The organism is Pseudomonas sp. OTU5201 (assembly GCF_038440135.1).
GTDB classification, from domain to species: Bacteria; Pseudomonadota; Gammaproteobacteria; order Pseudomonadales; family Pseudomonadaceae; genus Metapseudomonas; species Metapseudomonas resinovorans.
This window is the reverse complement of record NZ_JASATC010000012.1, coordinates 52,463-108,525: the sequence shown is the minus strand read 5'-3', so window position 1 is coordinate 108,525 and position 56,063 is coordinate 52,463. Positions and strand designations below refer to the sequence as shown.

Genomic DNA, 56,063 nt, shown 5'->3' with positions numbered 1-56,063 from the left:
GTCAGGGGGCGCAGCAGGATGCCCAGGCGGTCGACGCTTTCTTGCTGCTGGTCCGAGCCGCTCAGGGCCAACAGGTTCAGCAGGTGGTGGATGGGCTGGTAGGTGCGCTGCAGGTCGGTTTCCATTTCCTGGCTGATGCGGCCGAAGAGCTCGTCGCTGCTGGAAAGAATGATCTGGCTGGTCTGGCGGTAGTTGAAAAGGCCCAGGACCACACCAGTGAGCAACAGAAGCAAAGTGAACAGTGCGCTGATATGGACGTGCAGCGGAAAGCGACGCTCAGCAAACTTTTGCGGCATTGCGGCAGCTCCTTTAGCCCCTCTCCCTGAGGGGCTAAAGGAGCATAGATGAGGCCTGTGACGCTCGTCGTGCAAATCGCCATGCCAGTGCGGATGTCAGCGACAGCGCCGAGGATGCTGGGAAAAGGTAACGAGCTGCCATTCCGGAGAAAACGCCCGCTCATGGATATGACGGTCTTTTCCCCGGAACCGAGCCTTGGTTCCCGTTGAAATCAGCCCCGCATGTAGGACAGAACCCAAGGTTGAGTAGGTTGCGTCCTGAAAGCGGTGAGTGGCCTGTTTCGGGGTCGACAGTGCATTGAGCTTCTCTATCTTGGCAGCCACCAAACCGCGCCAAGGGAGCGATGCTGTGAGCAAACTGGTCAATCTGGACGATTTCCTCGAGCCGGGGAGTGAGTCCGCCTACAAGGTCATGATCGTCGACGATCATCCAGTGATTCGCCTTGCCGTGCGCCTGTTGCTGGATCGAGAAGGCTACGCAATCGTGGCGGAGACGGACAACGGTGTGGATGCCATTGCCCTGGCAAGAGAGCATCAGCCGGACATGGTGATTCTCGACATAGGAATTCCCAAACTGGGTGGCCTGGACGTCATCGCCCGCCTGAATTCGCTGGATATGCCCCTTCGGGTACTGGTGCTCACCGGCCAGAATCCCAACCACTACGCCACGCGTTGCATGCAGGCCGGTGCCGCGGGTTTCGTGTGCAAGGAGGGTGACCTGGCGGAAGTCACGGCAGCGGTGCGCGCGGTGCTCTCCGGCTACAGCTACTTCCCCAGCGATGTGATCAAGTCAGGCAAGCGTCAGGTCGGCCTTCCTGACGAACTTGAGATGATCAGCCGTCTTTCCGACCGGGAGCTGGTGGTGCTCAAGTTCCTCGCCAACGGCTACAGCAACAAGGACATCGCTGAAGAGATGTTCATCAGTAACAAGACTGTCAGCACCTACAAGACGCGCCTGTTGCTCAAGCTCAACGCCCGTTCCCTGATCGAACTCGTGGAGTTCGCCAACCGCAACGCCCTGGTCTGATCACGCCCATGCGCCTGTTCGCCATGCTTGCCTGCCTCCTGCTTGGAGGCTCGCTGCTGCCGTCGGTCTGCCTTGGCGAAAGCCCCCTCTCGCTGGAACTGCTGGGCCGCTCCCTGGGGCGAGACCTGCAGACGCCGCTGGACGAGTCGGACAAGCGCTGGCTGCACCAGAAGGGCACGTTGCGAGTGGGTACCAGCGAGCCTGATTTCCCCCCGTTCGACATAACCGCCAGCGGCCAGGACTATGAAGGGGTGACAGCTGACTTTCTGCGCCTTATCACCCAGTCACTTGGCGTCGAGATCAAGGTCCTGCGCTTTGCGGACCGCCAAGCGGCCCGCGATGCACTGCGCAGGGGCGAGGTCGATGTGCTGGGTAACAGCGTAGAGGGAGATGCTGCCAGCCCCGGACTGATCCAGACGATGCCCTACATGCAGCACCAGCCAGTGATGGTGACGCGCATAGACGATCGTCGTGCCGCCACCGGAAACCTAAAGAGGCTGCGGCTTGCCTACTCCCCGGAGGGGCCAAGTCGTGAGCTGATCCACAAGCTCTACCCCGACGCCCACCCCATCAAGTTCGGATCGGTGCGCAGTGCGCTGCAATCGGTGGCCTTCGATCAGAGCGACGTATTCATCGGTGACGCCGTGGCCGCCAACTACCTGATCAGGCAGGGCTACCTCATCAATCTGCGCATGACCAACTTCGCCGGCTTCGAGGGGGTCGGCGTCTGCTTTTCCTTGGCCGAGGGCAACGAGCGTCTCAGGCGCATTTTCGATAGCGCGATCAAAGCCATTCCCGATACGGAGAAGGCCAGCATCCTGAAGCGCTGGGGGGGTGGTGTGGGAATGTTCCTGGACAATCTCCGGCCCCAGCTCACCCAGCGTGAACTTCGTTGGCTGGAGCATCATGGTCCGGCCCGGCTGGTGGTGGATGGCACATTCGAGCCCTTGACCTACTTCAATGCCAAAGGCCGTTTTCGCGGGATAGTGCCGGACCTTCTGGATCTGATTCGACAACGGACCGGCCTGGAGTTCGAAGTCAGCAGCACACCCTCGGCCAGAGGGATGCTCGCCGATCTGCGCGAAGGGCGGGCCGACATGGCCGCCACGCTGTTCTTCACGCCCGAGCGGAACCAGTACCTGAGCTTCACCCGACCTTACTTCAGCACCAGCAGCGTACTGGTTGTTCGCATGTCCGACACTGAGCCGCAAGGGCTGAACCAGCTCGGTGGGCAAACCCTGGCGATCCCGGCCGGGCACTCCCTGAGCGCGTACATCCGGCAGCATTATCCCAGGGTGGTGGTGGTCGAAGTGGAAACGGGCATGCAGGCCCTTGCCAACGTCGCTGAAGGCAAGGTCGATGCGGCGTTGCATGCGATGGCCTCTTCGACTTTCCTGATCAATCGCCACTTCCTGGGCAACTTGCGCATTGCCGATACCATTGGGCGAGACCCGGGCCGTTTCTCATTCGCCGTGTCGCGCAATGCGCCCGAGCTGCAGAGCATTCTCGAAAAGGCCCTGCTGTCCATCTCGCCGGACGAGCTGGGCACGATCATCAACCGCTGGTACACCGATGCTGAAGAATCCGAAAGCACCTGGGTCGAGTACCGGGCACGGCTTTACCAGGTGGGCTTCGCCCTGCTGCTTCTGGCGCTGGTGTTTGCCGGCTGGGCGTTGTACCTGCGTCGTCAAGTGTTGCGACGTGCGCGAGAAGAGCGGCGCCTGAGTGACCAGTTGGCCTTCAAGCGTTCGCTGATCGATGGCATTCCCTTTCCGCTGTCGGTTCGAGGCCTTGATGGCCGGACCATCACCTGCAATCGCAGCTACGTCGACGCCATTGGGGTACCGCGCGCGGCCCTGATCGGTCGACGCCTGACCGACGTGAAAGGGCTACAGATCGATACCCTGGATGCGTTGGAGGGACTGAACCGACGGGCCCTGGAACAGGGGGAGGCGCTGTTCAGTGATCAGCAACTGCACCTGCACCTGTGGGATTGCACGCTCGAGGTTTCCTACTGGGCCATTCCCTACCGCAATGCCCAGCAAGACATCCGTGGGCTGATCTGTGGTTGGGTCGATATCACTGAACGCAATCGGCTGATGGACGAACTTCGCCAGGCCAAGGAGCAGGCCGAATCGGCGAACATCGCGAAAAGCCGCTTCCTGGCCACCATGAGCCATGAAATCCGCACCCCGCTGAACGCCATCATCGGCATGCTCGAACTGGCCCTCAAGCGCGAGCGTCTGGACCGGGAGGCAATCCTGGTGGCGCGGGATTCAGCCGATTCCCTGCTGGCGCTGATCGGCGACATCCTCGACATCGCCAAGATCGAGTCCGGACGCATGGTCCTGGAGCCGCGTCGAGAGGCGCCCCTTGCGCTCACAGAATCGGTCGTTCGGGTCTTCGAAGGGTTGGCATGGCAGAAGGGCCTTTGGCTCTCACTCGATCTGGACCTGCCCGACCAGGACGACGTGATGGTGGACCCCTCCAGCTTCAAGCAGATCCTGTCCAACCTCATCAGCAATTCCATCAAGTTCACCGACCGCGGCACGGTTCGTGTCCACCTGCAAGCCCGGCGCGACGGCGAGGAGCACCTGCTGCTGACCATCGTGGTGGAGGACAGCGGAATCGGTATCGCTGAAGCCGATCAGAAACGCCTGTTCCAGCCCTTCACGCAGCTTTCCGGCAACATGAGTGTGGGGCGAGGGGGCACCGGCCTGGGTCTGAGCATCTGTCGGCGGCTGGTGGAAATGATGGATGGCCGTCTGGAGATGCACAGTGAACTGGGTGTCGGTACGCGGATATCGGTGAGCTTGCGCCTGCCGCGGCTGGAGCCTTTGCCACCCGTTGCGGAGCAGCCCGAAGCCCGGGAGCTGCCGCCAGGATGCTTTCGCGTGCTGGTAGTGGACGATCACCCGGTCAATCGGATGATGCTAGCGCAACAGCTGGAACTCCTCGGGCAGTTGGGCGAGCAGGCCGAGAATGGCGAGGAGGCTCTGCGCATCTGGACGGAGTCAGCGTTCGATCTGGTGATCACCGACTGCAATATGCCGGTGATGGATGGCTACGAGCTGGCTCGGCGTATCCGTGAGCAGGAGTGCGAGCGGGGTGCGCACCCCATCCTGATTGTTGGCCTCACTGCCAATGCCCAGGCAGAAGAGCGGTTGCGCTGTCGCGAGGCGGGTATGGACGACTGCCTATTCAAGCCCATCGGCCTGGAGGGGCTGCAGCGTTACCTGCAGCGCCTGGTTCCTACGACCACGGCTCCCGAGATCCAGGACGACGACCAATCGGTCTGCCTCGATCTGAGCTTGCTGGATCGCACTACCGGGGGCTCACCCGAAGTGGCCCGCATACTGCTGAGTGCGTTGCATCAGGCCAACGAGGCTGATGCCGCGGAGGTGGACGGTTTCCTGCAAGCGGGGCGTTGGGACGACCTGGAGCGCCTGGTGCACAAGATCAAGGGCGCGGTGGAGCTGATCAACGCCCAGCCGTTGTTGACCCATTGCATCGCGTATGGCGAGGCCCACGACAGGGGAGCCGAAGGTTCCGAACTGGCGCAACGGGCCAAAGACGTGTGGCGAAGCCTGGGAAGCCTGCAAGGGGAACTGGAGCAGCACCTGCTCGACTGAAGTCGGGCACTAATCGCTCTGACGGACCGCGTCCATTTGCGGTGACCGGGTCCCCCAGCGCAAGCGTGCACGGTGAGCCAGATAGGCGATTAATAGCGCCAGCCCGGCCCCCAGAAGCGTGTTGTAAAGACGTAGCACAGGCAGGTGCCAGTCAAGGGACAGGCTCTCGGCCAGCAGCACGAAGCACACGGTGGTCTGGACCACGAACAGTCCATAGTGCTGGGCGATAAAAGCCCGGCTGAGCACGATCAGCGGCAACATGCAGGCTACCAGCAGGGCAGGGCTCTGCAGCCAGCTTCCCAAGCCGATAAGAACCAGCGCGCCGACCAGGCTTCCCAGGCAGCGCTGGATGCCTCGTTCCAGGCTTCCATAGAGGTCCATCTGGATAGTGGTCATCACCGTCAGCGTCAGCCAATAGCCTCGCGGTAGGCCGGACAGGTTGACCGCCAGACCAGCGAGGGCACCGGCCGCGCTGCAGGCCAGGGCATGGATCAGCCAAAGGCGTTGGGGCAGGCGCTGGGCATGGCGACGCATCACCCGCGCAAAGTTGCCCAGGCGTGGCATCAGCGGCCATAGCCGCATCCCCTGGGCGGCTCGCAAGGCGAAGGCAAGCAGCATTACCCAAAGGCCGCCAATGGCAAACAGTGCCCCCACCGCCAGTCCGTTGTGCAAGTTGCCAAGGCCTGCCTGGCCCTGACCCAGGCACAGGCACGCCGCAAGCCCCACTCCCAGCTTGCCGAGCTCCGTGCCGTAGCGTTGCAACACGGCCAACAGCAGTCCCATGATGGCGAAACTGGCCAGGCTCAGCAGTGGATGGCTGGCCGCCCAGAAGCCCAGACCAGCACAGACCGCACCCAGACCGGTGAGCAGGCTCATGCGCAGCATGCCGAGGCGATGGTAAGGATTCGCCAGGGCAGCCTGGAAGGCTCCTGTGGCTGCCCAGAGGAAGCCGCTGTGACTCGTGAACAGGCCCAGCATCAGCGGCAGGCCGCAGCCCATGCCGGCCATCAGCGCGGCGCCCCAGGCGGGTGGGCCGGCGTGCCAGCGCAGGCTTCTTCTGAACAAGGTACGCATCAACGCGACTCCTGTAGGCGCTGGGTCAGGTCGGGCTGGAGCGGCCGGTCATCTCGCGGGCCATTTCGGTAGCGTAGCTGTCGGTCATTCCGGCGATGAAGTCGATCACCCGGACGAATGCCTGGTGCAGCGACCAGTCGGGGTCAGGGGCGTTGTTGCCGAGCAGGTCGAGGATGCGCCGATGCTTGAACGACGGCGTGCACCCGCCGTGCTGCTCCAGAGCAGCTCCGCAGAAGGCGTTGAGGAGAATTTCCAGGGTGGTGTAGGCACCGATCTCATGGAGCGTCTTGCGCTTGTCCTGGAAGATCTTCTCACGGGCAATGGCCTTGGCCCGCAGCACGCAGCGCTTGGCCGGGCCGTGCATGTGTTCCACCAGGTCGCCTTGCAGCGTGCCGGCCAGCAGCGCGTCGTGTTGCTCGACGAAGGCACGGGCGGCAGCGTTGGTCAGGTGTTCGATGGCCTTGCCCCGCAGTATGGCCAGTTTGCGTCGGCGGGAATCCTTGGGGCCGAGCTGGCGGTAGGTCTCCGGCAGGTCTTCGCCAACCAGGCCAAGCAACAGCGCCTCGACTTCCTCGTACTCCAGCAGTTCCATCTCCAGGCCGTCTTCCAGATCAATCAGGCCGTAGCAGATGTCGTCCGCAGCTTCCATCAGGTAGACCAAGGGATGCCGTGCCCAGCGGTGCTCGTCAATGCGCGGCAGCTCCAGCTTGGCGGCGATCTGCTCCAGCAGTGGCAGCTCACTCTGGTAGCAACCGAACTTGTGCTTCTTGTAGCCCAGCGCCTCGGCATGGCGCGAGGTCCAGGGGTACTTCAGGTAAGTGCCGAGGGTGGCGTAGGTCAGACGCATGCCGCCATCGAACTGGTGGTATTCCAGCTGGGTCAGCACCCGCAGCCCCTGGGCATTGCCCTCGAAGCTGAGGAAGTCGGCCCGCTCCACTGGGCTCATGGCGTCCAGCCAGCCCCGCGCGGCGGCTTGTTCGAACCAATGGCGGATCGCGTCTTCGCCTGAATGGCCGAAGGGCGGGTTGCCGATGTCGTGCGCCAGGCAGGCCGACTGGACGATGACGCCCAGGTCCGAAGGCTCACACCAGTCCGGCAACACATCGCGCAGGGTTTCGCCGACCCGCATGCCCAGCGAGCGCCCCACGCAGCTCACTTCGAGGGAGTGCGTAAGACGCGTGTGAATGTGGTCGTTGCTGGAGACCGGATGCACCTGGGTCTTGCGCCCGAGGCGGCGGAAGGCGCCGGAGAAAATGATGCGGTCGTGGTCTTTATGGAAGGGGCTGCGGCCCAGCTCATCTGTGCTGTGCACCGATTTGCCAAGGCGTTCGCGGGTAAGCAGGGTCTGCCAATCCAAGGCCTGTCCTCGCCGTTCAGTGGCTGAAGTCCCTACTCTAACCCAAGCGTTCGCTCACCACTCAGCCCGTTGCCAGACCAGCGGCGTCGATATCCACCAGCAGCAGGCGGCGACCGTTGTCGATGAACTGTCCGGCAGTCAGGCAGTACTGGTTGGTGGTGGCATCGCGGTAGGTCGTGGACAGCGTCAGGCGGCGTTCTTCCCAACCTTCGGCCAGCAGTTGATAGAAGTAGGGGCGCCAGGACCAGTTGTGACCCCGGTAGCTCGCATCTTCATGCCAGCCGCCCGGCCCCCAATGCAGATTGGGTGTGATCTGAGTACCGTTGCGGTCGCACTGATAGATGCGCAGCAGCCAGGGGTAGTCCTCCGGACTGGCCAGGCTCGACGTTGGCGCGCCGCTTTCAGCCCAGGCGCGCAACCGCGACATCAACTGGTTGAGACTATGGCGCAACGTCATCAGCCGCGCCCGCTCGACCAGCTTGCTCTGTACGTAGCGGTCGCGCAGGAGGGCGAACCGCTGTACGAAGGCATCGGTTTCAAAGAACTCCAGGCGGGGTTCGGCGAACAGGTACCCCTGCACGTAGCGGGCCCCGCACTCCAGGGCAAAATCCAGTTCGGCTTCGGTTTCAACCCCCTCGGCGATGATCCAGCAACCCGTTTTCTCCGCCATCTGCGCGAGGGCTTTCACCACTTCGCCGCTGGGCCCGCCACGGGCTGCCGCCTGGAACAGGCGCATGTCGAGTTTGAGGATGTCCGGTTGCAGGGCCAGCACCCGGTCGAGCTGGGAATAGCCGGCGCCGAAATCGTCGATGGCGATCCGCGCTCCGGCCTCGCGGTAACGCGCGACCACGTCTGCCAGGCGCTGGCTGGCGCCGCCCAGTTCGGTGATTTCGAAGACGATACGTTCGGCGGGCACGCCAAAGCGTTGCAATTGCTTGAGGCTGGGCAGAGTCTGCCCCGGACGCAGGCGACTGATCCAGCGCGGGGAGATGTTCAAGCTGAGGAACCATTCCGAGGGGGCCTCATGCAGGCGCCGCAGGGCATCTTCGCGCAGATGCCGGTCGAGTCGGCGCAGGGCCGTCGGCGGCACTCTCGAATCAAGGAACAGCGGGCCTACCGATTGCAACGTGCCGTCTGGCTGGCGCAGCCGGCCCAGGGCCTCGACGCCAGCGATCAGCCCAGTAGCGGTATCGATGAAGGGCTGGAAGCAGGCGAGCGGTTGCCCATCGATCACGTTGACTCCTTAGGTGGAAGGCCATGGGAATGTGCGCGGCGCACGTCGGTGCCCATGCCTGGTGCAATGGACCGCTCATCTGTAGCAAGAATGTGGCCAGTTGCCTTCCAGCAGGGGGATGTCAGCCGGGACCGTCCCGCGGGGGGCTTCTCAGCAGGGCCTGCAGCAGGGGGTAGAGCGCACTGCCTAGGCGCAGGCCGCGGCCCAGGCTGCCTTTGTGCGCGGCGAGAAAGCCCAGCGCTGCAACCGCTGCAATGCCCCAAAGTGGGGCGTGGGGAATGTCCAGCTTACGGGTGAAGTCCCGAGCCTGCCGCAGTGGTTGGGTCAGCAAAAGGGATTCGTGGCGCAGTTCCTGGCGCTGCATTTCCAGGCGCAGGCGCACCAGCGCCTTGCGCATGTCGCGACGGGTGGCGTTGCGGGGCAGTTCCGGCGGGTTCATGGCAACAGGCGCTCCCGGTCACGGGCCAGTTCTTCGAGGGTCGCGTTGAAAGGCGACTCGTCGTCATCCACTGCCGCCCTCAGGCGCACACCGCAGTAGACCGTTGCGATCAGGTAGAAGGCGCAGAGGCCGGTGAGGGCCTCGAAGCGCCAGTTGTCCCAGAGCAGCGCCAGTATCAGGCCGGACAGCCCGATCAGCAGCAGCATGGCGAAGATCAGCGTGAGCCCGCCGAACAGCAGCAGATAGAGGCTGTTGGCTTTTTGCTCCTGCAGTTCGATGCCGAACAACTCCACATGGCTGTGCAGAAGGCCGAGCAGCGAGGCGCTGAGGCGTCTGGGCGAGGGACCGCGTCCCGCCTCCTGGGCGGAAGGGGTTTCGTCGCTCATGATCAGCGCCGGGCGGCCAGCAGGCCGAGCAGGAAACCGATACCGGCGGCGAGGCCGACGCTCTGCCAGGGATGTTCCTGGACATAGTCTTCAGTGGCCTGGACGGCAGCTTGACCACGTTCACGCAGGTTCTGCTCGGTGTCGCGAAGGGTGTCACGGGCGCGCTTCAGGCTTTCGTGGATCTGCACGCGCAATTCATCGGCCTGCTCGCCAGCCAGGCTGGCGGTGTCTTGCAGGAGCTTCTCGGTGTCGTTGACCAGGGTCTGGAAGTCAGCCAGTAGGTCGTCCTGGGCGCGGGCGGAAGTCTTACGGGGCATGGCGATTCTCCTTTTAGGACTCAAAGCCTAAGAGTAGGTGCCTTCGTCCAAGGTTCACGCGGTATTTTCGTTGGTGCTGCTGGTATAGCGCTTGCATCGCGCTGGTGCGTGGTTGTGGCGAGATGCGCTGGATCGGGGCGCCCCGGATGGCCTGTCGAGACGCGTAATCCAAGCGCAACCTAATGAAAATCAAAAAGAAACGCCGTTCTAGATAATTCTTGCGCTGGCCTGTCTGCACCAATTCGGGAGCCCGATTCGATCCTTTGCGGTGCGGTATGGCCTCAGGATGGTGCGCTGGAAGTCGTTCATGAACTGCATTGGTGCTTTTTCCTCGCTGCCGGAGTTGTCTTCGCCAATGGAAAACCTCAACAGCGCCGTGGAGACCCTGATCCACGGTTCCAACACCCTGTTCATCCTGATGGGCGCCGTCATGGTGCTCGCCATGCATGCTGGCTTCGCCTTCCTTGAAGTCGGTACGGTGCGCCAGAAGAACCAGGTCAACGCCTTGTCGAAGATCCTCTCCGACTTCGCGGTCTCGACCCTGGCCTATTTCTTCATCGGTTACTGGATCGCCTATGGCGTGACTTTCCTGGAGCCGGCCAGTGCACTCGCCGCTGACCACGGTTATGCCCTGGTGAAGTTCTTCTTCCTGCTGACCTTCGCCGCGGCCATTCCCGCCATCATCTCCGGCGGCATTGCCGAGCGCGCCCGGTTCTACCCGCAGCTGTGCGCCACGCTTCTGATCGTCGCGTTCATCTATCCCTTCTTCGAAGGTCTGATCTGGAACGGCAACTTCGGCCTGCAGGACTGGCTGAAGAGCAGCTTTGGCGCCAGCTTCCATGACTTCGCCGGTTCAGTTGTGGTGCACGCCGTGGGCGGCTGGCTAGCCTTCGGAGCTGTGCTGCTGCTGGGGCACCGCAACGGGCGCTACCGCGAAGGCCGCCTGGTGGCCTTCGCGCCGTCGAACATTCCCTTCCTGGCGCTGGGCTCCTGGATCCTCATCGTCGGTTGGTTTGGCTTCAATGTGATGAGTGCGCAGACCCTGCAGGGTGTCAGCGGCCTGGTGGCGGTGAACTCGCTGATGGCCATGGTTGGTGGCACCGTCGCCGCATTGCTGGTGGGCCGCAACGACCCTGGCTTCCTGCACAACGGACCACTCGCCGGTCTGGTCGCGATCTGCGCCGGCTCCGACCTGATGCATCCGGTTGGAGCCCTGGTGACCGGTGCTGCGGCCGGTGGCCTGTTCGTCTGGGCGTTCACCGCCACTCAGGTGAAGTGGAAAATCGACGACGTTCTCGGCGTTTGGCCGCTGCACGGCCTCTGCGGCGTCTGGGGCGGCATCGCCTGTGGCATCTTCGGCCAGGAGGCGTTGGGTGGCCTGGGTGGTGTCAGCTTCTTCAGCCAACTGATCGGTACCGGTCTGGGTGTGCTGGTCGCGCTAGTGGGCGGTTTTGTGGTCTATGGCTTGCTGAGGTCCACCGTTGGCATCCGCCTTAGCCAGGAAGAGGAATACTACGGCGCCGACCTGTCGGTACATAAGATTGGTGCCACTTCGCAGGATTGAGCAGCAGTCGCGAATGAGTCCGCCTCCACCGGGGCGCTCTTGCAGGTGGGCCTGGCTTCATCGGCCCACCATTCGCGGGCTGGCTTGGCCGTGGTGGTGGAAAGGCCAAGCGTCATCGCCCTGCAAAGGTAGTTTCGTCCTATGAGTGGGACGCTTAATCACAAAATCGCTGGCTAATCAGCGTTTGTCGACATGGATAGGATTGCCCCCAATCCGATCGGCCGTCGCCGGTCGCCCAACTGAGGGTAACCATCCATGAAACTCCTGCACCTCGATTCCAGCATCCTCGGCGACACCTCCGCCTCCCGCCAACTGAGCCGTGACGTCGTCGCCGCCTGGGAAGCCGCCGAGCCGAATGCCCAGGTTACCTACCGTGACCTGGCCAGTGACGCCATCAGCCACCTGTCGGCCCTGAGCCTGGTTGCTGGCGGTACCCCGTCCGAACTGCGCGATGCCGCGCAGAAGCACGAAGCCGAGCTGGGTGAGTCCACCCTGAACGAATTTCTCGCCGCTGATGCCATCGTTATCGGTGCGCCGATGTACAACTTCACCATCCCGACCCAGCTCAAGGCCTGGATCGACCGCATTGCCGTCGCCGGCAAGACCTTCCACTACACCGAAAACGGCCCGGAAGGACTGGCGGTTGGCAAGAAAGTGGTGATCGTTTCCACCTCAGGCGGCATCCACGCCGGCCAGGCCAGCGGCCAGGCTCACGAGGATTACCTGAAGCTGGTGCTGAACTTCCTCGGCGTGACCGACATCGAGATCGTTCGCGCAGAAGGCCTGGCCTACGGCGAAGAGCCGCGTGCCAATGCCTTCAGCGCCGCCAAGGCGCAGATCGGCGAGCTGTTCACCACCGCCTGATTCCACTAGCCGGAAAACACAAAGCCCCGCGTGCGGGGCTTTGTCGTTTGCAGCGAGCGAGCAATCTCAAGCGGCAAGGGCCGCTTTACCTGAAGGGGCGATTTCAATCGCCAACCGGACCGCAGGTTCGGCCTGCGATACAGAAGGGGGCAGCTTCGCCGCCCTTGGCGAATGAATTCGCCCCCACAGGACAGTGCCCCTGCATGAGGGGCGCGAGGATTCAGACAATCACACCCTGACTGCGCAGGTAGTCGTCATAGGTGCCGCTGAAGTCGGTCACACCGTTCTCCGACAGCTCGATGATGCGAGTGGCCAGGGAACCGACGAACTCGCGGTCGTGGCTGACGAAGATCAAGGTGCCCGGGTAGTTCTCCAGCGCCAGGTTGAGCGCCTCGATGGATTCCATGTCCAGGTGGTTGGTGGGTTCGTCCATTACCAGCACGTTGGGCTTTTTCAGGATCAGCTTGCCGAACAGCATGCGGCCCTGTTCACCACCAGAGATCACCTTCACCGACTTGAGGATCTCGTCGTTGGAGAACAGCATGCGGCCTAGCGTGCCGCGCACCAGTTGCTCGCCGCCCTGGGTCCACTGGCCCATCCAGTCGAACAGCGTGACGTCGTCTTCGAAATCATGGGCATGGTCCTGGGCGTAATAGCCCAGGTCCGCGCTTTCGGTCCATTTCACGGCGCCACTGTCCGGAGTCATCTCGCCGACCAGAGTACGTAGCAGGGTGGTCTTGCCGATGCCGTTGGGGCCGATGATGGCGACGCGCTCGCCCGCTTCGATCTGCAGGTCCAGGCCCTTGAACAGTTGCTTGCCTTCGAAGCCCTTGGCCAGTTTCTCCACGGTCACCGCCTGGCGGTGCAGCTTCTTGTGCTGGTCGAAGCGGATGAAGGGGCTGACGCGGCTGGACGGCTTGACCTCGGCCAGCTGGATCTTGTCGATCTGCTTGGCGCGCGAGGTCGCTTGCTTGGCTTTCGAGGCGTTGGCGGAGAAGCGGCTGACGAAGGTCTGCAGTTCGGCGATCTGCGCCTTCTTCTTGGCGTTATCGGCCAGCAGCTGCTCGCGCGACTGGGTCGCAGCGGTCATGTACTCGTCGTAGTTGCCCGGGAACAGGCGCAGCTCGCCGTAGTCCAGGTCCGCCATGTGGGTGCACACGCTGTTCAGGAAGTGGCGATCGTGGGAAATGATGATCATGGTGCTGTTACGCGCCGTGAGGATGTTTTCCAGCCAGCGGATGGTGTTGATGTCCAGGTGGTTGGTCGGCTCGTCCAGCAGCAGTACGTCCGGGTCCGAGAACAACGCCTGGGCCAGCAGAACGCGTAGCTTCCAGCCGGGGGCGACCTCGCTCATCGGGCCGAAGTGCTGGCTCAGGGGGATGCCCAGCCCGAGCAGCAGCTCGCCGGCGCGGGACTCGGCGGTGTAGCCGTCCATTTCGGCGAACTCGGTTTCCAGTTCGGCCACGGCCATACCGTCTTCTTCGCTCATTTCCGGCAGCGAGTAGATGCGATCACGCTCGGCCTTCACCTTCCAGAGCTCTTCGTGGCCCATGATCACGGTGTCGATCACGCTGAAGTTTTCGTAGGCGAACTGATCCTGGCGCAGCTTGCCCAGACGCACGTTGGGTTCCAGCATCACCTGGCCGCCGGAAGGCTCCAGGTCGCTGCCGAGAATCTTCATGAAGGTCGACTTGCCGCAGCCATTGGCACCGATCAGGCCGTAGCGGTTGCCGCTGCCGAACTTGACGGAAACGTTCTCGAACAGCGGCTTGGCGCCGAACTGCATGGTGATGTTGGCGGTAGAGATCACGGTGGAATCCTGAGCTTGGGGCGCGCGTTGCGCAAAAAGGGCGCGATTGTAGCGTTTCTGGTTCGGGAAAGGGGCAATCGATCTTCGCCATCGATCCGGTCGCCCGTTGTAGTGCATCCAGTTATATGTCGTAGCGAATATCTGAAATACGGCAAATAAATTGGATGAATAGGTGGGTCGCAAGCATGCTTTGGTCAATCCGTAATCAAGGAGCCAACCACGCCGAAGTTCCCGTTCATCCTCGCCAGCCTTGACCGGAAACTGGAGCGCTAGGCTGGACACAAGGGTGTTGTCACGCCCAATCCGCTGCCCGGCTTTCCGATGCCGACGACCGCCGGACAGGCACATTCATTGAAAACCCAGGGCGAAGGCGTGGCCTTCGCCTCCTTTCGCAAAAAGGAGAACGCCATGGCGCTCAAAGATATTCTTCCCGGCCAACTGGGCTTCGGTACCGCCCCGCTGGGCAACATGTTCCGCGATATTCCCGAGGAGGAAGCACGGGCGACCGTGGACGCCGCGTGGAACGACGGCATCCGCTACTTCGACAATGCGCCGTTCTACGGTGCGGGGCTGGCGGAAATCCGCATGGGCGAGGCGCTCGCCGGAAGGCGTCGCGAAGACTACGTCATCAGCACCAAGGTCGGCCGCCTGATTCTCGACGAAGTCGAGGACGTGAATGCCCGCGACCTCGGTGAAAAGGGCGATGTCTTCCGCTACGGCCGCCCGAACCGGATCGTCAACGACTATTCCGAAGCTGCCACCCTGCGCTCCATCGACGACAGCCTCAAGCGACTGCGGACCGACCACATCGAAATCGTCTGGGTTCATGACGTGGCGCAGGACTTCTACGGCGACGAATGGCTCAGCGTATTCGAAAGCGCGCGCAAGGGTGCCTTCAGGGCGCTCGACCGACTGCGCGATGAAGGCGTGATCAAGGCCTGGGGCCTGGGCGTCAACCGGGTGGAGCCCATCGAACTGCTGCTCGGCCTCGACGAACCGCGCCCGGATGGCTTCCTGCTTGCGGGCCGCTACACGCTGCTCGACCATGAGCGCGCCTTGCAGCGGGTGATGCCACAGGTTGCGGCGCGCGGCCTGGGAATAGTCGTTGGCGGCCCCTACAGCTCCGGCGCACTCGTCGGCGGTCCCAACTTCGAGTACGCACCGGCCACCTCCGAGATACTCGCCAAGGTCGCCCGGATCAAGGCCATCGCCGATCGCTATGGCATCAGCATGAAGGCTGCGGGGCTCCAGTTCGCCCTGGCCAACCCGGCGGTGGCCGCGGTCATCCCGGGGGCCAGCAAGCCCGGCCGCATCGCCGAGGACCGCGCCGCGCTGAACGAAGTGGTGCCGGCCGATTTCTGGCGCGAACTGCGCAGCGCCGGATTGGTCGACCCGGCCGCTCCGCTACCGATCGCCGATTGAGGCGCGCGAGGTGACCGGGGCGGTGGCCCCGGTCACAGGCCTGTCGCAAAAGTGTCAACTTCCGGCGTTAGCCTGACTCGACTTCCACGGTACATTCGCTGCGGCAGCGCATCCCCACACCTTCGCGGTGCAGGCCAACCTCATCAGTTGGCCTTTTTTCTGCCTGCCGCTCCTGCCGTGGTTCCCCCGGGTTCAGCGGAGCAGTCCATGGAAATCGCGATCCAGCAGGTCAACCGTGGCGGCAGGGAAGAGTGGCAGGTAGAAGCCCTCGGCATGAAGGTGCCGTTCCGTGATCGGGCCTCGGCGCTGGCGTTTGCCGTCCGATTGCAGGAGCGTGTGGACGCTCCGCACTGGTTGCCGGGACGGAAGCAGCCAGCGTCCACGGAAGAGTGAGGTCGTGCCCTGTCGTTTTCAGCTATTGCCTGCCAGGTGCCCGCTGCGGCAAGAATGCGCCTTCAGGACCAGCAGGAGATTGCACGTGAAGAAGACTCGATTTTTCGCTGTACTGGCCTTGCAGGCCTGCTCAGTCGCGGCAGTGGCGGGGGAGTGGCCGCAGGGCGGTGGTGAGAAGTTCACCCAGGAGTGCGTTACCAGCGCCGCGCGGCAGGTTCCGCCGGACAAGGCCGCCGCCTACTGCAAGTGCTCCAACGGCATGATGCAGGAGGCGTTCACCTCCCAGCAGTTGGTGGGGGTCACCGAAGGTCGTAAACCTACCGATGAAGAGCTGACCGTCCTGACCGATATCTCGCGTTCCTGCGCTCGCGAAACCTTGCAGTGAAGCGGTAACAGGAGCGTCACATCCGCTCCCTAGAATGGGCACTGTGCCACGGACGGTGCCCATCTCCCCGCAATGCCCTCATTCCCTGAAGAACACCTGCACCAAGTGATAGCCGAACTGGCTTTTCACCGGGCCGTGGATCACCCGCACGGGTTTCTTGAAAATCACCTGATCGATCACCCGCACCATCTGTCCGGGTCGGACTTCGCCCAGGTCGCCGCCGCGCTTGGCGGACGGGCAAATGGAATGCTTCTTGGCCAGGGTCGCGAAGTCTTCGCCTTTATCCAGGCGCTTCTTCAGTTGCTCGGCTTCCGCCTCGGTCTTGACCAGAATATGGCGGGCAAGGGCCTTGGCCATGGGATTTCCTCTTGGAGTGTGGAGCGGTTCATTGTGCCAGCACCGGCTGCCGCCATACAGTTGCTGACCTGTGATCCGCCACGCGGATGCCTTCACACCTGACCGGACGCGCACGCCCATGGACCTCTCCGCAATGCTGAAAATCCTGGCCAGCCAGGATGGTTCCGACCTCTACCTGTCCACGGGCGCGCCGCCCTGTGCCAAGTTCAACGGGCTGCTCCGCCCGCTCAGCAATGAGCCGCTGAAAGCCGGCGACGTGGCGAAGATTGCCGAATCCATCATGGATGCCGAGCAGCGCGCCGAGTTCGACCGTGAGCTGGAAATGAACCTGGCCATCTCGCTGCCGAATATTGGCCGTTTCCGTATCAACATCTTCCGCCAGCGCAACGAAGTCTCCATCGTTGCGCGGAACATCAAGCTGGACATCCCGCGTTTCGAAGATCTCAAGCTGCCCGAAGTGCTGCTGAAAATGGTGATGGAAAAGCGCGGCCTGGTGCTCTTCGTCGGCGGCACGGGATCCGGCAAGTCCACCTCCCTGGCGGCGCTGATCGACTACCGCAACCGCAACACCGGCGGCCATATCATTACCATCGAAGACCCGGTGGAGTACGTGCACCGGCACAAGAAGTCGATCATCAACCAGCGCGAGGTGGGGGTGGACACCCGCAGCTTCCACGCTGCGCTGAAGAACACCCTGCGCCAGGCGCCGGATGTGATCCTGATCGGCGAGATCCGCGACCGCGAGACCATGGAGCACGCCCTGGCCTTCGCCGACACCGGCCATCTGGCCATTTCCACCCTGCACGCCAACAACGCCAACCAGGCGCTGGACCGCATCATCAACTTCTTCCCCGAAGAGCGCCGTCCGCAGCTGCTCAACGACCTGGGCAACAACCTCAAGGCGTTCGTCTCCCAGCGCCTGGTGCGCACCCAGGACGGCAAACGACGGGCGGCAGTGGAGGTGCTGCTGGGCACCTCGACCATCAGCGACCTGATCAAGCGCGGCGAATTCCACTCCATCAAGGAAATCATGGAAAAGTCTCGCGGCCTGGGCATGCAGACCTTCGACCAGGCGCTGTTCGACCTGGTAGTGGAGGGCGCCATTCCCGAGGACGAGGCGATCAAGAACGCCGACTCGGCCAACAACCTGCGCCTGAAACTCAAGTTGTACCGCGACGGCCCGGCAGCGGCGCCTGCACCGGCAGCGGCCGCCCCCGCACCTGCCGCTGCGCCGGCTCGCACCGAGGAGGCCGCCAGTTGGGGGCTGGAGCTGAAGCTTGAAGACCTGGAAGAGGACGGGCCGGAGGAGCCAGTGCCTCGCTAAGGCACTTCCTTTTAGGGGCGACTTCAATCGCCAAGGGCAGCGGAGCTGCCCCCCGGGGCTTACCGGCCGAACCTTCGGTCCGGTTGGCGAATGAATTCGCTCCTACAAGCCTGTATGGCCAAATTTAATTTTGTCTGTACATAGCGACCACACCCCAGCCCGCATAGATTCGCTGCATGCCCCAACCGATCCGGGAGGTCGTGATGCGTATCGCTGTACTGACGTTCGAAGGCTTCAACGAGCTGGACTCTTTCGTGGCCGCTGGCCTGCTCAACCGCATGCGCGGGCAGGGCTGGCGGGCGGAGATCACGTCCCCCAGCGAATGGGTCACTTCAATGAACAGCGTGCGGGTCCAGGCCCAACAGCCCCTGGAGGCGGCCAACACGGCGGACGTCGTACTGTTCGGCAGCGGCATCCAGACGCGTGAAATCGCCAAGGACCGCAGCATCCTCGACCGCCTGCGCCTGGACCCGCAGCGCCAACTGATCGGTTCGCAATGCTCCGGCGCCCTCCTGATGGCCAGGCTTGGCCTGCTCGGCAACTTGCCGGCCTGCACTGACCTCACCACCAAACCCTGGGTGATCGAAGCCGGGGTGCAGGTGCTGGATCAACCCTTCTTTGCCAATGGCAATCTGGCCACCGCTGGCGGGTGCCTGTCCGCGCCGTACCTGGCGGCCTGGGTTATCGCCAAATTGGCCGGCGAGGATGCCTGCGCCACGGCACTGCACTACGTGGCGCCGGTGGGGGAGAAAGAGGCCTACATGGAACGGGCCCTGGGAGTGATCAGGCCCTACCTTTAGGCAGGATTCCTGTAGGGGCGATTTCAATCGCCAAGGGCGGCGGAGCTGCCCCGCAGGGCCTCAGGCCGAACCTTCGGTCCGGTTGGCGAATGAATTCGCCCCTACAAGCTCGGGCAGGTCCCGGAACAGCTCCAGCGCCTGCGGATTGGCCAGGGCGTCGGTGTTCTTCACCGGCCGGCCGTGCACCACATTGCGTACCGCCAGCTCGACGATCTTGCCGCTCAGGGTCCTGGGAATGTCGGCTACGGCGATGATCTTCGCCGGCACATGGCGTGGCGTGGTGTTGGCGCGGATCACCTGGCGGATACGCTCGCGCAGGGCGTCGTCCAGCACGACGCCGTCACGCAAGCGAACGAACAGCACCACTCGCACATCGCCTTGCCAGTCCTGGCCGATGGCGATGGACTCCAGCACCTCTTCCACCTTTTCCACCTGGCGGTAGATTTCGGCGGTGCCGATGCGCACGCCGCCGGGGTTGAGCACCGCGTCGGAGCGGCCGTGGATCAGCAGACCTCCGCGCGGGGTTTCCTCGGCGTAGTCGCCATGAGCCCAGACGCCGGGGAAGGTGTCGAAGTAGGCTGCCTTGAACTTCGCCCCGTCCGGATCGTTCCAGAAGCCCACCGGCATCGACGGGAAGTGCCGGGCGCAGATCAGCTCACCCTTCTCGCCAAACACCCGCTTGCCGTCCTCGTTCCACACCTGCACGTCCATGCCCAGGCCTTTGCATTGCAGCTCGCCGCGCCAGACGGGCAGCACCGGATTACCCAGGGCGAAGCAGGAAACGATGTCCGTACCGCCGGATATCGAGGACAGGCACAGCTCGCCCTTGATGTCGCGGTACACGTACTCGAAGCTCTCGTGGGACAGCGGTGAGCCGGTGGAAAGCAGCGCCTTCAGGCGTTCCAGGCGGTGGCTCCGGCGTGGCCTGGCGCCGGCCTTCTCCAGCGCGGCGAGGTACTTGGCGCTGGTGCCGAAGATGCTGATGCCCTCGGCATCGATCAGGTCCATCAGACGCTCGGGGCCGGGGTGGAAGGGCGAGCCGTCGTAGAGCACCAGCGTGGCGCCGAGGGCGAGGCCGGAAACCAGCCAGTTCCACATCATCCAGCCGCACGTGGTGAAGTAGAACAAGGTGTCCGAGGCCGACAGGTCGCAATGCAGGCCGTGTTCCTTGACGTGCTGCAACAAGGTGCCGCCCACCCCGTGGATGATGCATTTGGGCACGCCGGTGGTGCCGCTGGAGTAGAGGATGTACAGCGGGTGGTCGAAGGGCACTGGGACGAACACCGGCTCGCCGCCGGGCTGGTAGAAGTCGTTCCACAAGGCCACCCGGGCGCGGGTGGTGAAGTCCGCCGGCCGCGCCTCGGCCTGGGAGTAGGGCACCACCAGCAGTTGTTCCAGCCAGGGCATGCGCTCGAGGATTTCATTGAGCTTGGCTGTCAGGTCCAGGTTCTTGCCGGCATAGCGGTAACCGGCAGCGGCGATCAGCACCTTGGGCTCGATCTGGCCGAAGCGGTCGATCACCCCCTGGGTGCCGAAGTCCGGCGAGCAGGATGACCAGGTGGCGCCCAGGCTGGTGGCGGCGAGCATGCCGACGACGGTCTGCCAGGTATTGGGCATAAGGGCCGCAACCCGGTCGCCGGCTCCCACGCCCATGGATTTCAGGCTCAGTTGCAGGCCGGCGACATGGGCGGCCAGTTCGGCGTAGGTCAGTTGTACGCGGCTGCCGTCTTCGCCGATGGCCACCAGGGCCGGATGGTCGTCGCGACGGCGCAGTAAGTGTTCAGCGAAATTCAGCGTGGCGCCGGGGAACCAGCGGGCGTCGGGCATCACGCTGCGTTCTTGCAGAACGGCTATGGGCGGCGCGCTGAAGCGGATATCGAAGAACTCGACGATCGACTGCCAGAAGGCCTCGCGGCGATCCAGGCTCCAGGCATGCAGGGCAGGGTAGTCGGGCAAGCTCAGGCCCTGTTGCTGGCTGACCTGGCGGCGGAAGGCATCCATGCGGGTGGCGGCGATCCGCACTGGGCTGGGTGTCCACAGTGGCTGGTCCATCTGCGCATCCTCATCTTGCGAGTCTTGAGTCGTCCGTCTGCTATCAGCATAGGCCCTGGCTCAAGGCCGGGGCAGGTCGAGGCGGTTCCAGTCAGGGGTGTGCAGCAGCACGTCGCTCAGTGCCTGGGCAGCAGTGGAAAGCGTGTGCTCGGCCAACCGCAGCAGGCCCACGCGGCGCTCCACCTGGGGGCTGTGCAGGGCGATGCAGTGGGCGCCCAACTCTTCCATCTGCTGGATGCACAAGCTGGGTACGGCACTGACGCCCAACCCTTGGGCCACCATCCGGCCCACGGTCACCAGTTGGTGGCTCTCGAAGGCGACCGGCAGGCGGCCGTGCTGCGGGGCGAGTACTTCTTCCAGCATCAGCCGCACCGCGGATGGGCGTTGCAGGGTGATGAAGTTGCCCTGCAGCAGCTCTGCCCAGCCCACCTCGGCGCGCTGGGCCAGCGCGCAGTCGGCGGGCACCACGGCAACGAAGCGGTCGGTGTAGAAGGGCGTGAAGTCGAGACCGTCGAGGGACTCGGGCTCGAAGGCGATGCCCAGTTCCACCCGCCGGTTGCGCACCATCTCCAGCACCTGCTCGTTGATCACGTCATGCACCGCCACGTTGACCTTGGGGTGCTGGTCGCGGAAGGCCTTGAGCGCGGCCGGCAGCAGGTTGCCGGCGAAGGAGGGCATGGCGGCGATGGAAACCTTGCCCAATTGCAGGGTGAAGTGCTGGCGCAGCAGTTCCTCGGCATTGTCCCAGTCCGCCAGCAAGCGCCGGGCGATGGGCAGCAGGGTTTCCCCTTCGGGCGTCAGGGCGACGCTGCGCGTCGTGCGCACCAGCAACTGGCCGCCGAGGGATTCCTCCAGGTTCTTGATTGCCAGGCTCAGCGCCGGTTGGGACAGGTGCAGCCGTTCGCAGGCCTGGGCGAAGCTCAGGCTCTGGGCTACAGCGAGGAAGGCGCGCAACTGCTTGATGGTCATTGATTTGGTTTGCTTATGAATCGTTAGGAAAAACAAACTTAACAAATCAGTCTGTGCGGGAGAAGCTCTGACCCACTCACCGGCGGCACTGCGCCGCGACCAATAAAGACAAGAGGCACATGAGCATGAGTGGACTCGACAAGCGAGTAAGCAGCTACGAGGAAGCCCTGGACGGGCTGACAGACAACATGACCGTCCTGGCCGGTGGTTTCGGCCTTTGTGGCATCCCCGAGAACCTGATCGCCGAGATCCGCCGCCGTGGCGTCACAGGCCTCACCGTGGTTTCCAACAACTGTGGCGTCGATGGTTTCGGCCTCGGCGTGCTGCTGGAAGACCGTCAGATCCGCAAGATGGTTGCCTCCTACGTGGGTGAGAATGCTTTGTTCGAGAAGCAACTGCTGAGCGGCGAGCTGGAAGTCGAACTGACCCCGCAAGGCACCCTGGCCGAGAAACTGCGCGCAGGTGGTGCCGGCATCCCGGCCTTCTTCACCGCCACCGGCTACGGCACCCCGGTTGCCGAAGGCAAGGAAGTACGCGAGTTCAACGGCCGTCCTCACATCCTCGAACCTTCCATCACCGGTGACTTCGCCATCGTCAAGGGCTGGAAGGCCGACCACTACGGCAACGTGATCTACCGCCACACCGCGCAGAACTTCAATCCGGTGGTGGCCACTGCTGGCCGCATCACCGTGGTTGAAGTCGAAGAGATCGTCGAGCCGGGCGAGCTGGACCCGACCCAGATACACACTCCGGGCATCTACGTTGATCGTGTGATTCTTGGCCGCTTCGAGAAGCGCATCGAAAAGCGCACCGTCCGCTCCTGATCACGACAAGAAGAATTCGAGGAAACCGACATGGCACTGACCCGCGAACAGATGGCCCAGCGCGTGGCCCGCGAACTGAAAGATGGCTACTACGTGAACTTAGGGATAGGCATCCCGACCCTGGTGGCCAACTACGTACCCGAAGGCATGGAAGTGATGCTGCAGTCCGAGAACGGCTTGCTGGGCATGGGCGCCTTCCCCACTGAAAATGACGTCGATGCCGACATGATCAACGCCGGCAAGCAGACCGTCACCGCGGTCAAGGGCGCGTCCATCTTCTCCTCGGCCGAGTCGTTCGCGATGATCCGCGGCGGCCACGTCGACCTGACCGTGCTCGGCGCGTTCGAGGTGGACGTCCACGGCAACATCGCCTCCTGGATGATCCCTGGCAAGCTGGTCAAGGGCATGGGCGGCGCCATGGACCTGGTCGCCGGTGCCGACAACATCATCGTCACCATGACCCACGCCTCCAAGGACGGTGAGTCCAAGCTGCTGGAACGCTGCGAGCTGCCGCTGACCGGCGCCGGCTGCATCCGCAAGGTGCTGACCGACCTGGCCTACCTGGAGATCGAGAACGGCGCCTTCATCCTGCGCGAAACCGCGCCGGGCGTGAGCATCGCCGAGATCGCCGAGAAAACCGCTGGCCGCTTGATCGTCCCCGACGACGTGGTTGAAATGACCTTCTGATTGCTCTACCGCTCTGGAGGAGGCCACCACGCATGGCTTCCTCCGGCGCGGTCTTTTCAATGCTTTGTAGGCGCGAGCTTGCTCGCGAAGATCGCATCGATTCGCGAGCAAGCTCGCCCCTACGTATCAAATGGAGTGCTCCATGCAAGACGTCGTTATCGTCGCCGCCACCCGCACCGCCATCGGCAGTTTCCAGGGTGCCCTGGCGAACATTCCCGCCCCGGAACTGGGCGCTGCAGTGATCCGCCAGTTGCTGGCCCAGACCGGCCTCGACGGCGCTGAAGTGGATGAAGTCATCCTCGGCCAGGTGCTCACCGCAGGCTCCGGCCAGAACCCGGCCCGCCAGGCCGCCATCCTCGCCGGCCTGCCCCACGCGGTACCGGCCATGACCCTGAACAAGGTCTGCGGTTCTGGCCTCAAGGCCCTGCACCTGGCGGCACAAGCCATTCGCTGTGGCGACGCCGAGGTCATCATCGCCGGCGGCCAGGAGAACATGAGCCTGGCACCGTACGTGATGCCGGGTGCCCGTACCGGCCTGCGCATGGGCCACGCCAAGCTGGTCGACACCATGATTCAGGACGGCCTGTGGGACGCCTTCAACGACTACCACATGGGCATCACCGCCGAGAACCTGGTGGAGAAGTACGGCATCAGCCGTGAAGCCCAGGACGCCTTCGCCGCCGCCTCGCAGCAGAAGGCCGTGGCCGCCATCGAAGGTGGGCGCTTCGTGGATGAGATCACCCCGATCCTGATCCCGCAGCGCAAGGGCGACCCCGTTGCCTTCGCCACGGACGAGCAGCCGCGCGCCGGCACCACCGCCGAAGCCCTGGCCAAGCTCAAGCCGGCCTTCAAGAAAGACGGCAGCGTCACCGCCGGCAACGCCTCCAGCCTCAACGACGGCGCCGCTGCCGTGCTGTTGATGAGCGCCACCAAGGCCAAGGCCCTCGGCCTGCCGGTACTGGCGCGCATCGCCAGCTACGCCAACGCCGGCGTCGACCCCGCGATCATGGGTATCGCCCCGGTCTCGGCGACCAAGCGCTGTCTGGAAAAGGCTGGCTGGAACCTGGCTGATCTCGACCTGATCGAAGCCAACGAAGCCTTCGCCGCCCAGGCGCTGTCCGTCGGGCAGGAGCTCGGCTGGGATGCTGGCAAGGTCAACGTCAACGGCGGTGCCATCGCCCTGGGCCACCCCATCGGCGCCTCTGGCTGCCGCGTGCTGGTGACCCTGCTGCACGAAATGATCAAGCGCGATGCGAAGAAGGGCCTGGCGACCCTGTGCATCGGTGGTGGCCAAGGTGTAGCCCTGGCCATCGAACGCTAAGCCGCAACACACCCGACCCGCGCTGCGGGTCATGTAGGGTGGAAAGCGCTTTTCATTTCCACCCCAGGCGCTCCGTCCGGACTCCGATGGTGGATCGATGAAGCGCGATCCACCCTGCGATTGCTTCACCCATAACTAGAAAGCTCCAACGGACCGGGCCCACCTGGTCCTCGCAAGGCCATCACGCACGAGCCCAAGACTGAAAGGTCACGGGCACCCGACCTCACCATGCCCCTGATGGGCGTGGCGTCGTCGTTTCAGACAGAAAGAGGGCAAAGACCCTCGGATTCAATCAAGACCACTGTCCCGGCGCCCGGCCGCCATTGCGGCTGGGCGATTGCCGATAAAAACAACACTCCCGAGGTACCCGATGGCCACAACACTTCAAGAAAGCCGCTCAGCACGCTTTGCCATGCGTTGCTCGAACTGGGCGGAACGCTGGTTCCCTGATTCCTGGGTCTTTGCCGCAGTCGCCGTTCTGCTGGTGACGGTCGCTACCCTGGCGATGGGCGCGCCGGCCAGCCAGGCCGCCAAAGCCTTTGGCGACGGATTCTGGAGCCTGATCCCCTTCACCATGCAGATGGCCTTCGTGGTCATTGGCGGCTATGTGGTTGCCAGCTCCGGCCCGGCTTCGCGCCTGATCGACCTGCTGGCCCGCGTGCCGAAGAACGGACGCTCAGCCGTGTGCTGGGTAGCGCTGATCTCCATGGTCGCGTCGTTGCTGAACTGGGGCCTGTCCCTGGTGTTCGGCGGCCTGCTGGTGCGTGCCCTGGCCCGCCGTGAAGAGCTGAAAATGGACTACCGCGCCGCCGGTGCGGCCGCCTACCTGGGGCTGGGCGCCGTGTGGGCCCTTGGCCTGTCCTCGTCGGCCGCGCAGTTGCAGGCCAACCCGGCCAGCCTGCCGCCGTCGATCCTCGCCATCACCGGCGTGATCCCGTTCACCGAAACCATCTTCCTCTGGCAGTCGGGCGTGATGCTGCTGGCGCTGATGGTGGTGTCCCTGGTGATCGCCTACATGACTGCGCCCAGCGCCGCCAGTGCGCGTGATGCCAAGTCCTGCGGCGTTGACCCGACTTTCACCTCGCCGCCGCAAGTCAAGCCGACCCGTCCGGGCGAATGGCTGGAACACAGCCCGCTGCTGATCATCCTGCTGGTAGTGCTGGCCGGTGGCTGGCTGGCCCAGGAATTCGCCAGCAAGCCGGCAATCACTGCCATTTCCGGCCTGAACACCTACAACCTGCTGTTCATCATGGCGGGCGCGTTGCTGCACTGGCGCCCGCGCAGCTTCCTCGATGCCGTGACCCGAGCGGTGCCCACCACCACGGGCGTGTTGATCCAGTTCCCGCTATACGGCTCCATCGCCGCCATCATGACCACGGTCAACGGCAGCGACGGCCAGACCCTGGCCCACCACATCTCCACCTTCTTCGTGCAGATCGCCAACCACGACACCTACGCGCTGCTGATGGGTGTGTACTCCGCCGTATTGGGCTTCTTCATCCCGTCCGGTGGCGGCAAGTGGATCATCGAGGCGCCCTACGTGATGCAGGTGGCCAACGAGCTGCAGTACCACCTGGGCTGGTCGGTGCAGATCTACAACGCCGCCGAGGCGCTGCCGAACCTCATCAACCCCTTCTACATGCTGCCACTGCTCGGCGTGCTGGGCCTGAAAGCCCGCGACCTGATCGGCTTCTCCTTCGTCCAGTTGCTGGTGCATATCCCGCTGGTGCTGGTGCTGCTGTGGGGCCTGGGCAAGACGCTGACCTACATTCCGCCGGTCATGCCCTGACGCTTCGACTCGGGGGCGACCCTCACCCCCAGCCCCTCTCCATGCCGCGGAGAGGGGCTCGTGCCTGACCGTCCGCGCTAGCCCGGCAGTCGGCACGAATAGTCTCCGCCTCCCTCCAGGCGAGGGGCAGTGAAGATCGTTGGCCCGGGAACAGGGCCAACTTCCCCCTTCTTTACGCTTTCTTGATGCCTCCGCGCGCCCTCTGGGCTCGTTCCTTTACGCCCCTCATTCCGACAATGGCTCCACGGCGGCATAAACCGCATTCAGGAGCACAAGCAATGAGCATTCTCGACGGGGTGTCCCTGGTTCTGGCCATGGGACTTTTCATTTATTTGCTGGTTGCGCTGCTGCGCGCCGAGCGCGGCTAGGAGGCCACATGCAACTTCAGGACATCGGCCTCATCCTGGCCTTCTTCGTGCTGGTGCTGGCGCCGGCACCTTTCCTCGGACGCTTCTACTACCGGGTGATGGAGGGACAACGTACCTTCCTGACCCCGGTTTTCTCGCCCGTCGAGCGTTTCTGCTACCGCGTCGCAGGCGTTGATGCCGAGCGTGAGCAGGACTGGAAGACCTACGCACTAGCCCTGTTGGCCTTTTCCCTCGCCAGCCTGGTCGTTCTGTTCGCCATCCTCATGCTGCAAGGTGCATTGCCGCTGAACCCGCAGAAATTGCCGGGCCTGGAGTGGAGCCTGGCGTTTAACACTGCCGTCAGCTTCATGACCAATACCAACTGGCAGGCCTACAGCGGTGAAGCCAGCCTGAGCTACTTCAGCCAGATGGTCGGCCTGGGCGTGCAGAACTTCGTCAGCCCTGCTGTCGGCCTGGCCGTACTGGTCGTGTTCTGCCGCGGTATTGCCCGTCGTTCGACCGACAGCATCGGCAACTTCTGGGTCGACCTGACTCGCGCGACCCTCTACGTGCTGCTGCCGTTGTGCCTGCCGCTGGCGCTATTCCTGGTCTGGCAGGGCGTTCCGCAAAGCTTCTTCGACTACGCCCATGCGGTGACCCTGCAGGGCGCCGACCAGAGCATTCCCCTTGGTCCGGCAGCCAGCCAGATCGCCATCAAGCAACTGGGCACCAACGGTGGCGGCTTCTTCGGCGTCAACTCGGCGCACCCGTTCGAGAACCCCACGGCCTGGAGCAACCTGCTGGAGATGGCTTCCATCATCCTGATCCCGGCGGCCCTGGTGTTCACCTTTGGCCACTACGTCAAGGACCTGCGCCAGAGCCGTGCGCTGCTGGCTTGCATGCTGGTGCTGTTCGTCATTGGCCTGGGCGCGACCCTGTATAGCGAATACCAGCCGAACCCGGCCCTGGCTGCACTGCCGATCGAGCAGAGCGGTTCGCTGGAAGGCAAGGAAAGTCGCTTCGGTATCGCCGCTTCGGCGCTCTGGGCGGTGACCACCACGGCCGCGTCCAACGGTTCGGTCAACGCCATGCATGACAGCTTCAGCGCCCTGGGCGGCATGATCCCGATGTTCAACATGATGCTCGGCGAGATCATCTTTGGCGGCGTCGGTGCCGGTCTCTACGGCATGTTGCTGTTTGTGCTGATCGCCGTGTTCCTCGCTGGCCTGATGATTGGCCGTACCCCGGAGTACCTCGGCAAGAAGCTGGAAGCCCGCGAAGTGCGCCTGCTGGTGGCGACCCTGCTGGTGATGCCGGTGGGTGTGCTGGTGTTCTGCGGCCTGGCCGTCAGCCTTGCCGGCCCTGCGGCTTCCATCACCAACCCCGGCGCCCACGGCTTCAGCCAGGCCCTGTATGCCTATACCTCGGGTACTGCCAACAACGGTTCGGCCTTTGCTGGTTTCGGTGCCAACACGCCGTTCCATAACGTGCTGATCGGTGTGGCGATGATCCTCGGCCGCTTCGGCTACATCATCCCGGTGCTGGCCATCGCCGGCAGCCTGGCGATGAAGAAACGTGCACCGCTCGGCGCCAACAGCTTCCCCACCCATGGTCCGCTGTTCGTCACCTTGTTGACCCTGACCATTCTGCTGGTCGGCGGCCTGACCTTCCTGCCGGCGTTGGCCCTTGGGCCGATCGCTGAACACCTCGCGCTGATCCAGGGCTTCTAACGGAGAACCATGATGAATGCCCCCATGCAGGCGCTCAAAGGCGCCAAGCAGCAACCCAAGACCTCCTTCGCCGCGCTGTGGAAACCAGCGCTGCGCCAGGCCTTCGTCAAGTTGGACCCGCGCCAGCTGGTACGTTCGCCGGTAATCCTGGTGGTCGAGCTGACCGCGGTGCTGACCACCGTTCTCTGTTTCATCCCCAACCCGGCGGTGAGCACCGGACTGGCCGTACAGATCGCCCTCTGGCTGTGGTTCACCGTGCTCTTCGCCAACTTCGCCGAAGCCTTGGCCGAGGGCCGCGGCAAGGCCCGCGCCGACAGCCTGCGTGCAGGCAGCCAGGGCTTGACCGCGCGCCGCCGCAAGGCCAATGGCCAGTTCGAGACCGTTGCGGCCGCCAGCCTGCGTCGTGGCGACGTGGTGCGGGTTGAAGCCGGTGAGCTGATCCCCGGTGATGGTGAAGTGATCGAAGGCATCGCCGCGGTCAACGAAGCGGCCATCACTGGCGAATCGGCGCCGGTGATCCGCGAGTCCGGTGGCGACCGTTCCGCCGTCACCGGCAATACCCGCATCGTTTCCGACTGGCTGCTGGTGAAAATCACCGCCAACCCCGGTGAGTCCACCCTGGATCGGATGATCGCCCTGGTGGAAGGCGCCAAGCGCCAGAAAACCCCCAACGAGGTGGCGCTGGACATCCTGCTGATCGGCCTGACGCTGATCTTCCTGCTGGTCGTGGCCACCCTGCAGCCCTTCGCCCGCTATGCCGGTGGCGACCTGCCGCTGGTTTACCTGGTGGCACTGCTGGTAACCCTGATTCCCACCACCATCGGCGGCCTGCTGTCCGCCATCGGCATCGCCGGCATGGACCGCCTGGTGCGCCTGAACGTGATCGCCAAGTCCGGTCGCGCGGTGGAAGCCGCCGGTGACGTGCATGTGTTGCTGCTGGACAAGACCGGCACCATCACCTTCGGTAACCGCCGTTGCAGCGCGATGATCAAGGCCCCGGGCGTGGCCGGCAAGGAGCTTTCCGACGCCGCGCTGTTGGCTTCGCTCGCTGACGAGACGCCGGAAGGCAAGTCCATCGTCGAATACCTGCGCGCGCTGCACTCGATGCAAGAGCCGGCGCGTGACGAGATCACTGTGATTCCCTTCACGGCCGAAACCCGTCTCTCCGGTGCCGACTGGGCCGGTCGCAGCTACCGCAAGGGTGCTGTGGATGCGGTGCTCGACTGGGTCGGCGTGAGTCGCGAGGACGTGCCGGCGCCGCTGGCCCGCGAAATCGAGAAGATCGCCCAGAGCGGCGGTACTCCGCTGCTGGTGGCGGCCGACGGCAAACTGCTGGGGGCCATACACCTCAAGGACGTGGTCAAGCCTGGCATCCGTGATCGCTTCGCCGAACTGCGCCAGATGGGCATCCGCACCGTGATGGTGACCGGCGATAACCCGTTGACCGCTGCCGCCATCGCCGCCGAGGCCGGGGTGGACGACGTGATCGCCGAAGCCACGCCGGAGAAAAAGCTGGCGCGCATCCGCCAGGAACAGGGCGAAGGCAAGATGGTCGCCATGTGCGGCGACGGCGCCAACGACGCACCGGCGCTGGCCCAGGCCGACGTGGGCCTGGCCATGAACGACGGCACCCAGGCCGCCCGCGAGGCTGCCAACCTGGTGGACCTGGATTCCGACCCCACCAAGCTGCTCGACGTGGTGCAGGTGGGCAAGGAACTGCTGGTGACCCGTGGCGCGCTCACCACCTTCTCGGTGGCCAACGACGTGGCCAAGTACTTCGCCATCCTCCCTGCGCTGTTCGCCGGCATCTACCCGCAGCTGGGTGTGCTGAACATCATGGAGCTGGCCAGCCCGCAAAGCGCCATCCTCTCGGCCATCGTGTTCAACGCGCTGATCATCATCGGCCTGATTCCCCTGGCTTTGCGCGGGGTGCGGGTGCAGGCCACGGACGCTGCCAGCCTGCTGCGTCGCAACCTGCTGATCTACGGCCTGGGCGGCATCGTCGCGCCCTTCGTCGGCATCAAGCTGATCGACGTCCTGCTCAACGCAGCGGGACTGGTGTGAACTATCCCCCTCTCCTTCTGGGAGAGGGGCCGGGGGTGAGGGTTTCTCACCCCCGCAAGACTTAGATTTCCCGCGAGGAACTGAATATGCTTAGCCAACTCCGCCCAGCCATAAGTCTTCTGGCCCTGATGACCCTGATCACCGGCGTCGCCTATCCGCTCACTGTTACCGGCATTGCCCAACTGGCCTTCCCCGAGCAGGCCAACGGCAGCCTGGTGCATGACGCCAAGGGCGAGGTGCGCGGCAGCTCATTGCTGGCGCAGAACTTCGACGGCCCCGAGTGGTTCCAGCCGCGTCCGTCGGCCGCAAGCTTTGCCACTGTGGCCAGCGGCGCCAGCAACCTGGCGCCGAGCAACCCGGCCCTGGCCGAGCGCATCAACAAGGAGGCGCACCGTCTGGCCACCGAAGGCCACGGCAAGGTGCCCATGGCCCTGGTCACCACCTCGGGCAGCGGCCTCGACCCGCATCTGCCGCCAGCGGCGGCGCGCTTCCAGATTGCGCGCATCTCGGCCCAACGCAGCCTGCCGGCCGATTCCCTGGAACGACTGGTGGAACAACACACCGAGCGGCCCCTGATCGGTCCGGCGGTGGTCAACGTTCTGGCCCTGAACACAGAGTTGAATGAGATGACTCGATGAGTGATGCCCTGCGCGCCGATGCGCTGCTGGCCGAGATGCCCCAGGGAGGGCGCGGCCGACTGAAAGTCTTCCTCGGCGCCGCACCTGGCGTGGGCAAGACCTACGCCATGCTGCAGGCCGCCCAGGCGCAACTGCGCCAGGGCGTCGACTTGCGCGCCGCCGTGGTGGAAACCCACGGTCGCGCCGAGACCGAAGCCATGCTCGCCGGACTGCCGCAGCAACCGCTGCGGCGTTTCGATTACCGCGGCATGCAACTGACCGAGATGGACCTGGACGGCATCCTCGCTCGTCCGCCGCGCCTGGCTCTGGTGGACGAGCTGGCCCATACCAATGCCCCGGGCAGCCGTCACGCCAAGCGCTGGCAGGATGTGCAGGAGCTGCTCGACGCCGGCATCGACGTCTACACCACCGTCAACGTCCAGCACCTGGAAGCGCTCAACGACCAGGTGCATGACATCACCGGCGTGCAGGTACGCGAGACCCTGCCGGACTGGGTACTGCAGGAGGCTGACGAAATCCTCCTGGTCGACCTGCCGCCCCGCGAATTGCTCGAACGCCTGCGCGAAGGCAAGGTCTACGTGCCTGAGCAGGCGCGCGCCGCCATCGACGCCTTCTTCTCCCAGACCAACCTCACCGCCCTGCGCGAGCTGGCCATGCAAACCGCCGCCGCACGGGTGGATGCCGACCTCAACCGCCGCTATCGGCAGCGTGGCCTGGAAGCACCCGCCGTGCGCGGGCGGCTGCTGGTAGGCATTGATGGTGACCATCAGGCCGAGCGCCTGGTGCGCCATGCCAGCCGGGTGGCCGAGCGGCGCCACTTGCCCTGGTCGGTGGTGCACGTGGACACAGGCGGAGTGCGTTCGGAAGAGTCTCGCACCCACCTGCAAGGTGCTCAGCAACTGGCAGAGCGCCTGGGCGGCGAGGTGGTAACCCTGCGTGCCGAATCGGTGGCCAAGACGCTGGTGCAGCACGCCAACGAGCGCCGCGCCAGCCTGTTGCTGGTCGGCCGCAGCCGTCAGCGTCTGCGTCGCCGCCTGCTCGGGCGAGGGCTGGCAGAGCGTTTGCTGCACCTTGGCGAGGGACTGGAAATCAGCGTGCTGGATACCGAAGCTGACCGTCGCCCACCCAGTCCGCGCGCCAGCGATTCTGCGCGTCTGCTGGACTACGGCCTGGCGGTTCTGGCCGCCATCACCGCCAGCGCCCTGGCCTGGGTGGTATCCCATTCGCTGGAACTGCCGAACATTTCCCTGGTGTTCCTTGCCGCCGTGCTGCTGGTTGCGGTTCGCAGCAGCCTGGGACCTGCGCTGCTGTGCGCCGGATTGTCCTTTCTCGCGTACGACTTCCTGTTCATCCCGCCGACCTTCTCGTTGACCATCGCCCGACAGGAAGACGTGCTGACGCTGCTGTTCTTCCTGCTGATGGCCGGGCTGACCGGAAACCTGGCCTCGCGCCAGCGTCGGCAGTTGGATGCCCTGCGTGATACCCAGTCGGAAACCACGGCATTGCTCGACCTGTCGCGCAAGCTTACCGCCGCTACCGACCGCCAGGCGGTCCTGAATGTCGCGATTCAGCAGTTTGGCGCCTGGACGGATGTAGAGGTTTGCCTGCTTTCCCGAGGCCGCGACGGCATCTGGAAGGTGGAAGCAGGCGCCCAACGCCTGCTGGCGGACCAGGAGCGGGCCGCGGCGGAATGGTCCTGGCAGCACGATCAACCAGCAGGTCTGGGGACCGACACCTTGCCGGGCGGGCGCTGGTGGTGGTTGCCGTTGTCCGGGGAGGAGGGGCCACTGGTGCTGCTGGGCATCAGCCCGCGCGACGAAGCGCCGCTTCCGGCGGGCCGGCGTCGGCTGATCGCCGCCCTCGGCCAACCGCTGGCCCAGGCCCTGGCCCGCGCCCAGCTCGCAGAAGACTTGGAGGCCGCGCGCCTGCACGGCGAGACTGAACAGTTGCGCAGTGCATTGCTGGCGTCGGTCTCCCATGACCTGCGCACGCCGCTTACCGCCATGCGTGGCTCCATCGACAGCCTGCTGGCCCTGGGTGAAGCCATTCCCATGGCCGATCGCCGCGAATTGCTGGAAGGCACCCGCGACGAGGCCGAGCGCCTGGACCGCTACATCCAGAATCTGCTGGACATGACCCGTCTTGGCCATGGCGGCCTGAAGCTGGCGCGCGACTGGGTGGCCCCGGTGGACATCGTCGCCAGCGCGCTACAGCGCCTGCGGCCGGTCCTGGCGCCGTTGCAGGTGGAAACCGTTGTGCCGGAGCAACTACCGCTGCTTTACGTGCATGCCGCGCTAATCGAACAGGCGCTGGTCAATGTGCTGGAGAACGCCGCGCGCTTCTCGCCCAGCCAGGGGCGCCTGCGGGTTGTGGTGGAAGCGGACGAAACCGAGCTGCGTTTCTCCGTCAGCGACCAAGGGCCGGGCATTCCGCCGGATGAGCGCGACAGGATCTTCGATATGTTCTATACCGCCGCTCGGGGAGACCGGGGCGGGCAGGGCACGGGCCTTGGCCTGGCCATCTGCCAGGGCATGGTCGGCGCCCACGGCGGCCGCGTGACCGTGAGCGACGGCCTGGACAGTCGCGGTGCCACCTTGACCCTGCACCTGCCGCTGCACCCGCAGCCGCAGTTGGAGGAAGAATGATTGCAGTACCTTGTAGGGGCGAATGAATTCGCCCCTACAGTAAATGCGCTCCAGCAGGATACCGATTCAACGAAGGACTCCATGACAACCAACCAACCGACCATCCTCGTCATCGACGACGAAGCGCAGATCCGCAAGTTCCTGCGCATCAGCCTGGCGGCCCAGGGCTACCGGGTGCTGGAGGGCGCCAATGGCCGCGAAGGGCTGGCCCAGGCGGCACTGGCCAAACCCGATATGGTGGTGCTCGACCTCGGTCTGCCGGACATGGACGGCCAGGACGTACTGCGCGAGCTGCGCGAGTGGTCCCAGGTGCCAGTACTGGTGCTCTCGGTACGCGCCAGCGAAGGTGAAAAGGTGCTGGCCCTGGACGGGGGCGCCAATGACTACGTGACCAAACCGTTCGGTATTCAGGAGTTCCTCGCCCGCGTGCGGGTGCTGCTGCGCCAGGGCGGTCCTGGCGAGCAGCAGGAAGCCAGTGTCACCAGCGGCCCGTTGAGGCTGGACTTCGCCTATCGCCGGGTGACCCTGGACAACGAAGACGTGTCGCTGACCCGCAAGGAGTACGCCGTGCTTGCCCAACTGGCCCGCCACCTCGGCCGGGTGGTCACCCAACAGCAGTTGCTCAAGGACATCTGGGGGCCGACCCACGTGGAGGACACCCACTACCTGCGTGTGGTCGTGGGGCACCTGCGCCAGAAGCTCGGCGATGACCCGGCCAACCCGCGCTTCATCATTACCGAAGCGGGCGTCGGCTATCGGTTGAAAGAGGCCTGAACAAGGCTGTGCCGTCCTGCCCGCGGCGCGCGTCCAGTGCTCCATGAGCGCGAAGACGCTCTCTCAACGGAAGGACCGGCATGCAGCAACTGTTGAACGAAATCCTCGATGAAGTCCGCCCCCTGATCGGCCAGGGCAAGGTCGCCAGCTACATCCCCGCACTCTCCTGCGTCAGCGGGGACCAGCTCGGCATTGCCGTCTACAGCAACGACGGCGAACTCTATTACGCGGGTGACGGCCTGACGCCGTTCTCCATCCAGAGCATCTCCAAGGTCTTCAGCCTGGTGCAGGCCATCCAGCACTCGGGCGAGGACATCTGGCAGCGCCTGGGGCACGAGCCTTCAGGGCAGCCGTTCAACTCGCTGGTGCAGTTGGAGTTCGAACGCGGCGTACCGCGCAACCCCTTCATCAATGCCGGCGCCCTGGTGATCTGCGATATCAACGAATCGCGTTTCGCCGCACCGTCGCTGTCCATGCGCGACTTCGTCCGGCGCCTGTCGGGCAACCCCCATGTGGTGTCCGATGAAGTGGTGGCCCGTTCCGAGTACCAGCACCGCGCACGCAACGCTGCCATGGCCTACCTGATGCAGTCCTTCGGCAACTTCCGCAATGACGTGGAGGCCGTGCTGCACAGCTACTTCCACCACTGCGCGATCCGCATGAGCTGCGCCGACCTCGCCCTGGCCTTCAGCTTTCTCGCCAACAACGGCGTCAGCCCCCACAGCGGCGAACAGGTGCTCACCCCGCGCCAGGCCAAGCAGTTGAACGCCATCATGGCCACCAGCGGCCTCTACGACGAAGCCGGTAACTTCGCCTACCGCGTCGGCCTGCCGGGCAAGAGCGGGGTAGGCGGCGGGATAGTCGCAGTGGTGCCGGGGCGCTTCACCGTCTGCGTCTGGTCACCGGAGCTCAACGAGGCCGGCAATTCGCTGGCGGGTATGGCGGCGCTGGAAAAACTGTCCGAGCGGATCGGCTGGTCGATTTTCTAGCCTCCGCTCGAGCGCACAGGACGCTGCCTGTCCAGCGACGGCACCGTGACCTGTCGGCGCAGCGGCCCGGTGAAATGGTCAACGCCCTGGCGTTTCTCGACGACTACGGCCCCGAGAGCGGCGCCACATGCATCGTCCCCGGCAGTCATCGCCCCAAAGCCGGCACCCATCAACTGGGCAACGTCATGGGCGACGAACCAAGGCTGGTTGTCGATCATCACGGCGCGCAGGCGCTCGGTGTGGTGATGGAAAACGATGGGGGGTATGCGTCGTGCATGGCGAAGATTCCTTGTCTGGTTGACACCTCGCCACCCCCCGCTGTCAGTCGAAGGGTGGCGAACCGCGCGGAGTTGACAGACCGGGACAAGGACCGGCAGACCGCTAGGGTCTCCCCGCGCGATCCGCCATAAAGCAGTGCAGCTAAAAACTGCATGCGTGCTGAAGGCGGCTTTCGACCCAGAGCTGCAGGAGGGACCGGCAGAAGCCGGCCAAGAGCATCCATAGGACAGCCCCAGCGCAATGACTACGCTCGGCCGAATGGACTTGCCACCAGTAGCCGCTCGGCGCGCGGCTAAACTCGGGCGCTTGAGGTGCCGCGAGCGTACTTCTTCTGCAGGATCATCGACGCTTCGTTGTAGGCAGTCTGGAAGGCATCGCCGCCGAGCCAACTCACTGCCGTGTCTTCGTCTTCATCGTGGAAGATCGCGCGATAGGCGATCAGAAGGCCCATCATGAAGTCGATGGCAGCGTCTTCCGCTTCCTCAGCGACCACCAGCTCCAACACCGGGTACTGCAGGAACACCAGGCACATCGCTAGTAGGCTGATGCCTTCGCCGACTTTCATCGCCTGGAACAAATCGTCGAAGTGCGCCGGGTCGAAACCGTTCTCTTCGATGTCTTTGAAGTCGAAGGTGCTCAGGTCGATTTCGACATCATCGAATGGCTCATTGACCAGCGGATTGGCCAGAAGCGGATGCAAGACATTGGCCTTGGCTTTGCCCGAACGGTTCTGCTTGGCCTTGGATTTGGCCCGCTGGGCGCGTTTTTGCTGTTTATCAGACGAGGCCATGGAGGCGAGTTCCTTGTTCGATGCAGCCATCTTCATGGCCTAGGGTAATCGGGCACAAAGTGTATTCAGTTTTGGCCAGGTTCGTCGGCCAAGGGAGCAGATTTTTCGTGCTCTAAACGTTTGCTTTCGGCCCTGGCGCGCCGGGACGACCTGTCGCGCGAGCAATCAGGCCTGCGCCACGCGGGAGCGCCGACAGCCCGTACGTCAAGGCAGGTTCCAAGGCCGGTTACAAGGGCTATAACTACCAGAACAAACGGTGGGTCACTCAGGATAGGCCCTCCAAAGGCAGCGCCTGGGAAATCCTGGGGTCCTGTCAGTAACAGGAGCTCGGCGAGCGTGCGCAAAGCGCGCTTGGGGCTACCGCCGGCAACGACAGTCCCAGTAGGTGTTTCCCGATTGCCCGGGCCAGGACCGCCAGGCCCGATCGGCGCCTGCGGCGCGGAGCGATGTGATGAGTTCCAGAGCATGGCGATGGGCTCGCAAGAGCCTTCTTGGCTGCATCGAGCTGGCCTTGCTGGTCGCTCCACTGTGCGCCAGCGCCATGTTCAAGTGCCAAGCCAGGGACGGAACCATCAACTACACCAGCCAAGCCATCGCCAGCGCCCGCTGCACTCGCCTGGATGGCAGCATGGCGGGCGCCGCTGTAGGCGCCAAGGCAATGGCCCTGCCAAGGCTTGTACGGGACGACAACGCAGGCGCGGTACGGATTCGGGTGTACACCTTCGTCCACAAGGGTATTCGTAAATATGTGAGCCGGCGCCCCGTCGGGATTTCCGCTCGGGTCGATGTCCTTGAGCTCGATTACATCAAGGGCTGCTATCTGTGCATGGCGCCGAAGGATTTCAAGGTCGCCTCACTGCGCCTGGATACCCGTTCCTATCGGCGGGAGATCGAAGCCGCTTCGGGTCGTTACGGTGTCGACAGGGCGCTGGTCCGCGCAGTGATACATGCCGAATCGGCGTTTCGCCCCAACGCCATTTCCGAAGCAGGCGCCCAGGGGTTGATGCAGCTGATGCCCGCCACCGCCGAGCGCTTCGCCGTGGACGATCCGTTCGACGTGCGACAGAACATTCGTGGCGGCGTGCGCTACCTGGCCTGGCTGCTCAAACGCTTCAACGGCAACCAGGTGCTGGCGTTGGCAGGTTACAACGCCGGCGAAGCGTCCGTGGTCGAGTACAACGGGGTGCCTCCCTACGCCGAGACGCAATCCTACGTCACCCTCGTGCAGTCCTTGACCGAACGCTATCGCAACCATCGCTAGTACCGTACGGCGCATAACCCGGAATAGGTTCGGCCCCTCCACGGCGGATAGCGCTGGCACGTTATCCGCCCTACGCAAGCAATCAGGTTCCGCGCTCGATCAATACGCCGGGCGTGGAATGGCTTAACCAAACTTCCACGCTCATCGGTAGCTATCGACCAATTCTGCTGAAGAAGTCCCACTTCGATTTTTGCCCGAGAACGTGGGTGCTTTATGTTGAAATCTTGGCCAATTCCGGCACTGAACTGCCCCAGATTTCGTGTAACGACACGTCAATCGTGCGTTTTTTCGGCTTCACGCGAGCGAACCTGGACGACACCGACTTTTTCAACAGAATCGGACGAAAGAAGCCCGCCGCAAATTTCTCCTTCCGGCCCAAACCGCCTACTTACAATCTCCCTAATCAACTACCCCGCTCATTTCCCCTGCTCATACCGCTCCAGGGTTTCCCGGGCGATCTGCCGGCCGAGTTGGATCAGCTCCGGCGCCTTGTAGAACTCGAAGAAGCGGCACACGCGCTTGGGTACGTTGATGAGGATGTCCGGCGGGTAGCCGGCGATCTTGTACTGGGCGAGTGAGGTTTGCATCACCTCGAAGCTCTGGTTCACCAGGTCCAGCAGTGAAGCGGGGCCGACGCTGGCGATGACTTCCGAGCCGGCGGCGGATCGGGGCGCGCCGTGGGTTTCCGGGGCAGCGGCCGGTTGCTGCATCTGCGGCGCGGCGTTTTCCAGCCAGGGGTTGCCGCCGGGCAGGCTCTCCGGGTCGAGTATGTCGTGGGGTTCGAAACCGCTGCGTTTGAGGAAAGGCAGCCGCGAGCCCAGAGACGCCATCAGCAGGTCGATGCGGCTCTTGATTGCCGGTGGGCGCTCGATTACCGGAAGTTGATAGTCGCGCTGGGTGGTGGCGTTGAGGTTGACGGCGATGATCAGGTCGCAGTGGCTGGACACCACCGGGATGATGGGCAGCGGGTTCAGCAGGCCGCCGTCCACCAGCATGCGACTGCCCTGGACCACCGGCGTGAACAGGCTGGGAATGGCCGCCGAGGCGCGCATGGCCTGGTGCAGGCAGCCCTCCTGGAACCAGATTTCCTGTTGGTTGGTGAGGTCGGTGGCAACCGCCGTATAAGGGATGGACAGGTCTTCGATGTTGATTTCGCCAACGATGTCGCGGATTCGCCCAAAGACCTTTTCGCCACGGATGGCGCCCAGGCGGAAGCTCACATCCAGAAGGCGCAGTACATCGAGGTAGTCCAGGCTTTCGGTCCAGTCGCGGTAGTGGTTGAGCTTGCCGGCGGCGTAGATGCCGCCCACCACGGCGCCCATGGAGCAGCCGGCAATGCAGGCGATTTCATAACCGCGCGCTTCAATTTCTTCTATCACGCCGATGTGCGCATAGCCGCGCGCACCCCCTGACCCCAGCACCAGTGCCACGCGTTTGCTCATTCGGAAATCCCCCACCAACAGTGTTTCGACGATACGCCCGTGGCGGGGCGTCGCCAAGGCGCTCTGCAGACCCGCCAGGGCTGCTCGCCGGCGCTTGCCGATCAGTACACGAAGTTGAATGTTGTGAGTATCGGGCCGTCTATCGAGACACTAGACTTTGCCGATCTTCACCACAGGAGTTTTATAGATGAAAGCTTGGATCAGCCTGCCTTTGATCGCCTTGTTGCTCGTCGGTTGCGCCGGCAAGACCGCTTTTCGCACGAGCTGCGCTTCAGAGCTCGATGCCGCCTGGAAAGAGCTGGACCTGGCCAAGGCCGAAGGTTTCTCCGGCACCGTGAGTTACTCCAAGGCGCTGAGCCTGCTCACCGCGGCCAAGACCCAGCAGCAGTTCGAAGCCTTCGAGGGCTGCACCAGCAAGGCCGAGAAGGCCCGTTTCTACATTCGCGAGTCGCGCGCCGGCCGCTGATCGACCAACCGGTACTGACCCGGCGTGATTCCCTTCCAGCGCTTGAAGGCATGGATGAAGTTCGACACTTCGCCATAGCCCAGGCGCTCGGCAATTTCCTCCAGACGCAAGGCGGTTGAGCTCAGCAGCTCTTCCGCCAGTGTCTCCAGCACTTCCTCCTGCAACTGTCGGAAGCTGGTGTCTTCGGCCGCCAGCTTGCGGCGCAGGGTGCGTGACGTCATATGCAGCGCCTGCGCCAGGCGTTCCATGTCTGGCAGCTGTCCCGGCCGGGCCAGCAGCAGGTCGCGGATGCGCCCGGCAAAGCCGGTGCGCGCCCGGCGGCGGGCCAGGATAATCTTGCACTGCGCCTCGCAATGCTGCGCTACCTGCGGGTTGGCGCCGGGCAGGGGAAGGTCGAGCAGGGTGCGGGGAAAGACGATGCAGTTGCGGCTGGCGCCGAATTGGGGCGTCACCCCCAGCAGTTCGCGCCAGGGTGTGGCGTCAGCGGGCTCCGGGATGCGGAAGCTGGCCCGGCGCACCGCAAGCGGGGCGTTGACCAGATCGTGGTACACGCTTAGCGCTCCGGAAACATCCCGCTCCAGCAGGAAGGCGCGCAGGTCGTCCGGCAGGTCCTGCTCTTCCAGGGTCAGCCAGGCGTCGTCGCCCTGTTCCTCCAGGTGCATGCTGTGGAAGGCGTAGGTCAGGTCCAGGTAGCGCAGGCCCAGTTGCACGGCGCTGCGAAAGGTGGCGCTGCTGAGCAGGGCGAAACCCCAGATGCCGTAGGTGTTGAGGCGATAGCGCCGCCCGGCCTGCAGGCCCATGCCGGGGTGCTGGCCAAGGTGTCGTGCGAGGTTGCGCAGCAGTTCGAGCTCCTCGCTGGCGACGACCTCGGCACCGGGATCGCCGAGCAGGCACCAGTCCAGCCCGGTGCCGGCCAGGCATTGTTCCAGGGTAAGACCCTGGTCGAGGCCGAACTGGGTCATCAGTTGCACGCTGATGGCGCTGCGGCGGGGCGGTCGGGGTGTGGGGCTGGGCATCGAGGCTTTGCTCTGGGTTGTCCGAAATTCACAATTTACTGTCCGACTATGCCATAACGCGCCGATTTACGCCGAACTAGCATGCTTCCATCACGCAGGCCCCGTGCCGGCGTGTCACTACCAATGGGAGATAACAATGACCAACAGTTCCCAGCCCGGCGCGCCCCTGCACGTGCTGATCATTGGCGCCGGCTTCGGCGGCCTGGGCCTGGCCATCCAGTTGCAGAAGGCCGACATTCAGGACTTCCTGATCCTGGAGAAGGCCAGCGAAGTCGGCGGCACCTGGCGTGACAACAGCTATCCCGGGGCGGCCTGCGATGTGCCCTCGCACCTCTATTCCTTTTCCTTCGAGCCCAAGACCGACTGGTCGCGAAAGTACGCGCCCCAGGCGGAGATTTTTGCCTATCAGCGTCACTGCGCCGACAAGTACGGGCTGCACCGGCATATCCGTTTCGGCTGTGAGGTGGCGGGTGCGGAGTTCGATGAAGCGAGCGGCACCTGGCAGGTACAGACCCGCACGGGCGAGCACTTCCAAGCCCGGGCGCTGGTCAGTGCCTGTGGCCAATTGAACCGCCCGGCCTGGCCGCGCATTCCCGGCCTGGACGGGTTCAAGCGCGAGCTGTTCCATTCGGCTCGCTGGAACCATGGCTACCCGTTGGAGGGGAAGCGGGTGGCGGTGATCGGCACGGGAGCCAGCGCCATCCAGTTCGTTCCGCAGATCGCCTCGAAGGTGGCGCAGCTCACGCTGTTCCAGCGCTCGGCGGCTTATGTGATTCCCAAGCCGGACCGTGCCTACCAACCTTGGGAGCTGGCGCTGATGCGGCGTTTGCCCGGGTTGCAGAAGGTCGACCGGATGCTCAAGTACATCCAGCACGAGTCGCGGGTGCTGGCGTTCTCGGTGTTCCCGCCGTTGATGAAGCTGATGCAGTTCCGCTTCCGCCGGCACCTGGCACGCGGCATCACGGACCCGGCATTGCGCCAGCGTCTGGTGCCGGACTACCCGCTGGGCTGCAAGCGCATCCTGATCTCCAACGACTTCTATCCGGCCCTGGCGCGATCCAATGTCGAGGTGATCAACACGGGCATCCGCGAGGTGACGGAGCGTGCGGTGGTCACCGATGACGGCCAGCATCATGAGGTGGACGCCATCATCCTCGGCACCGGCTTCACCGCCACGGATTTCCTCGCCCCCATGAGCATCCGCGGGCTGGGTGGGCGCGACCTGAACCAGGCCTGGCGTGAGGGCGCGGAGGCCTATCTGGGCGTCAGCGTCAGCGGCTTCCCGAATCTCTTCATGCTGTATGGGCCCAATACCAACCTGGGGCACAACTCCATCATCTACATGCTGGAAAGCCAGTTCCGCTACGTACTCGACGGAATCCGTGCGCTTAGCGGTTTACGCTACCTCGACCTCAAGCCCGAGGTGCAACGCCACTTCAACCAGCGGCTGCAGCAGGATGTGCGCCACACCATCTGGGAGCAGGGCTGCAACAGTTGGTACAAGACCGCTGACGGCCGTAACACCAACAACTGGCCGGGATTCACCTTCAGCTACCGTCAACAGACTCGTCGCCTGGAACTGAATCACTATGAATGCACCCGTTGAATTCACTGCCCCCGAGCCCGGTCAGCCGCTGCTGCGGGCGACCTTGCGCGGTGCCCTGCGCCTGCTGTTCCGCGGCCTGATGCGGCCACCCATGCCGGTGGCGTTGCAGCGCCTGGTGCTGCGTTTTCTCACCGCCAGCACCTTGGCGCCCCGGGGCGTGGTGCGCGAAGGCGGGCAATTGGGCGGTCGTCCCTGCGAGTGGCACCGGCCCCGGGGCGGCAGCCATGTGGTGCTGCTTTATCTGCATGGCGGGGCCTTCATCACCGGTTCACCTGCCACTCATCGGGCGATCACCGCCAGCCTGGCCAAGCGGGCCGGTGTGGCGGTGTGTGCGCTGGATTACCGGCTGGCACCGGAGCATCCCTTTCCCGCTGGGCGGGAGGATGCCGTGGCGGCCTACCGCGAGCTGCTGGACGCGGGCTATCCGGCTTCGCGCATTGTCATTGGCGGCGATTCGGCGGGGGGTAACCTGACGCTCCTCTGCGCGTTGGAAGTAAAGCGCCAGGGCCTGCCCCAGCCGGCAGGGCTGGTCTGCTTCTCGCCGGCCACGGACCTCAGCGGCACGGCGCAGCACACTCCACCGGCAGGCGACCCGCTGATCCACCCGGCCTGGGTGGAGCAGGCGATGGACCTTTATTGCCCGCCCGGAATGGATCGCCGCGACCCGGCCCTGTCGCCAGTGTTCGCCGATCTTGCCGGCCTGCCGCCGATGCTGGTGCAGGTGGCCGAGGACGAAATCCTGCGCGATGACAGCCTGCATCTTGCCAGGCAGGTGCGTGCGGCAGGGGGCTGGGTGCGGTTGGAGCGCTATCCCGGTCTCTGGCATGTGTTCCAGGCTCACACCGGGGTGCTGCGCACGGCCGACCAGGCCCTGGCCAGTGCTGCGGACTTTATCTGCAAGCATGTCGAGACGGAGGCCTGAGATGGACAACATCCTGATCACCGGCGCCGCGTCTGGCATTGGCGCGGCGACCGCTCGGCTGTTCCATGAACGGGGCTGGCAAGTGGGGCTGATCGACCGGGACGCCGCCGCACTGGCCACCCAGGCGGCTGCCCTGGGCGGCGTTTGGCACCAGGCCCTGGATGTGACCCACCTGGCGGCCGTCGAAGCCGCGCTGGCGGACTTTTGTGGCCACCACGAGGGGCAGTTGCGCCTGCTGTTCAATTGCGCAGGTGTGCTGCGCTTCGGCCATTTCGAGGAGATCGACATGGCCGAGCACGCACGCATCCTCACGATCAACGTACTGGGGCTGGTGCAGGTCACCCACGCGGCCTTTCCCTACCTCAAGGCCACCCGTGGCGCCCAGGTGATCAACATGGGGTCGGCTTCGGGCGTCTATGGCACGCCGCACATGGCCAGCTATTCGGCCTCCAAGTTCGCGGTGCGCGGCTTCACCGAGGCCCTGGAGCTGGAGTGGCGCCGGCACGGCATCCGCGTTGGCGACCTGATGCCACCCTTCGTGCGCACTCCGATGGTCAGCAGCCAGGGTTTCGAACCGCCGGTGCTGCGCCGCCTGGGGGTGAACCTGGACGCCGAGGACATCGCCCAGGCCGCCTGGCAGCAGGCCCAGGGCCCGGCAGTGCATCGGCCGGTGAGCTGGCTGTTCCGCCTGATGTACGGCGCGGGGCAGGTTTCGCCGGCCTGGGTGAACCGGGGGATCATGAAACTGTTGAGCGGGGCGTGATGGATACACGTGGCCGAGCGCAGGACCGATTTGTTGACAGAGGAAGCCTGGACGCCGCCTGTCGCCACTTTTGTGACAATTTGTCCTGCTTTTCGGCAGACCGGTCGTGGTGGCGCTACCCTGCAAAATGAAAGCTGAAACAATCACTCGACGAGTGAGTCAGTGGCCAGGTCCGCGCGGGGCTTGGCCAGGGTCTGGCGCTGTGTCTGCAGAGTCGGCCCGGGGGCGGCACTGCGTGGTGCCGCGAGGCCGATTCCACCGGCTTCTCGGATTAGCGGAAAAGCGAAAAAGCGGAACTCTCATCCATCGCTAAGAGGAGGTCGTTTCATGAGCACAGCCTTCCACGATGATGTCAGCAGTAGTCTGTTGCGCCGCATGAAAGAAGGCGGTTTCGATTTTGCCCGTGTCCATCCGATCGAGTTTTACGCCATCTTCCCCGACGAGGACCGGGCGCGACTGGCGGCGAAGAATTTTCGTGGTGAGTCCTTGAATGCCCAGGTATCGGTACGCGCCGACGGGGTCTGGCACCTGCAGGTGAGCAAGGTGATGTACGCCACCCACACGGGAATCGGTGATTTCGAGCACGATCTGGAGGCCCTGGTGGTCCCGCTCGGCGGTGTGCTCGATGGCTGGGGCGTGACCCAGGAAGTGGGCGTCACGCGGCCTTGAGGCCAGCCCGGTTCGTGGCGGTCAATTCGCTGCGAACCGGGCATTTCGGACAATTCTTCGGCTCGTTTTCCTTCCTCCCCCTGGCTCGCGTATTCCCTGCAAAAACATACACTTCCATTACTCGACCTCGGCATGGCCTATGCCTCAGACTCCGCCAACGGAGGGGACCCCATGACCGACATCCTGATTCTTACCCACGCGGATTTCTGCCCACCCGGCCACCTGGCCACCGTCCTGGACCGAGAGCAACGCGACTTCACCGTATTGCGCACGGACCTGGGCGAACTGGATGGCTATGACCTGGACCGGCCCAAGGCCGTGGCCATCATGGGCGGGCCCATGAGCGTCAATGACCCGTTGCCCTGGATCGGGGCGGAGGTCGATGCATTGCGTCACTTCATCGCGCGCGATGTGCCCATGATCGGCCACTGCCTGGGCGGCCAGTTGCTGGCTCGTGCCCTGGGCGCCTCGGTGCACCGCATGCCCTACACCGAGATTGGCTGGCAGCCGCTGGAGAAGCGCGCGCTGGCGACGGACAACCCCTGGCTGGCGCACCTGCCACGGGAGTTCTCGATCTACCAATGGCACAGCGACACCTTCGACCTGCCTGAAGGCGCCCAGTGGTTGATGGATAGCCCCTGGTGCCCTAACCAGGGTTTCTCCTGGGGCAACAAGGTTCTGGGCCTGCAGGGCCATCCGGAAATGACCGAGGACCTGGTGCGGGGCTGGCTGACGGATTGGGCGCACCTGCTGGATGAGACCCAGGCCAGCCAGCAACCCAGGGCGCGCATGCTCGACGACCTGCCCACCAAGGTGACGGCGCTGAACCAGGTGGCGGAAGGATTCTACCGGCGCTGGTTGAAGCTGGCGTTCGGCTGAATGGCCTGTAGGGGCGACTTCAGTCGCCAAGGGCAGCGACGCGGCCCCCTGCGAGCTCGTAGGGCAGACCTTCGGCCTGCTTGGCGAATGAATTGGCTATATCTGCGTCAGCTGTTGCGAGAGATTTACCCTCTGACCAAGAGCCTTGTAGGAGCTGGCTTGCCAGCGAAACGGGGCCATTCGCTGGCAAGCCAGCTCCTACGGGCAATGCAGCTGCCTACAACACGTCATGCAGACATAGCCAATGAATTCGCCCCTACAGGTATTTCTGCCGCTACCGCTAGTGCTTGATCATCACATGCCGCACCACGGTGTAATCCTCCAGGCCGTACATGGACAGGTCCTTACCGTAGCCGGACTGTTTGAAGCCGCCGTGGGGCATTTCGTTGGTGAGCATGAAGTGGGTGTTGATCCAGGTGCAGCCGTATTGCAGCCGTGATGCCACGGCGGCCGCACGGCCCACGTCGCGGGTCCAGATCGATGACGCCAGGCCGTAGTCGGAATCGTTGGCCCAGCGTACGGCCTCGTCCACGTCGCTGAAGGGCGTGACCGTCACCACCGGCCCGAACACTTCCCGCTGCACGATCTCGTCATCCTGTTTCGCGTGGGCCACCACTGTGGGTTCGTAGAAGAATCCGCTGCCGGCGACCGTCTTGCCGCCCGTGGCGATCTGGATGTGGGGCAGGGCGCTGGCGCGCTCGACGAAGCCGGCCACGCGCTCGCGCTGGCTCTGGGTGATCAGCGGGCCAAGCTCGGTGGCCGGATCGTTCTGCAGGCCGGTCTTGAGGCTGGACACTGCGTTGGCGAGGTCCGCCACGAAATTGTCGTAGATCTTCTTGCCGGCGTAGATGCGGCAGGCCGCGGTGCAGTCCTGGCCGGCATTGTAGAAGCCGAAGGTGCGGATGCCGGCGACCACGTCGGCGAGGTCCGCGTCATCGAAGACGATCACCGGCGCCTTGCCACCCAGTTCCATGTGGGTGCGCTTCACGCTGTCGGCGGCACTGCGGATGATGGCCTTGCCGGTGCCCACCGAGCCGGTGAGCGACACCATGCGCACCAGCGGGTGCGACACCAGCGGGCTGCCCACGCTGGGGCCTCGGCCGAGAACGATGTTCACCACGCCCGGCGGCGGCAGCAGCTCAGCGATGAATTCAGACAGTCGCAAGGCGGTGAGCGGCGTCTGCTCCGAGGGCTTGAGCACGACGGTGTTACCGGCCGCCAGTGCCGGTCCCAGCTTCCAGGCGGCCATCATCAACGGGTAGTTCCACGGTGCGATGGAGGCAATCACGCCGATCGGGTCGCGGCGGATCATCGAGGTGAAGCCTGGCAGGTATTCGCCTGCCGCCGATCCGGTCAGACAGCGGCTGGCGCCGGCGAAGAAACGGAACACATCGGCCACCGCTGGGATCTCGTCGTTCAGCGCGGCGGCGTAGGGCTTGCCGCAGTTGTCCGACTCCAGCGTCGCCAGTTCTTCGGCATGGCCTTCGATGGTGTCCGCGAGCTTCAGCAACAAGGTGGCGCGGTCGCGCGGTGAAGTTCGCGCCCAGCCCTCGAAGGCTGCATCGGCAGCGCGCACGGCCGCGTCGACTTGCGCTTCGCTGGCTTCGGGAATCTTCACCAGCACGGCGCCGGTGGCCGGGTTTAGCACGTCCAGCGCCTCGCCTTCGCCGGCGGCGAACTGGCCGTTGATCAGCAGTTTGGTTTGCATGAGACAGGTCCTCGTGCGGACTAGCCCCTCTCCCCCTGGGAGAGGGACCGGGGGTAAGGGTATGCATGTGTGTTCACTTCCCACCCCCTGCCACTGCCTCGGTCCCCCGCGTGAGGTAGTAGGCGCCGAGAATGGGCAGCATGGTGGCGAGCATCACCAGCAGGGCGACGACGTTGGTCACCGGGACGTCGCGCGGGCGGCTGAGTTGGCTGAGCAGCCAGAGCGGCAGGGTCTGTTCGTGGCCCGCGGTGAAGGTGGTGACGATGATCTCGTCGAAAGACAGCGCGAAGGCCAGCATGCCGCCTGCCAGCAGGGCGGTGGCGATGTTCGGCAGGATGATGTAGCGGAAGGTCTGCCAGCCATCGGCGCCCAGGTCCATGGAGGCTTCGATCAGGCTCTGGGAGGTGCGGCGGAAGCGCGCGATTACGTTGTTGTAGACGATCACCACGCAGAAGGTGGCGTGGCCGACGACGATGGTGAAGATGCCCGGCTCGATGCCGAAGGTCTTGAACGCTGAGAGCAGGGCGATGCCCGTGATAATGCCGGGCAGGGCGATGGGCAGGATCAGCATCAGGGTGATGCTTTCCTTGCCGAAGAAGTCGCGCCGATAGAGCGCGGCGGCGGCCAGGGTGCCGAGCACCATGGCCAGGGCGGTGGCCATACAGGCGACCTTCACCGACAGGACGATGGCTTGCAACACGTCCTCGCGGCTGCCCACCACACTGAACCATTCCAGGGTGAAGCCCTGCAGTGGGAAGCTGTAGGACGACTCCTCGGTGTTGAAGGCATAGAGCAGGATCACCAGGATCGGGAAGTGCAGGAACACCAGCCCGCCCCAGGCGGCCAGGCGCAGGCCCCAGGAAGCGCGTTCAGAGTGCATCGAAGGCCCCCAGCCGCTTGGCGATGGAGAGGTAGATGGCGATCAGCACGATGGGCACCAGGGTGAAGGCGGCTGCCAGCGGGATATTGCCCACCGAGCCCTGTTGCACGTAGACCATGGTGCCGATGAACAGGCCGCTGGGGCCTACCAGTTGCGGAATGATGAAGTCGCCCAAGGTCAGGCTGAAAGTGAAGATGGAGCCGGCCACCACGCCGGGGAAGGCCAGCGGCAGGACCACCTGGGCGAAGGTTTGCCGGGGCCTGGCACCGAGGTCCGCCGAAGCTTGCAGCAGCGACGGCGGCAGGCGCTCAAGGGATGCCTGGATCGGCAGGATCATGAACGGCAGCCAGATGTAGGTGAACACCAGGAAACGCCCGAGGTGCGAAGTGGACAGGGTGTTGCCGCCGACGCCGGGCACAGTCAGCAGGGCGCCCAGCAGACCCTCCAGGTGCAGTTGCTGGATCAGCCAGTAGAAGATGCCGCCCTTGGCCAGGATTACCGTCCAGGCGTAGGCCTTGACGATGTAGCTGGCCCACATGGGCAGCATCACGGCGATATAGAAGAAGGCTTTTTCTTTCGGCGTGGCGAAGCGCGCCATGTAGTAGGCGATGGGGAAGGCCAGCACCGCGCTGGCCAGGCTCACGGCGATGGCCATGGTCAGGGTGCGCAGGATGATGTCGTAGTTGGCCGGGTTGAACAGGGCGGCGTAGTTGCCCAGGGTCAGGTCCGGCGTCACCGCCATGGTGAAGTCGTCGAAGGTGTAGAAGCTCTGCCAGAGCAGGACGAACAGCGAGCCTACGTAGACCACGCCGAACCAGAGCAGCGGCGGCGTCAACAGCAGCAGCAGGTAGAGCGTGGAGCGGCGGTAGAGCAGGTTGGACAACCCGCGCAGCGGGCCGCTCTGATGGCTGGCGATGACGGTGCTCATGGCCTACTCGCTGAGCGCAACCATCGCGCTGCGCGCCCAACAGGCGTGTACCTGCTGGCCGGGCTGCGGACGTGCACTGTCAGTCTCTTCGCCATTGGGCAGGCTGACCGCCAGACGCCCGCCACCTTCCAGGTTGAGCTCGTAGCGGCTGCTGGCACCGAGGTACTGCACGTCGTGAACCGTGCCGCTGACCTGCAGTTCGCCGTTGCTGGCACTGCCGAAGCGCACATGCTCGGGGCGCAGCGAGAAAGCGCCCATGTTGCCGGTGAGACGCTGGGCCAGATCCCCGGAGAGGACATTGGCGGTGCCGACGAATTCGGCGACGAAGCGGGTACGCGGCTGTCGATAGAGGTTCTGCGGGCTGTCCACCTGTTCGATGCGGCCCTTGTTGAATACCGCCACGCGGTCGGACATGGACAGCGCCTCGCCCTGGTCGTGGGTGACGAAGATGAAGGTGATGCCCAGTTGGCGCTGCAACTTCTTCAACTCCACCTGCATCTGCTCGCGCAGCTTGAGGTCCAGCGCGCCGAGGGGTTCGTCCAGCAGCAATACGCGCGGGCGGTTGATCAATGCGCGGGCCAGGGCCACGCGCTGGCGCTGGCCACCGGACAGCTGCGCCGGCTTGCGCTCGCCGTAGCCGGGCAGGGCGACCATCCCCAGGGCTTCCTCGGCACGGGCCAGGCGCTCGGTCTTGGCCACGCCTTTCACCTTCAGGCCATAGGCGACGTTGTCGCGCACGTTCATGTGGGGGAACAGCGCGTAGTCCTGGAACACGGTATTCACATCGCGCTCATAGGGCGGCAGGCCGGCGGCTTCTTCGCCGTGGATACGAATGGAGCCTGAAGTGGGTTGCTCGAAGCCGGCGATCAGGCGCAGGCAGGTGGTCTTGCCCGAGCCTGAGGGGCCCAGCATGGAGAAGAACTCGCCGTCGCGGATCTCGATGGACACTCGATCGACCGCCTTCACCTCGCCGTAGTGGCGGCAGACATCGGTGAACTGGACGGCTGAGGTCATGTTTGTGCTCCGGGTACTTGCTCCCTCTCACTCGGGAAGAGGGGAGGTTTCATTGTGCTACGGGCTAGTCTGAGCGAGCGGCCTGAGGGCAAGGCGCCCCGCAGCGAGGCGCGAGACATACCTTCTGGTAGGCGAAGCGCCGAGTGAGGACGCAACGCCGCCCTCAGCTCGCGCCGCCCGCTCAGCGACCACCCATGATCGCGATGTAGTCCTGCGTCCAACGGCTATAGGGCACGAACTTGCCACCCTCGGCCTGCGGGGTCTTCCAGAAGGCGATCTTGTCGAACTGGTCATAGCCATTGGTGGCGCAACCGCCGGGGCCGAGGAGTTCGCTGCTGGTGCAACCACCGGCCACCACAGGCAGGGAGCCGAACCAGGCGGCCAGGTCACCCTGGACCTTGGGCTGCAGGGACCAATCCATCCACTTGTAGGCACAGTTCGGGTGCTTGGCGTCCACATGCAGCATGGTGGTGTCGGCCCAGCCAGTGACCCCTTCTTTCGGGAACACGGTTTCGACCGGTTGCTTCTCGGCCTTCAGGGTGTTGGCCATGTAGCCCCAGGTGCTGGAGGCGGCCACGCCTTCGTTCTTGAAGTCGCTCATCTGCACAGTCGCGTCGTGCCAATAACGGTGCACCAGGCTGTGCTGCTTGCGCAGCAGGTCGAGCACGGCGGCGTACTGCGCTTCGGTCAGTTGGTAAGGGTCCTGGATGCCCAGTTCCGGTTTGGCGGATTTCAGGTAGAGGGCGGCGTCGGCAATGTAGATCGGGCCGTCGTAGGCCTGCACGCGGCCCTTGTTAGGCTTGCCGTCGGCCAGCTCCTGGGGCTCGAACACCACGGCCCAGCTATCGGGCGCCTGCTTGTACAGCTTGGTGTTGTACATGAGCAGGTTCGGCCCCCATTGATAGGGCGTGCCGTAGTGCTGGCCGTTGACCGTGTGCCAGGGGGCGTCCTGGAGGCGTTCGTCGAGGGTCTTCCAGTTGGGGATCAGGGCGATGTTGATCGGCTGCACCCGCTTGCCGAATACCAGGCGCAGGGAGGCGTCGCCAGACGCGGTGACCAGGTCATAACCACCCTTGGCCATCAGGCTGACCATCTCGTCGGAGGTGGCGGCGGTCTTCACGTTGACCTTGCAGCCGGTGTCTTTCTCGAACTGGGTGACCCAGTCGTAGTTCTTGTCCGACTCGCCTCGCTCGATGTAGCCGGGCCAGGCGATGATGTCGAGCTGGCCTTCGCCGGCACCGACTTGCTTCAGCGGTTCGGCGGCCTGGGCGGAGGCAACGAGGCAGGCGCAACTGACGGTGAACGAAAGGAGAGCGGGATTGAGCGAGGGCATTGTCGACTCCTGTTGTACATGACGTGCGGAGCCTGTTCGGCGGAACTGCATGCCGTTGGCGGTGCGGCGAATGCGAGCCGAAAAAAGCAGTTGCTGCTCGCATTCAGCAGCGTAGTTCGCGGCTTTGGGGCTGACAAGAAAGGGGCGGGGGGAGGTGGCGGCGCGGCGGATCGGGGCGGATATCCGTGGGGGTGAATTCATTGGCTATGTCTGCATGACGTGTTGCAGGCAGCTGCATGCCCGTAGGAGCTGGCTTGCCAGCGAATGGTCCGGTTTCGCTGGCAAGCCAGCTCCTACAAGGACGTCGATCACTCGCAGGCTCAGAAATGTATGGTCGCCTCGCCCTTGTGCCAGTTGCAGGGGCACAGCTCCTCGGTCAGCAGGGCATCGAGCAGGCGCAGGGTTTCCTGGGGGTTGCGGCCCACCAGCCGGTCATTCACCGAGACATGGCGGATGACGTTGTCCGGGTCGATGATGAAGGTCGCGCGCAGGGCTACGCCTTCGCGGCGGTCAATGATGCCCAGGGCGCTGGACAGCTCGTGGCGGGTGTCGGCCAGCCAGGGGAAGCTCAGGCCTTTCAGGTCCTTGTGGTCGCGGCGCCAGGCGAGGTGGACGAACTCGCTGTCAGTGGATGCCCCGATCAGTTGTGTATCGCGGTCGTTGAACTGCTCCAGCAGGTCACCGAAGGCCCTGATTTCGGTCGGGCAGACGAAGGTGAAGTCATTTGGCCAGAAGAACAGCACCTTCCACTTGCCACGGTAGCTGTCCTGGTTGACCCGTTTGAAGGCGCTCTCTGGGTTGGGTGCGTGTTCCGAATCATGGTCCACCGCCTGCAGGTCGAATGCCGGCAGCTTGTCTCCGATGGTGAGCATGGCAGGTTTGCTCCAAGGCAGGATGGAGGCACTGGAATGGAGCAAGTATGGAAGGCTCCCGGGGGCTTGGAAAATGTGCTCGGGCTATACCGTCCATAGAAGATGCTCCGTGACCATAGGTCGACGAGTTATAGGGCAAATTCCAAACCGCAACATATGTATAGAACAATCGGACCCTAGTGGTCACACGAGGCCGGACTAGACTGTCTGTTCCAGGGATGGCGGTGCCCCCAGGCGCAATCAGGGGAACACCTCGCCGTCGCAATCCGTCCAACCCTGTATCGCCGCCAAATAGGGCGGCGCGGTCAGTTCCGATTCGTGGGCTGCACCAGTCTGGGGCGCGACGACTGTGCGTGTGTTGCAAGTTGTTGAAATGCAAGCAGTTGTTGCGATGGCACGGGGCTTGCGACTGCAAAACGGCCCGTGGCGACAAGGAGTTAGGCATGTCCCGCACTTTTTATGACGAAATGTACGACGCGAGTGGCGAATGCCGTCCGCATTACCGGGAATTTGCACGCTGGCTGGCGGACACGCCCCAGGAACTGTTGGCCCAGCGACGTCGTGATGCCGACCTGCTTTTCCACCGTGCCGGCATCACCTTCACCCTCTATGGCGACGAGCAGGGCACCGAGCGCCTGATTCCCTTCGACACCATTCCCCGCGCCATCCCCATGAGCGAGTGGCGGGTGGTGGAGAAGGGCTGCATCCAGCGCGTCAAGGCGCTGAACATGTTCCTCGCCGACCTCTATCACAACCAGCGGATCATCAAGGCCGGGATCATTCCCGCCGAACAGCTGCTGGCCAACGAGGGTTATCAGATCGCCATGCAGGGCCTCGACCTGCACCGTGACATCTATGCCCACATCGCCGGGGTGGATCTGGTCCGCGACGGCGATGGCACCTATTACGTGCTGGAAGACAACCTGCGTACTCCCAGCGGTGTCAGCTACATGCTGGAGGACCGCAAAATGATGATGCGGCTGTTCCCCGAGCTCTTCGCGGCGCAGCGCATCGCCCCCATTGACCACTACCCGAACCTGCTGCTGGATACCCTGAGAAGCTCGAGCCCGCTGGACAACCCCAGCGTGGTGGTACTGACTCCCGGCCGCTTCAACAGCGCCTACTTCGAGCACGCCTTCCTGGCCCGCGAGATGGGTGTGGAACTGGTGGAGGGCGCCGATCTCTTCGTGCGCGACGACCGCGTCTACATGCGCACCACCTCCGGCCCGCAACCGGTCGACGTGATCTACCGCCGGCTGGACGACGCCTTCCTCGACCCGCTGGCCTTCAACCCCGAATCCATGCTTGGCGTGCCTGGCCTACTGGCCGCCTACCGCTCCGGCAACGTGGTGCTGGCCAACGCCATCGGTACCGGGGTGGCGGACGACAAGTCCATCTATCCCTATGTCTGCGACATGATCCGCTTCTACCTGGACGAGGAACCGATCCTGAAGAACGTGCCTACCTGGCAGTGCCGCAAACCCGAAGACTTGTCCCACGTGCTGGCCAACCTGCCTGAGCTGGTGGTCAAGGAAACCCAGGGTTCCGGCGGCTACGGCATGCTGGTGGGGCCCGCCGCCAGCAGCAAGGAGATCGAGACCTTCCGCGAGCGCCTCAAGGCCCGCCCCGAGGCCTACATCGCCCAGCCCACGCTATGCCTGTCCACGTGCCCGACCTTCGTCGAGCAGGGCATCGCCCCGCGCCATATCGACCTGCGGCCCTTCGTCCTCTCCGGGCGGGAGACTCGCCTGGTACCTGGCGGCCTGACCCGCGTGGCGCTGCGTGAGGGCTCCCTGGTGGTGAACTCGTCCCAGGGTGGTGGCACCAAGGACACCTGGATCGTGGAGGACTGACCATGCTGAGCAGAACTGCCTCCGAGCTGTACTGGATGTCGCGCTATCTGGAGCGTGCGGAGAACCTCGCGCGCATGCTCGACGTCAGTTATTCGCTGTCGCTGATGCCCCAGGACGGCCGTGGTGACGGCCTGGAAGAGCTGGCCATGTCCCTGCTCAGCACCGGCACCCTGGAGCTGTACCAGGAGCGTCACGGTGAGCTGAACGCTGGGCGCATGCTGCACTTCTTCGCCCTCGACGCCGACAACCAGGCCAGCATCTTCAGTTGCCTGCGCGCGGCCCGGATCAACGCCCATGCCGTGCGTGGGCGGATCACCGCTGACATCTGGGAAAACATCAACGCCACCTGGCTGGAGATGCTGAGCATTTCCAATGAAGGTCTTGGTCGCTATGGCATCAGCCGCTTCTGTGAATGGGTGAAGGAGCGCTCGCACCTGTTTCGTGGCGCCACCTACGGCACCATCATGCGTGGCGAGGCCTACCGCTTCATTCGCTTGGGCACCTTCATCGAGCGGGCGGACAACACCCTGCGCCTGCTGGATTCGCGCTACGAAATGTTTGGTGAAGAGTCGGAGGAGGTCAGCGACAACTCCGCCCGTGGCTACTACCAGTGGAGTGCCTTGCTCCGGGCACTGTCCTCTTTCGAGGCCTATACCGAGGTGTACCGCGGCTCCCCCAATTCCCGCCAGGTTTCCGAACTGCTGCTTTTACGCGCCGACGTGCCGCGTTCGCTGCGCGCCTGCATGGAGGAGCTGAACCTCATCCTCGCCAGCCTTCCGGGGGATAACGGCCGGCCGGCCCAGCGCCTGGCCGCCGAACTGGACGCGCGCCTGCGCTACACCGCCATCGACGAGATTCTGGCGGAGGGCCTGCACACCTGGCTCACCGACTTCATCCTGCTGGTCCGCCAATTGGCTCGGGCCATCCACAGCTCGTATCTGGAGGCTGTATGAAACTGTCCATCCGCCACGACACCACCTACCGCTACGACGATCAGGTTCGCGCCAGCATCCAGTACCTGCGCCTGACGCCCCAGGAAAACGAACGGCAGCACGTCTTGAGCTGGCAACTGACCTTGCCGCGTCCGGTACGCGCGCAGATCGACCCGTTCGGCAACACCTTTCATGTGCTGACCCTGGACGAGCCGCACGATGTCATCGTCATCAGTGCTCGCGGCCAGGTGGAGATCGACGAAAAGCGTGAGGCTGAGCATGACAAGCAGTCGGCCTTGCCCTTCCTGCGCTTCACCCGCCTGACCACCGCTGACGACGCCTTGCGCGAGTTCGCGGCGCAGCAGTGCGGCAACCGCCGTGACCGCAATGGATTGATTGACCTGATGGCAGGCCTGCACGAGCAGATGCCCTTCAAGAAAGGCGTGACTCGCGTCGACAGCACCGCTGCCGAAGCCTTCGCCGGGCGTGCGGGAGTCTGCCAGGACCACACGCACGCCTTTCTCGCCTGCGCTCGTAGCCTGGGCATCCCGGCGCGCTTCGTGTCCGGCTACCTGTACCAGGGCAATGACCAGAACCTGGCCAGCCATGCCTGGGCTGAAGCCTGGCTGGGGGATGCCTGGTACAGCTTCGATGTGACCAACAAGCTGGCTCGCCCGGAGCGCCACCTGAAGCTGGCGGTCGGGCTGGATTACCTGGATGCCTGCCCGGTTCGCGGTATGCGCCGGGGCGGTGGTGGCGAGCAGATGCACGCCAAAGTGGACGCGCCGCCTCTGCTGTTGGTGCAAGTACAGTAAGTCGGGTTTCCCGACCTCCCACGGCGCCGGCCGCCGCTTTCTGCCAGCCCGCAAGGGCCGGCGGCCGGAGACACGACGCGGGAAGCCTTAACAAGGAGAAGTAGCGGCATGACCTACTGCGTCGC

51 protein-coding genes and 2 pseudogenes (2 of these 53 running past the window's edge) are annotated in these 56,063 nt (G+C 64.2%); 32 read left to right on the top strand and 21 right to left on the bottom strand.

The genetic code is table 11. The features are described from left to right. Positions 1-296, bottom strand: partial view of an HD domain-containing phosphohydrolase gene (locus AAHM40_RS10210; RefSeq protein ID WP_342244521.1) — the 5' end (the start) only. Its footprint begins 2,659 nt before the window's first position; the window shows 296 of its 2,955 coding nt (coding positions 1-296); its start codon is at positions 294-296; the stop codon falls past the left edge of the window. Between the two features lie 412 nt (positions 297-708). Between AAHM40_RS10210 and AAHM40_RS10205 the strand changes: the two genes are divergently transcribed. Together AAHM40_RS10205 and AAHM40_RS10200 are read left to right on the top strand one after the other, a co-directional pair. After that, positions 709-1,323, top strand: coding sequence for a response regulator transcription factor (locus AAHM40_RS10205; protein ID WP_342244536.1), 615 nt, complete (start codon positions 709-711; stop codon positions 1,321-1,323). Positions 1,324-1,331: 8 nt separating this feature from the next. Beyond that, positions 1,332-4,955 (top strand): transporter substrate-binding domain-containing protein, encoded by a 3,624-nt coding sequence (locus tag AAHM40_RS10200; protein ID WP_342244520.1) that lies wholly within the window; start codon positions 1,332-1,334, stop codon positions 4,953-4,955. A gap of 9 nt (positions 4,956-4,964) precedes the next feature. On the opposite strand, the gene AAHM40_RS10195 is transcribed toward AAHM40_RS10200, so the two are convergent. The 6 genes from AAHM40_RS10195 to AAHM40_RS10170 all read right to left on the bottom strand — a co-directional run bounded on the left by AAHM40_RS10195 (position 4,965) and on the right by AAHM40_RS10170 (position 9,762). Next, entirely contained in the window at positions 4,965-6,029 is a 1,065-nt protein-coding gene (locus AAHM40_RS10195) for an FUSC family protein (protein ID WP_342244519.1), read from the bottom strand. A 25-nt stretch (positions 6,030-6,054) separates the two neighbouring features. Further along, entirely contained in the window at positions 6,055-7,386 is a 1,332-nt protein-coding gene (locus AAHM40_RS10190) for a deoxyguanosinetriphosphate triphosphohydrolase (protein WP_342244518.1), read from the bottom strand. Positions 7,387-7,447: 61 nt separating this feature from the next. Further along, on the bottom strand, positions 7,448-8,620 hold the full coding sequence (locus AAHM40_RS10185; RefSeq protein ID WP_342244517.1) for an EAL domain-containing protein: 1,173 nt from the start codon (positions 8,618-8,620) through the stop codon (positions 7,448-7,450). A 121-nt stretch (positions 8,621-8,741) separates the two neighbouring features. Further along, positions 8,742-9,059, bottom strand: coding sequence for a hypothetical protein (locus AAHM40_RS10180; RefSeq protein ID WP_342244516.1), 318 nt, complete (start codon positions 9,057-9,059; stop codon positions 8,742-8,744). Then, positions 9,056-9,445, bottom strand: coding sequence for a phage holin family protein (locus tag AAHM40_RS10175; protein WP_342244515.1), 390 nt, complete (start codon positions 9,443-9,445; stop codon positions 9,056-9,058). The genes AAHM40_RS10180 and AAHM40_RS10175 overlap by 4 nt, the downstream gene beginning before the upstream one ends. A 2-nt stretch (positions 9,446-9,447) precedes the next feature. Further along, entirely contained in the window at positions 9,448-9,762 is a 315-nt protein-coding gene (locus AAHM40_RS10170; RefSeq protein ID WP_342244514.1) for a DUF883 family protein, read from the bottom strand. Positions 9,763-10,117: 355 nt separating this feature from the next. Between AAHM40_RS10170 and AAHM40_RS10165 the strand changes: the two genes are divergently transcribed. Together AAHM40_RS10165 and AAHM40_RS10160 are read left to right on the top strand one after the other, a co-directional pair. Continuing rightward, positions 10,118-11,326, top strand: coding sequence for an ammonium transporter (locus AAHM40_RS10165; RefSeq protein WP_342244535.1), 1,209 nt, complete (start codon positions 10,118-10,120; stop codon positions 11,324-11,326). 255 nt (positions 11,327-11,581) lie between these two features. Continuing rightward, the gene (locus AAHM40_RS10160; protein ID WP_342244513.1) at positions 11,582-12,190 is read left to right on the top strand and encodes an FMN-dependent NADH-azoreductase; all 609 of its coding nucleotides are present in this window, start codon (positions 11,582-11,584) and stop codon (positions 12,188-12,190) included. Positions 12,191-12,410: 220 nt separating this feature from the next. Here the strand turns inward: AAHM40_RS10160 and AAHM40_RS10155 are convergent, their stop codons facing one another. Further along, positions 12,411-14,000: an ABC-F family ATPase gene (locus AAHM40_RS10155; protein WP_342244512.1), complete on the bottom strand. Its 1,590-nt coding sequence runs from the start codon at positions 13,998-14,000 to the stop codon at positions 12,411-12,413. Positions 14,001-14,408: 408 nt separating this feature from the next. Between AAHM40_RS10155 and AAHM40_RS10150 the strand changes: the two genes are divergently transcribed. The 3 genes from AAHM40_RS10150 to AAHM40_RS10140 all read left to right on the top strand — a co-directional run bounded on the left by AAHM40_RS10150 (position 14,409) and on the right by AAHM40_RS10140 (position 16,200). Beyond that, positions 14,409-15,422, top strand: coding sequence for an aldo/keto reductase (locus AAHM40_RS10150; RefSeq protein ID WP_342244511.1), 1,014 nt, complete (start codon positions 14,409-14,411; stop codon positions 15,420-15,422). 207 nt (positions 15,423-15,629) lie between these two features. After that, positions 15,630-15,815, top strand: coding sequence for a hypothetical protein (locus AAHM40_RS10145; protein ID WP_342244510.1), 186 nt, complete (start codon positions 15,630-15,632; stop codon positions 15,813-15,815). An 85-nt stretch (positions 15,816-15,900) separates the two neighbouring features. After that, the gene (locus AAHM40_RS10140) at positions 15,901-16,200 is read left to right on the top strand and encodes a hypothetical protein (protein ID WP_342244509.1); all 300 of its coding nucleotides are present in this window, start codon (positions 15,901-15,903) and stop codon (positions 16,198-16,200) included. Between the two features lie 78 nt (positions 16,201-16,278). Here AAHM40_RS10140 and AAHM40_RS10135 read toward each other — a convergent pair whose 3' ends face one another. After that, positions 16,279-16,557 (bottom strand): peptidylprolyl isomerase, encoded by a 279-nt coding sequence (locus tag AAHM40_RS10135; protein WP_028627186.1) that lies wholly within the window; start codon positions 16,555-16,557, stop codon positions 16,279-16,281. A 118-nt stretch (positions 16,558-16,675) separates the two neighbouring features. Here AAHM40_RS10135 and AAHM40_RS10130 point away from each other — a divergent pair, with 118 nt between their 5' ends. Then, a complete protein-coding gene (locus tag AAHM40_RS10130) occupies positions 16,676-17,881 on the top strand; it encodes a PilT/PilU family type 4a pilus ATPase (RefSeq protein ID WP_342244508.1) in 1,206 nt (401 codons plus the stop codon). A 203-nt stretch (positions 17,882-18,084) separates the two neighbouring features. After that, a complete protein-coding gene (locus AAHM40_RS10125; protein ID WP_342244507.1) occupies positions 18,085-18,681 on the top strand; it encodes a DJ-1/PfpI family protein in 597 nt (198 codons plus the stop codon). A gap of 60 nt (positions 18,682-18,741) precedes the next feature. Here AAHM40_RS10125 and AAHM40_RS10120 read toward each other — a convergent pair whose 3' ends face one another. Both AAHM40_RS10120 and AAHM40_RS10115 read right to left on the bottom strand, forming a co-directional pair. After that, entirely contained in the window at positions 18,742-20,733 is a 1,992-nt protein-coding gene (locus AAHM40_RS10120; protein ID WP_342244506.1) for an acetoacetate--CoA ligase, read from the bottom strand. Between the two features lie 60 nt (positions 20,734-20,793). Continuing rightward, a complete protein-coding gene (locus AAHM40_RS10115) occupies positions 20,794-21,702 on the bottom strand; it encodes a LysR family transcriptional regulator (RefSeq protein ID WP_280282838.1) in 909 nt (302 codons plus the stop codon). 125 nt (positions 21,703-21,827) lie between these two features. On the opposite strand from AAHM40_RS10115, the gene AAHM40_RS10110 reads away from it, so the two are divergent. The 12 genes and pseudogenes from AAHM40_RS10110 to AAHM40_RS10055 all read left to right on the top strand — a co-directional run. Beyond that, positions 21,828-22,526, top strand: coding sequence for a CoA transferase subunit A (locus AAHM40_RS10110; RefSeq protein WP_342244505.1), 699 nt, complete (start codon positions 21,828-21,830; stop codon positions 22,524-22,526). A 30-nt stretch (positions 22,527-22,556) separates the two neighbouring features. Beyond that, on the top strand, positions 22,557-23,213 hold the full coding sequence (locus AAHM40_RS10105) for a CoA transferase subunit B (RefSeq protein ID WP_342244504.1): 657 nt from the start codon (positions 22,557-22,559) through the stop codon (positions 23,211-23,213). A 142-nt stretch (positions 23,214-23,355) separates the two neighbouring features. After that, entirely contained in the window at positions 23,356-24,534 is a 1,179-nt protein-coding gene (locus AAHM40_RS10100) for an acetyl-CoA C-acetyltransferase (RefSeq protein ID WP_342244503.1), read from the top strand. A 370-nt stretch (positions 24,535-24,904) separates the two neighbouring features. Beyond that, entirely contained in the window at positions 24,905-26,323 is a 1,419-nt protein-coding gene (locus tag AAHM40_RS10095; protein WP_342244502.1) for a short-chain fatty acid transporter, read from the top strand. A 278-nt stretch (positions 26,324-26,601) separates the two neighbouring features. Continuing rightward, positions 26,602-26,691, top strand: coding sequence for a K(+)-transporting ATPase subunit F (gene kdpF, locus AAHM40_RS10090; RefSeq protein ID WP_036996920.1), 90 nt, complete (start codon positions 26,602-26,604; stop codon positions 26,689-26,691). 8 nt (positions 26,692-26,699) lie between these two features. After that, a complete protein-coding gene (gene kdpA, locus AAHM40_RS10085; protein WP_342244501.1) occupies positions 26,700-28,400 on the top strand; it encodes a potassium-transporting ATPase subunit KdpA in 1,701 nt (566 codons plus the stop codon). A 12-nt stretch (positions 28,401-28,412) separates the two neighbouring features. Next, entirely contained in the window at positions 28,413-30,464 is a 2,052-nt protein-coding gene (gene kdpB, locus AAHM40_RS10080; protein ID WP_342244534.1) for a potassium-transporting ATPase subunit KdpB, read from the top strand. Positions 30,465-30,550: 86 nt separating this feature from the next. Beyond that, complete coding sequence (kdpC, locus tag AAHM40_RS10075; protein ID WP_342244500.1) at positions 30,551-31,102, top strand: potassium-transporting ATPase subunit KdpC; 552 nt, start codon at positions 30,551-30,553, stop codon at positions 31,100-31,102. After that, positions 31,099-33,747: a sensor histidine kinase KdpD gene (locus tag AAHM40_RS10070; RefSeq protein WP_342244499.1), complete on the top strand. Its 2,649-nt coding sequence runs from the start codon at positions 31,099-31,101 to the stop codon at positions 33,745-33,747. The genes kdpC and AAHM40_RS10070 overlap by 4 nt, the downstream gene beginning before the upstream one ends. An 81-nt stretch (positions 33,748-33,828) precedes the next feature. Beyond that, positions 33,829-34,521 carry a response regulator gene (locus AAHM40_RS10065; protein ID WP_342244498.1) on the top strand — a complete coding sequence of 231 codons (693 nt, stop codon included), beginning with the start codon at positions 33,829-33,831 and terminating at the stop codon, positions 34,519-34,521. A gap of 80 nt (positions 34,522-34,601) precedes the next feature. After that, entirely contained in the window at positions 34,602-35,510 is a 909-nt protein-coding gene (glsB, locus tag AAHM40_RS10060) for a glutaminase B (RefSeq protein WP_342244497.1), read from the top strand. A gap of 32 nt (positions 35,511-35,542) precedes the next feature. Next, positions 35,543-35,665 (top strand): annotated as a pseudogene (locus AAHM40_RS10055) (phytanoyl-CoA dioxygenase family protein); the annotation flags it as partial. A 9-nt stretch (positions 35,666-35,674) separates the two neighbouring features. On the opposite strand, the pseudogene AAHM40_RS10050 reads toward AAHM40_RS10055, so the two are convergent. Together AAHM40_RS10050 and AAHM40_RS10045 are read right to left on the bottom strand one after the other, a co-directional pair. Next, positions 35,675-35,787, bottom strand: a pseudogene (locus AAHM40_RS10050) (phage antirepressor); the annotation flags it as partial. Between the two features lie 294 nt (positions 35,788-36,081). Further along, positions 36,082-36,579: a hypothetical protein gene (locus AAHM40_RS10045; protein ID WP_342244496.1), complete on the bottom strand. Its 498-nt coding sequence runs from the start codon at positions 36,577-36,579 to the stop codon at positions 36,082-36,084. 451 nt (positions 36,580-37,030) lie between these two features. On the opposite strand from AAHM40_RS10045, the gene AAHM40_RS10040 reads away from it, so the two are divergent. Continuing rightward, complete coding sequence (locus tag AAHM40_RS10040) at positions 37,031-37,840, top strand: lytic transglycosylase domain-containing protein (RefSeq protein WP_342244495.1); 810 nt, start codon at positions 37,031-37,033, stop codon at positions 37,838-37,840. A gap of 416 nt (positions 37,841-38,256) precedes the next feature. Here the strand turns inward: AAHM40_RS10040 and AAHM40_RS10035 are convergent, their stop codons facing one another. Further along, complete coding sequence (locus AAHM40_RS10035) at positions 38,257-39,282, bottom strand: patatin-like phospholipase family protein (RefSeq protein WP_342244494.1); 1,026 nt, start codon at positions 39,280-39,282, stop codon at positions 38,257-38,259. Positions 39,283-39,469: 187 nt separating this feature from the next. Between AAHM40_RS10035 and AAHM40_RS10030 the strand changes: the two genes are divergently transcribed. Further along, positions 39,470-39,748, top strand: a complete 279-nt coding sequence (locus AAHM40_RS10030) for a hypothetical protein (RefSeq protein ID WP_028627211.1) — start codon at positions 39,470-39,472, stop codon at positions 39,746-39,748. On the opposite strand, the gene AAHM40_RS10025 is transcribed toward AAHM40_RS10030, so the two are convergent. Further along, a complete protein-coding gene (locus AAHM40_RS10025; RefSeq protein ID WP_342244493.1) occupies positions 39,718-40,764 on the bottom strand; it encodes an AraC family transcriptional regulator in 1,047 nt (348 codons plus the stop codon). The two genes, AAHM40_RS10030 and AAHM40_RS10025, sit on opposite strands and share 31 nt — an antisense overlap. A 136-nt stretch (positions 40,765-40,900) precedes the next feature. Between AAHM40_RS10025 and AAHM40_RS10020 the strand changes: the two genes are divergently transcribed. The 5 genes from AAHM40_RS10020 to AAHM40_RS10000 all read left to right on the top strand — a co-directional run bounded on the left by AAHM40_RS10020 (position 40,901) and on the right by AAHM40_RS10000 (position 45,603). Further along, complete coding sequence (locus AAHM40_RS10020) at positions 40,901-42,370, top strand: flavin-containing monooxygenase (RefSeq protein WP_342244492.1); 1,470 nt, start codon at positions 40,901-40,903, stop codon at positions 42,368-42,370. Further along, positions 42,354-43,292: an alpha/beta hydrolase gene (locus AAHM40_RS10015; RefSeq protein ID WP_342244491.1), complete on the top strand. Its 939-nt coding sequence runs from the start codon at positions 42,354-42,356 to the stop codon at positions 43,290-43,292. Before AAHM40_RS10020 ends, AAHM40_RS10015 begins: the two co-directional genes overlap by 17 nt. 1 nt (position 43,293) lies before the next feature. After that, positions 43,294-44,055 carry an SDR family oxidoreductase gene (locus tag AAHM40_RS10010; protein WP_342244490.1) on the top strand — a complete coding sequence of 254 codons (762 nt, stop codon included), beginning with the start codon at positions 43,294-43,296 and terminating at the stop codon, positions 44,053-44,055. Positions 44,056-44,382: 327 nt separating this feature from the next. Continuing rightward, on the top strand, positions 44,383-44,724 hold the full coding sequence (locus tag AAHM40_RS10005) for a ribonuclease E inhibitor RraB (RefSeq protein ID WP_028627216.1): 342 nt from the start codon (positions 44,383-44,385) through the stop codon (positions 44,722-44,724). 171 nt (positions 44,725-44,895) lie between these two features. Then, complete coding sequence (locus tag AAHM40_RS10000; protein ID WP_342244489.1) at positions 44,896-45,603, top strand: type 1 glutamine amidotransferase; 708 nt, start codon at positions 44,896-44,898, stop codon at positions 45,601-45,603. Between the two features lie 280 nt (positions 45,604-45,883). On the opposite strand, the gene AAHM40_RS09995 is transcribed toward AAHM40_RS10000, so the two are convergent. From AAHM40_RS09995 to AAHM40_RS09970, 6 genes are all read right to left on the bottom strand, one after another. Continuing rightward, on the bottom strand, positions 45,884-47,311 hold the full coding sequence (locus AAHM40_RS09995; protein ID WP_342244488.1) for a gamma-aminobutyraldehyde dehydrogenase: 1,428 nt from the start codon (positions 47,309-47,311) through the stop codon (positions 45,884-45,886). A gap of 73 nt (positions 47,312-47,384) precedes the next feature. Continuing rightward, complete coding sequence (locus AAHM40_RS09990; protein ID WP_342244487.1) at positions 47,385-48,191, bottom strand: ABC transporter permease; 807 nt, start codon at positions 48,189-48,191, stop codon at positions 47,385-47,387. Further along, a complete protein-coding gene (locus AAHM40_RS09985) occupies positions 48,181-49,119 on the bottom strand; it encodes an ABC transporter permease (RefSeq protein ID WP_342244486.1) in 939 nt (312 codons plus the stop codon). Before AAHM40_RS09985 ends, AAHM40_RS09990 begins: the two co-directional genes overlap by 11 nt. Before the next feature lie 3 nt (positions 49,120-49,122). Then, on the bottom strand, positions 49,123-50,133 hold the full coding sequence (locus tag AAHM40_RS09980) for an ABC transporter ATP-binding protein (RefSeq protein WP_342244485.1): 1,011 nt from the start codon (positions 50,131-50,133) through the stop codon (positions 49,123-49,125). 181 nt (positions 50,134-50,314) lie between these two features. Next, positions 50,315-51,466, bottom strand: a complete 1,152-nt coding sequence (ydcS, locus tag AAHM40_RS09975) for a putative ABC transporter substrate-binding protein YdcS (RefSeq protein ID WP_342244484.1) — start codon at positions 51,464-51,466, stop codon at positions 50,315-50,317. Between the two features lie 320 nt (positions 51,467-51,786). Continuing rightward, positions 51,787-52,338 (bottom strand): peroxiredoxin, encoded by a 552-nt coding sequence (locus tag AAHM40_RS09970; RefSeq protein WP_342244483.1) that lies wholly within the window; start codon positions 52,336-52,338, stop codon positions 51,787-51,789. Positions 52,339-52,781: 443 nt separating this feature from the next. On the opposite strand from AAHM40_RS09970, the gene AAHM40_RS09965 reads away from it, so the two are divergent. From AAHM40_RS09965 to AAHM40_RS09950, 4 genes are all read left to right on the top strand, one after another. Continuing rightward, positions 52,782-54,191 (top strand): circularly permuted type 2 ATP-grasp protein, encoded by a 1,410-nt coding sequence (locus AAHM40_RS09965; protein ID WP_342244482.1) that lies wholly within the window; start codon positions 52,782-52,784, stop codon positions 54,189-54,191. Positions 54,192-54,193: 2 nt separating this feature from the next. Next, positions 54,194-55,144: an alpha-E domain-containing protein gene (locus tag AAHM40_RS09960; protein ID WP_342244481.1), complete on the top strand. Its 951-nt coding sequence runs from the start codon at positions 54,194-54,196 to the stop codon at positions 55,142-55,144. Then, positions 55,141-55,938 carry a transglutaminase family protein gene (locus AAHM40_RS09955; protein ID WP_342244480.1) on the top strand — a complete coding sequence of 266 codons (798 nt, stop codon included), beginning with the start codon at positions 55,141-55,143 and terminating at the stop codon, positions 55,936-55,938. Before AAHM40_RS09960 ends, AAHM40_RS09955 begins: the two co-directional genes overlap by 4 nt. A 108-nt stretch (positions 55,939-56,046) precedes the next feature. Further along, a protein-coding gene (locus AAHM40_RS09950) for a proteasome-type protease (RefSeq protein ID WP_342244479.1) crosses the window boundary here: on the top strand, positions 56,047-56,063 show its 5' end (the start). It continues 715 nt past the right edge of the window; the window shows 17 of its 732 coding nt (coding positions 1-17); the start codon lies at positions 56,047-56,049; its stop codon lies off the right edge, out of view.

Excerpts from the sequence above, each read along its gene's own strand:
- AAHM40_RS10100 (WP_342244503.1), top strand. The coding sequence starts at position 23,356 with ATGCAAGACGTCGTTATCGTCGCCGCCACCCGCACCGCCATCGGCAGT.
- AAHM40_RS10015 (WP_342244491.1), top strand. The coding sequence starts at position 42,354 with ATGAATGCACCCGTTGAATTCACTGCCCCCGAGCCCGGTCAGCCGCTG.
- AAHM40_RS10130 (WP_342244508.1), top strand. The coding sequence starts at position 16,676 with ATGGACCTCTCCGCAATGCTGAAAATCCTGGCCAGCCAGGATGGTTCC.
- AAHM40_RS10135 (WP_028627186.1), bottom strand. The coding sequence starts at position 16,557 with ATGGCCAAGGCCCTTGCCCGCCATATTCTGGTCAAGACCGAGGCGGAA.
- AAHM40_RS10125 (WP_342244507.1), top strand. The coding sequence starts at position 18,085 with ATGCGTATCGCTGTACTGACGTTCGAAGGCTTCAACGAGCTGGACTCT.
- AAHM40_RS09980 (WP_342244485.1), bottom strand. The coding sequence starts at position 50,133 with ATGACCTCAGCCGTCCAGTTCACCGATGTCTGCCGCCACTACGGCGAG.
- AAHM40_RS10200 (WP_342244520.1), top strand. The coding sequence starts at position 1,332 with ATGCGCCTGTTCGCCATGCTTGCCTGCCTCCTGCTTGGAGGCTCGCTG.
- kdpF (WP_036996920.1), top strand. The coding sequence starts at position 26,602 with ATGAGCATTCTCGACGGGGTGTCCCTGGTTCTGGCCATGGGACTTTTC.
- AAHM40_RS10120 (WP_342244506.1), bottom strand. The coding sequence starts at position 20,733 with ATGGACCAGCCACTGTGGACACCCAGCCCAGTGCGGATCGCCGCCACC.
- AAHM40_RS10070 (WP_342244499.1), top strand. The coding sequence starts at position 31,099 with ATGAGTGATGCCCTGCGCGCCGATGCGCTGCTGGCCGAGATGCCCCAG.
- kdpA (WP_342244501.1), top strand. The coding sequence starts at position 26,700 with ATGCAACTTCAGGACATCGGCCTCATCCTGGCCTTCTTCGTGCTGGTG.
- AAHM40_RS10205 (WP_342244536.1), top strand. The coding sequence starts at position 709 with ATGATCGTCGACGATCATCCAGTGATTCGCCTTGCCGTGCGCCTGTTG.
- AAHM40_RS10115 (WP_280282838.1), bottom strand. The coding sequence starts at position 21,702 with ATGACCATCAAGCAGTTGCGCGCCTTCCTCGCTGTAGCCCAGAGCCTG.
- AAHM40_RS10180 (WP_342244516.1), bottom strand. The coding sequence starts at position 9,059 with ATGAACCCGCCGGAACTGCCCCGCAACGCCACCCGTCGCGACATGCGC.
- AAHM40_RS10025 (WP_342244493.1), bottom strand. The coding sequence starts at position 40,764 with ATGCCCAGCCCCACACCCCGACCGCCCCGCCGCAGCGCCATCAGCGTG.
- AAHM40_RS10150 (WP_342244511.1), top strand. The coding sequence starts at position 14,409 with ATGGCGCTCAAAGATATTCTTCCCGGCCAACTGGGCTTCGGTACCGCC.
- ydcS (WP_342244484.1), bottom strand. The coding sequence starts at position 51,466 with ATGCCCTCGCTCAATCCCGCTCTCCTTTCGTTCACCGTCAGTTGCGCC.
- AAHM40_RS10010 (WP_342244490.1), top strand. The coding sequence starts at position 43,294 with ATGGACAACATCCTGATCACCGGCGCCGCGTCTGGCATTGGCGCGGCG.
- AAHM40_RS09995 (WP_342244488.1), bottom strand. The coding sequence starts at position 47,311 with ATGCAAACCAAACTGCTGATCAACGGCCAGTTCGCCGCCGGCGAAGGC.
- AAHM40_RS10145 (WP_342244510.1), top strand. The coding sequence starts at position 15,630 with ATGGAAATCGCGATCCAGCAGGTCAACCGTGGCGGCAGGGAAGAGTGG.
- AAHM40_RS10005 (WP_028627216.1), top strand. The coding sequence starts at position 44,383 with ATGAGCACAGCCTTCCACGATGATGTCAGCAGTAGTCTGTTGCGCCGC.
- AAHM40_RS10065 (WP_342244498.1), top strand. The coding sequence starts at position 33,829 with ATGACAACCAACCAACCGACCATCCTCGTCATCGACGACGAAGCGCAG.
- AAHM40_RS10000 (WP_342244489.1), top strand. The coding sequence starts at position 44,896 with ATGACCGACATCCTGATTCTTACCCACGCGGATTTCTGCCCACCCGGC.
- AAHM40_RS10165 (WP_342244535.1), top strand. The coding sequence starts at position 10,118 with ATGGAAAACCTCAACAGCGCCGTGGAGACCCTGATCCACGGTTCCAAC.
- kdpB (WP_342244534.1), top strand. The coding sequence starts at position 28,413 with ATGAATGCCCCCATGCAGGCGCTCAAAGGCGCCAAGCAGCAACCCAAG.
- kdpC (WP_342244500.1), top strand. The coding sequence starts at position 30,551 with ATGCTTAGCCAACTCCGCCCAGCCATAAGTCTTCTGGCCCTGATGACC.
- AAHM40_RS10175 (WP_342244515.1), bottom strand. The coding sequence starts at position 9,445 with ATGAGCGACGAAACCCCTTCCGCCCAGGAGGCGGGACGCGGTCCCTCG.
- AAHM40_RS10195 (WP_342244519.1), bottom strand. The coding sequence starts at position 6,029 with ATGCGTACCTTGTTCAGAAGAAGCCTGCGCTGGCACGCCGGCCCACCC.
- AAHM40_RS10110 (WP_342244505.1), top strand. The coding sequence starts at position 21,828 with ATGAGTGGACTCGACAAGCGAGTAAGCAGCTACGAGGAAGCCCTGGAC.
- glsB (WP_342244497.1), top strand. The coding sequence starts at position 34,602 with ATGCAGCAACTGTTGAACGAAATCCTCGATGAAGTCCGCCCCCTGATC.
- AAHM40_RS09990 (WP_342244487.1), bottom strand. The coding sequence starts at position 48,191 with ATGCACTCTGAACGCGCTTCCTGGGGCCTGCGCCTGGCCGCCTGGGGC.
- AAHM40_RS10095 (WP_342244502.1), top strand. The coding sequence starts at position 24,905 with ATGGCCACAACACTTCAAGAAAGCCGCTCAGCACGCTTTGCCATGCGT.
- AAHM40_RS10040 (WP_342244495.1), top strand. The coding sequence starts at position 37,031 with ATGAGTTCCAGAGCATGGCGATGGGCTCGCAAGAGCCTTCTTGGCTGC.
- AAHM40_RS10170 (WP_342244514.1), bottom strand. The coding sequence starts at position 9,762 with ATGCCCCGTAAGACTTCCGCCCGCGCCCAGGACGACCTACTGGCTGAC.
- AAHM40_RS10160 (WP_342244513.1), top strand. The coding sequence starts at position 11,582 with ATGAAACTCCTGCACCTCGATTCCAGCATCCTCGGCGACACCTCCGCC.
- AAHM40_RS10030 (WP_028627211.1), top strand. The coding sequence starts at position 39,470 with ATGAAAGCTTGGATCAGCCTGCCTTTGATCGCCTTGTTGCTCGTCGGT.
- AAHM40_RS10045 (WP_342244496.1), bottom strand. The coding sequence starts at position 36,579 with ATGGCCTCGTCTGATAAACAGCAAAAACGCGCCCAGCGGGCCAAATCC.
- AAHM40_RS10035 (WP_342244494.1), bottom strand. The coding sequence starts at position 39,282 with ATGAGCAAACGCGTGGCACTGGTGCTGGGGTCAGGGGGTGCGCGCGGC.
- AAHM40_RS09960 (WP_342244481.1), top strand. The coding sequence starts at position 54,194 with ATGCTGAGCAGAACTGCCTCCGAGCTGTACTGGATGTCGCGCTATCTG.
- AAHM40_RS09985 (WP_342244486.1), bottom strand. The coding sequence starts at position 49,119 with ATGAGCACCGTCATCGCCAGCCATCAGAGCGGCCCGCTGCGCGGGTTG.
- AAHM40_RS09955 (WP_342244480.1), top strand. The coding sequence starts at position 55,141 with ATGAAACTGTCCATCCGCCACGACACCACCTACCGCTACGACGATCAG.
- AAHM40_RS10105 (WP_342244504.1), top strand. The coding sequence starts at position 22,557 with ATGGCACTGACCCGCGAACAGATGGCCCAGCGCGTGGCCCGCGAACTG.
- AAHM40_RS09965 (WP_342244482.1), top strand. The coding sequence starts at position 52,782 with ATGTCCCGCACTTTTTATGACGAAATGTACGACGCGAGTGGCGAATGC.
- AAHM40_RS09970 (WP_342244483.1), bottom strand. The coding sequence starts at position 52,338 with ATGCTCACCATCGGAGACAAGCTGCCGGCATTCGACCTGCAGGCGGTG.
- AAHM40_RS10020 (WP_342244492.1), top strand. The coding sequence starts at position 40,901 with ATGACCAACAGTTCCCAGCCCGGCGCGCCCCTGCACGTGCTGATCATT.